51 protein-coding genes, 1 tRNA gene and 2 pseudogenes (1 of these 54 running past the window's edge) are annotated in these 57,671 nt (G+C 36.3%); 32 read left to right on the top strand and 22 right to left on the bottom strand.

The window, feature by feature from the left end:
* Positions 1-77: 77 nt before the first annotated feature.
* The 3 genes from ACWPWK_RS11980 to dpaL all read right to left on the bottom strand — a co-directional run bounded on the left by ACWPWK_RS11980 (position 78) and on the right by dpaL (position 4,170).
* The gene (locus ACWPWK_RS11980; RefSeq protein WP_109372632.1) at positions 78-1,664 is read right to left on the bottom strand and encodes an N-acyl-D-amino-acid deacylase family protein; all 1,587 of its coding nucleotides are present in this window, start codon (positions 1,662-1,664) and stop codon (positions 78-80) included.
* A gap of 72 nt (positions 1,665-1,736) precedes the next feature.
* Positions 1,737-2,921, bottom strand: a complete 1,185-nt coding sequence (locus ACWPWK_RS11975) for a YgeY family selenium metabolism-linked hydrolase (RefSeq protein ID WP_109372633.1) — start codon at positions 2,919-2,921, stop codon at positions 1,737-1,739.
* Positions 2,922-2,952: 31 nt separating this feature from the next.
* Entirely contained in the window at positions 2,953-4,170 is a 1,218-nt protein-coding gene (gene dpaL / locus ACWPWK_RS11970; RefSeq protein WP_098941318.1) for a diaminopropionate ammonia-lyase, read from the bottom strand.
* A gap of 364 nt (positions 4,171-4,534) precedes the next feature.
* Here dpaL and ACWPWK_RS11965 point away from each other — a divergent pair, with 364 nt between their 5' ends.
* The 5 genes from ACWPWK_RS11965 (at position 4,535) to ACWPWK_RS11945 (ending at position 11,897) form a co-directional block, all read left to right on the top strand.
* On the top strand, positions 4,535-6,337 hold the full coding sequence (locus tag ACWPWK_RS11965; protein WP_109372634.1) for a sigma-54 interaction domain-containing protein: 1,803 nt from the start codon (positions 4,535-4,537) through the stop codon (positions 6,335-6,337).
* 645 nt (positions 6,338-6,982) lie between these two features.
* The gene (locus tag ACWPWK_RS11960; RefSeq protein WP_109372635.1) at positions 6,983-7,555 is read left to right on the top strand and encodes a fimbrial protein; all 573 of its coding nucleotides are present in this window, start codon (positions 6,983-6,985) and stop codon (positions 7,553-7,555) included.
* A 58-nt stretch (positions 7,556-7,613) separates the two neighbouring features.
* Complete coding sequence (locus ACWPWK_RS11955; protein WP_109372636.1) at positions 7,614-8,294, top strand: fimbrial biogenesis chaperone; 681 nt, start codon at positions 7,614-7,616, stop codon at positions 8,292-8,294.
* An 18-nt stretch (positions 8,295-8,312) separates the two neighbouring features.
* Positions 8,313-10,826, top strand: a complete 2,514-nt coding sequence (locus tag ACWPWK_RS11950) for a fimbria/pilus outer membrane usher protein (RefSeq protein WP_109372637.1) — start codon at positions 8,313-8,315, stop codon at positions 10,824-10,826.
* A 9-nt stretch (positions 10,827-10,835) separates the two neighbouring features.
* A complete protein-coding gene (locus ACWPWK_RS11945) occupies positions 10,836-11,897 on the top strand; it encodes a fimbrial protein (protein WP_109372638.1) in 1,062 nt (353 codons plus the stop codon).
* Positions 11,898-12,342: 445 nt separating this feature from the next.
* On the opposite strand, the pseudogene ACWPWK_RS11940 reads toward ACWPWK_RS11945, so the two are convergent.
* Positions 12,343-12,584: pseudogene (locus tag ACWPWK_RS11940) on the bottom strand (tyrosine-type recombinase/integrase); the annotation flags it as partial.
* A gap of 377 nt (positions 12,585-12,961) precedes the next feature.
* Between ACWPWK_RS11940 and ACWPWK_RS11935 the strand changes: the two are divergent.
* Complete coding sequence (locus tag ACWPWK_RS11935) at positions 12,962-14,116, top strand: hypothetical protein (protein WP_454208963.1); 1,155 nt, start codon at positions 12,962-12,964, stop codon at positions 14,114-14,116.
* A gap of 125 nt (positions 14,117-14,241) precedes the next feature.
* On the opposite strand, the gene ACWPWK_RS11930 is transcribed toward ACWPWK_RS11935, so the two are convergent.
* The 5 genes from ACWPWK_RS11930 to ACWPWK_RS11910 all read right to left on the bottom strand — a co-directional run bounded on the left by ACWPWK_RS11930 (position 14,242) and on the right by ACWPWK_RS11910 (position 17,768).
* Positions 14,242-15,066 (bottom strand): DUF932 domain-containing protein, encoded by an 825-nt coding sequence (locus tag ACWPWK_RS11930; protein WP_454208961.1) that lies wholly within the window; start codon positions 15,064-15,066, stop codon positions 14,242-14,244.
* Positions 15,067-15,132: 66 nt separating this feature from the next.
* Positions 15,133-15,558, bottom strand: a complete 426-nt coding sequence (locus tag ACWPWK_RS11925) for an antirestriction protein (protein ID WP_454208959.1) — start codon at positions 15,556-15,558, stop codon at positions 15,133-15,135.
* A 70-nt stretch (positions 15,559-15,628) separates the two neighbouring features.
* Positions 15,629-16,519: a GTPase family protein gene (locus ACWPWK_RS11920; protein WP_311748140.1), complete on the bottom strand. Its 891-nt coding sequence runs from the start codon at positions 16,517-16,519 to the stop codon at positions 15,629-15,631.
* A 287-nt stretch (positions 16,520-16,806) separates the two neighbouring features.
* Positions 16,807-17,445 (bottom strand): hypothetical protein, encoded by a 639-nt coding sequence (locus ACWPWK_RS11915; protein WP_454208956.1) that lies wholly within the window; start codon positions 17,443-17,445, stop codon positions 16,807-16,809.
* A 35-nt stretch (positions 17,446-17,480) separates the two neighbouring features.
* Entirely contained in the window at positions 17,481-17,768 is a 288-nt protein-coding gene (locus tag ACWPWK_RS11910) for a hypothetical protein (protein ID WP_454208954.1), read from the bottom strand.
* Between the two features lie 564 nt (positions 17,769-18,332).
* Here ACWPWK_RS11910 and ACWPWK_RS11905 point away from each other — a divergent pair.
* Entirely contained in the window at positions 18,333-18,968 is a 636-nt protein-coding gene (locus tag ACWPWK_RS11905) for a YagK/YfjJ domain-containing protein (protein ID WP_423466024.1), read from the top strand.
* Positions 18,969-19,077: 109 nt separating this feature from the next.
* The gene (locus tag ACWPWK_RS11900; RefSeq protein WP_197269624.1) at positions 19,078-19,281 is read left to right on the top strand and encodes a helix-turn-helix transcriptional regulator; all 204 of its coding nucleotides are present in this window, start codon (positions 19,078-19,080) and stop codon (positions 19,279-19,281) included.
* 68 nt (positions 19,282-19,349) lie between these two features.
* Here ACWPWK_RS11900 and ACWPWK_RS11895 read toward each other — a convergent pair whose 3' ends face one another.
* A complete protein-coding gene (locus ACWPWK_RS11895; protein ID WP_369468498.1) occupies positions 19,350-19,700 on the bottom strand; it encodes a DNA-binding protein in 351 nt (116 codons plus the stop codon).
* A 186-nt stretch (positions 19,701-19,886) separates the two neighbouring features.
* On the opposite strand from ACWPWK_RS11895, the gene ACWPWK_RS11890 reads away from it, so the two are divergent.
* From ACWPWK_RS11890 to ACWPWK_RS11850, 9 genes and pseudogenes are all read left to right on the top strand, one after another.
* Positions 19,887-20,099 (top strand): helix-turn-helix domain-containing protein, encoded by a 213-nt coding sequence (locus ACWPWK_RS11890; RefSeq protein ID WP_197269626.1) that lies wholly within the window; start codon positions 19,887-19,889, stop codon positions 20,097-20,099.
* A gap of 48 nt (positions 20,100-20,147) precedes the next feature.
* Complete coding sequence (locus ACWPWK_RS11885; protein WP_454208951.1) at positions 20,148-20,516, top strand: hypothetical protein; 369 nt, start codon at positions 20,148-20,150, stop codon at positions 20,514-20,516.
* Positions 20,517-20,919: 403 nt separating this feature from the next.
* Positions 20,920-21,339 (top strand): hypothetical protein, encoded by a 420-nt coding sequence (locus tag ACWPWK_RS11880; RefSeq protein ID WP_454208949.1) that lies wholly within the window; start codon positions 20,920-20,922, stop codon positions 21,337-21,339.
* A 205-nt stretch (positions 21,340-21,544) separates the two neighbouring features.
* Positions 21,545-22,018: a hypothetical protein gene (locus tag ACWPWK_RS11875; protein WP_454208947.1), complete on the top strand. Its 474-nt coding sequence runs from the start codon at positions 21,545-21,547 to the stop codon at positions 22,016-22,018.
* Positions 22,018-22,326, top strand: a complete 309-nt coding sequence (locus ACWPWK_RS11870; protein WP_454208945.1) for a hypothetical protein — start codon at positions 22,018-22,020, stop codon at positions 22,324-22,326. The genes ACWPWK_RS11875 and ACWPWK_RS11870 overlap by 1 nt, the downstream gene beginning before the upstream one ends.
* A gap of 151 nt (positions 22,327-22,477) precedes the next feature.
* Positions 22,478-24,919, top strand: coding sequence for an EcoAI/FtnUII family type I restriction enzme subunit R (gene hsdR / locus ACWPWK_RS11865; RefSeq protein ID WP_454208943.1), 2,442 nt, complete (start codon positions 22,478-22,480; stop codon positions 24,917-24,919).
* Between the two features lie 71 nt (positions 24,920-24,990).
* The gene (locus tag ACWPWK_RS11860) at positions 24,991-26,463 is read left to right on the top strand and encodes an N-6 DNA methylase (RefSeq protein WP_454208941.1); all 1,473 of its coding nucleotides are present in this window, start codon (positions 24,991-24,993) and stop codon (positions 26,461-26,463) included.
* On the top strand, positions 26,463-28,235 hold the full coding sequence (locus tag ACWPWK_RS11855; protein ID WP_454208939.1) for a restriction endonuclease subunit S: 1,773 nt from the start codon (positions 26,463-26,465) through the stop codon (positions 28,233-28,235). Before ACWPWK_RS11860 ends, ACWPWK_RS11855 begins: the two co-directional genes overlap by 1 nt.
* A gap of 47 nt (positions 28,236-28,282) precedes the next feature.
* Positions 28,283-28,602, top strand: a pseudogene (locus tag ACWPWK_RS11850) (DUF4268 domain-containing protein); the annotation flags it as partial.
* A gap of 14 nt (positions 28,603-28,616) precedes the next feature.
* On the opposite strand, the gene ACWPWK_RS11845 reads toward ACWPWK_RS11850, so the two are convergent.
* The 8 genes from ACWPWK_RS11845 to ACWPWK_RS11810 form a co-directional block, all read right to left on the bottom strand.
* Positions 28,617-29,725, bottom strand: a protein-coding gene (locus ACWPWK_RS11845; RefSeq protein WP_454208937.1) for an IS3 family transposase whose coding sequence is annotated in 2 segments (ribosomal slippage) — positions 28,617-29,473 and positions 29,473-29,725 — 1,110 coding nt in all. Because the reading frame shifts where the segments join, the coding sequence is not laid out codon by codon here.
* A 321-nt stretch (positions 29,726-30,046) separates the two neighbouring features.
* Positions 30,047-31,102: a response regulator gene (locus tag ACWPWK_RS11840; RefSeq protein WP_454208935.1), complete on the bottom strand. Its 1,056-nt coding sequence runs from the start codon at positions 31,100-31,102 to the stop codon at positions 30,047-30,049.
* A complete protein-coding gene (locus tag ACWPWK_RS11835; protein WP_454208933.1) occupies positions 31,099-31,539 on the bottom strand; it encodes an ATP-binding protein in 441 nt (146 codons plus the stop codon). The genes ACWPWK_RS11840 and ACWPWK_RS11835 overlap by 4 nt, the downstream gene beginning before the upstream one ends.
* A gap of 44 nt (positions 31,540-31,583) precedes the next feature.
* Entirely contained in the window at positions 31,584-32,627 is a 1,044-nt protein-coding gene (locus tag ACWPWK_RS11830) for a hypothetical protein (protein ID WP_454208931.1), read from the bottom strand.
* 32 nt (positions 32,628-32,659) lie between these two features.
* Positions 32,660-33,307, bottom strand: a complete 648-nt coding sequence (locus ACWPWK_RS11825) for an ATP-binding protein (protein WP_454208929.1) — start codon at positions 33,305-33,307, stop codon at positions 32,660-32,662.
* On the bottom strand, positions 33,307-34,563 hold the full coding sequence (locus ACWPWK_RS11820) for a DNA cytosine methyltransferase (protein WP_454208927.1): 1,257 nt from the start codon (positions 34,561-34,563) through the stop codon (positions 33,307-33,309). Before ACWPWK_RS11820 ends, ACWPWK_RS11825 begins: the two co-directional genes overlap by 1 nt.
* 311 nt (positions 34,564-34,874) lie before the next feature.
* A complete protein-coding gene (locus tag ACWPWK_RS11815; protein WP_454208925.1) occupies positions 34,875-36,122 on the bottom strand; it encodes a tyrosine-type recombinase/integrase in 1,248 nt (415 codons plus the stop codon).
* Between the two features lie 321 nt (positions 36,123-36,443).
* Positions 36,444-36,528 (bottom strand) — tRNA-Leu (locus tag ACWPWK_RS11810).
* A 1,427-nt stretch (positions 36,529-37,955) separates the two neighbouring features.
* Here ACWPWK_RS11810 and ampH point away from each other — a divergent pair.
* The gene (ampH, locus tag ACWPWK_RS11805) at positions 37,956-39,185 is read left to right on the top strand and encodes a D-alanyl-D-alanine-carboxypeptidase/endopeptidase AmpH (RefSeq protein ID WP_109372653.1); all 1,230 of its coding nucleotides are present in this window, start codon (positions 37,956-37,958) and stop codon (positions 39,183-39,185) included.
* A gap of 78 nt (positions 39,186-39,263) precedes the next feature.
* On the opposite strand, the gene lptG is transcribed toward ampH, so the two are convergent.
* Together lptG and lptF are read right to left on the bottom strand one after the other, a co-directional pair.
* Entirely contained in the window at positions 39,264-40,343 is a 1,080-nt protein-coding gene (gene lptG / locus ACWPWK_RS11800) for an LPS export ABC transporter permease LptG (RefSeq protein WP_109372654.1), read from the bottom strand.
* The gene (lptF, locus tag ACWPWK_RS11795; protein WP_109372655.1) at positions 40,343-41,440 is read right to left on the bottom strand and encodes an LPS export ABC transporter permease LptF; all 1,098 of its coding nucleotides are present in this window, start codon (positions 41,438-41,440) and stop codon (positions 40,343-40,345) included. The genes lptG and lptF overlap by 1 nt, the downstream gene beginning before the upstream one ends.
* A gap of 286 nt (positions 41,441-41,726) precedes the next feature.
* Here lptF and pepA point away from each other — a divergent pair, with 286 nt between their 5' ends.
* The 6 genes from pepA (at position 41,727) to ACWPWK_RS11765 (ending at position 49,683) form a co-directional block, all read left to right on the top strand.
* Complete coding sequence (gene pepA / locus ACWPWK_RS11790) at positions 41,727-43,235, top strand: leucyl aminopeptidase (RefSeq protein WP_006535637.1); 1,509 nt, start codon at positions 41,727-41,729, stop codon at positions 43,233-43,235.
* A 105-nt stretch (positions 43,236-43,340) separates the two neighbouring features.
* Positions 43,341-43,790, top strand: coding sequence for a DNA polymerase III subunit chi (locus ACWPWK_RS11785; RefSeq protein ID WP_023583544.1), 450 nt, complete (start codon positions 43,341-43,343; stop codon positions 43,788-43,790).
* A gap of 13 nt (positions 43,791-43,803) precedes the next feature.
* Entirely contained in the window at positions 43,804-46,692 is a 2,889-nt protein-coding gene (locus ACWPWK_RS11780; protein ID WP_109372656.1) for a valine--tRNA ligase, read from the top strand.
* Positions 46,693-47,068: 376 nt separating this feature from the next.
* Positions 47,069-47,578 (top strand): GNAT family N-acetyltransferase, encoded by a 510-nt coding sequence (locus tag ACWPWK_RS11775; RefSeq protein WP_109372757.1) that lies wholly within the window; start codon positions 47,069-47,071, stop codon positions 47,576-47,578.
* A 420-nt stretch (positions 47,579-47,998) separates the two neighbouring features.
* Positions 47,999-48,166 (top strand): YhfL family protein, encoded by a 168-nt coding sequence (locus ACWPWK_RS11770; protein ID WP_109372657.1) that lies wholly within the window; start codon positions 47,999-48,001, stop codon positions 48,164-48,166.
* 503 nt (positions 48,167-48,669) lie between these two features.
* Positions 48,670-49,683, top strand: coding sequence for a hypothetical protein (locus tag ACWPWK_RS11765; RefSeq protein ID WP_109372658.1), 1,014 nt, complete (start codon positions 48,670-48,672; stop codon positions 49,681-49,683).
* Here the strand turns inward: ACWPWK_RS11765 and ACWPWK_RS11760 are convergent.
* A complete protein-coding gene (locus ACWPWK_RS11760) occupies positions 49,680-50,159 on the bottom strand; it encodes an Hcp family type VI secretion system effector (RefSeq protein ID WP_109372659.1) in 480 nt (159 codons plus the stop codon). The two genes, ACWPWK_RS11765 and ACWPWK_RS11760, sit on opposite strands and share 4 nt — an antisense overlap.
* A gap of 29 nt (positions 50,160-50,188) precedes the next feature.
* Between ACWPWK_RS11760 and ACWPWK_RS11755 the strand changes: the two genes are divergently transcribed.
* Both ACWPWK_RS11755 and ACWPWK_RS11750 read left to right on the top strand, forming a co-directional pair.
* Positions 50,189-51,112 carry a tetratricopeptide repeat protein gene (locus ACWPWK_RS11755; RefSeq protein WP_244185030.1) on the top strand — a complete coding sequence of 308 codons (924 nt, stop codon included), beginning with the start codon at positions 50,189-50,191 and terminating at the stop codon, positions 51,110-51,112.
* A 311-nt stretch (positions 51,113-51,423) separates the two neighbouring features.
* Entirely contained in the window at positions 51,424-52,293 is an 870-nt protein-coding gene (locus ACWPWK_RS11750) for a pirin family protein (RefSeq protein ID WP_109372660.1), read from the top strand.
* A 109-nt stretch (positions 52,294-52,402) separates the two neighbouring features.
* Here ACWPWK_RS11750 and rraB read toward each other — a convergent pair whose 3' ends face one another.
* Entirely contained in the window at positions 52,403-52,831 is a 429-nt protein-coding gene (gene rraB / locus ACWPWK_RS11745) for a ribonuclease E inhibitor RraB (RefSeq protein ID WP_109372661.1), read from the bottom strand.
* A gap of 184 nt (positions 52,832-53,015) precedes the next feature.
* On the opposite strand from rraB, the gene argF reads away from it, so the two are divergent.
* The 6 genes from argF to nrdD all read left to right on the top strand — a co-directional run.
* The gene (gene argF / locus ACWPWK_RS11740) at positions 53,016-54,020 is read left to right on the top strand and encodes an ornithine carbamoyltransferase (protein WP_109372662.1); all 1,005 of its coding nucleotides are present in this window, start codon (positions 53,016-53,018) and stop codon (positions 54,018-54,020) included.
* 178 nt (positions 54,021-54,198) lie between these two features.
* A complete protein-coding gene (locus ACWPWK_RS11735) occupies positions 54,199-54,372 on the top strand; it encodes a hypothetical protein (RefSeq protein ID WP_162558370.1) in 174 nt (57 codons plus the stop codon).
* Entirely contained in the window at positions 54,369-55,304 is a 936-nt protein-coding gene (gene pyrB / locus ACWPWK_RS11730) for an aspartate carbamoyltransferase (protein WP_109372663.1), read from the top strand. Before ACWPWK_RS11735 ends, pyrB begins: the two co-directional genes overlap by 4 nt.
* 13 nt (positions 55,305-55,317) lie before the next feature.
* Positions 55,318-55,776, top strand: coding sequence for an aspartate carbamoyltransferase regulatory subunit (pyrI, locus tag ACWPWK_RS11725; protein ID WP_109372664.1), 459 nt, complete (start codon positions 55,318-55,320; stop codon positions 55,774-55,776).
* A gap of 325 nt (positions 55,777-56,101) precedes the next feature.
* Positions 56,102-56,488: a RidA family protein gene (locus ACWPWK_RS11720; RefSeq protein WP_006535650.1), complete on the top strand. Its 387-nt coding sequence runs from the start codon at positions 56,102-56,104 to the stop codon at positions 56,486-56,488.
* Between the two features lie 344 nt (positions 56,489-56,832).
* A protein-coding gene (nrdD, locus tag ACWPWK_RS11715; RefSeq protein WP_109372665.1) for an anaerobic ribonucleoside-triphosphate reductase crosses the window boundary here: on the top strand, positions 56,833-57,671 show its 5' portion. Its footprint extends 1,300 nt past the window's final position; 839 of the gene's 2,139 nt are visible here — the first part of the coding sequence; it begins with the start codon at positions 56,833-56,835; the stop codon falls past the right edge of the window.

Raw genomic sequence — 57,671 nt, 5'->3', positions numbered from 1 at the left:
AGGGGAAACCATCACGGTTGAAGAACAACCGTGATAAACAGAGATAAGGTTTAACGTTTAAGAGCGCTATTGTGCGGTTATGCTCTTAAAACATGGCCACTACAGGCGTAACTTTCGACCCCATTAATTAATGCGATACGACCATTGACCATCACCAAATCGAGCCCTTCTGGGTATTGGTTTGGTTCAACAAACGTGCCTTTATCAATAATGGTTTCAGGGTCGAACATCACAATATCTGCGGCATACCCTTCTTTAATTAAGCCTCTGTCGGTTAATCGAAGGACTTCAGCTGGTTTACCTGTCATTTTGCGGATAGCTTGTTCCCAAGTGAGGCATTTTTCTTCTCTGACGTATTTCCCTAAAACACGAGGGAATGCCCCAAATACACGAGGATGAGGCTTACCTGCTCCCATTAACCCATCAGTACAGACGTTTTGTTCAGGACGACATAAGAATTTGATAACGTGTTCTTCTGTACCGTAAAAATCCACCATTCCTACCGCATTTTCTTCTTCATATAGCAGATCGAAGGTTGCATTATATGGATCTTTACCTCTCAACTTGCCTAGTTCCACAAGGCTAAGTCCAACGGCATCTTGGTTTTTTTCTGTTTTAGAGCTAGTCACATAAATATTTTCTAACCCTGCGAAATCAATAAAGTTATCCCAACCTGGGATGCCTTTTTCGATATCTTCAATCATCTTTTTACGCAGTTCTGGAGAAGCTAAGCGTTCTAATAATTTCTCTGTACCTCCTGCGTGAACCCAAGGCGGTAAAATTACCCCAAGCATGGTACTGCCTGCCACATACGGATATTGGTCAAAAGAGATACGAATACCCTCTTTTTGTGCTTGATCTAACATGCCAAGCATTTCGTCGATTAATCCCCAGTTTTTCTTACCGCAAACCTTCATATGGGAAATATGCAACCAAACACCCGATGCTTTGGCGATATCAATAAGCTCTTGAGTCGACTGAATAATATCGTCAGCTTCACTACGCTGGTGAACAACAAAAATACCATTATGCTTTGCTGTAACCTTACAAAGTTCGATCATTTCAGCAGTATCACCAAAGGCGCAAGGCATATAAATCAGTCCTGTTGATAAACCAAACGCCCCTGCTTTTAATTCTCGCTCTAAGATTTCACACATCTTGGCGACATCTTCACGAGTAGAAGGATTACCTTCTAATCCCATGGCTTCCATTCGAATGTTGCCATGAGGAACAAGGTAAGCAAGATTCGTTGCAGAGCCTCTCGCTTCTAACATACCTAAGTAACCTTCGGTATTTTTAAAATGCCAATCAATGCTGTCAGAATCACCATCTAAACCCGCAATATTCTTGCGCCATGCTGAAATATATTGTTCTGGTAATGGTGCTAACGCGACACCATCTTGCCCTAACAATTCAGTAGTGATCCCTTGGCGGATTTTGGCGGATAAAGCGGGGTTAAGCAGAGCAGAAAGATCAGAGTGAGTATGAGTATCAATAAAACCGGGACAGACTATCTTCCCTGTTGCATCAATGATCTGATCATTCGTTTTTGCATCAAACTGACCGATTTTTATTATTTTTCCTTCATTAACCACAACATCAGCTTGAAATGCACTTGCCCCTGTTCCATCAATAACAGTGGCGTTTTTAAATATTGTTTTCATTCTGTTATTTCTCCAAAGAGCATCTGACTGTTTCGCCAGATACTCTTCTAGTAAGGATTTATTTCGTAAGAATTAAAGGTGATAAAGGCTGTTCATAATGCTGTAATAACCGCTCGCAGCACCTTTTAACTGTTCAATTTCAATATATTCATCAATGGTGTGCGCTAAGTTTTCTCGAGATGGGCCAAAACCAATGGTTTTAATACCTGCTTCACCCGCATAATGGCTACCATTAGTACAGAAAGAGTATTGTGTGACGGTAGGTTTAAAGCCAGACTCATGCAGCCCTTTTAAAACGCTTTGTACATAAGGATCGCTCTCTTCTAATACCCAACCAGGGAAGAAACGCTCACCTTCAATTATGGCGCCGGTATAGCATTTTTCCGTACCATAGGCATAAGAGACTTTAGCTTTAAAATCAGCATCTTGAGAAGCAAGTTCATCAATGGCTTTTTGTAATGGTGCAAGCACTTCTTCTTTAGTTTCACCCACTAATAAACGGCGATCGTAAGTGGCACGACAATATTCAGGTACGACAGAAGCGCCCGGATAAGGTGATGATTTAATATCCGTGAGTTCTAAGATCCCTTTTCCTAATACAGGATGAACGGAAGGGGTTAACGTTCTGATCTTCTCGATCAGTTTTGCCATTTTATAAACAGAGTTGATCCCTGCATCTGGATTGGCGGAGTGAGCAGGTTTGCCAAAGGTTTCAACAACAATTTCAGCACGACCACGTTGCCCAATTTTGAGGTTTAATTCGGAGGCTTCACCAATTACCACATAGTCTGGTTTATAACGTTCAGAAACGAGTCTTGCAGCAACGCCTTCAAAACACTCTTCATGCACAATGCAAGAAACATAAATACGACCAGCAAAATTGCGCTGATTATCTTGACCATAAAACCCAATCGCTGAAATCATGGCAGCGACGGCACCTTTCATATCACTGGTGCCGCGACCATAAATCTTGCCGTCTTTAATTTCTGCACCATAAGGTTTTTCTTTCCAGTCACGCTCACTCACCGGTACAGTATCGATATGACCATCAAAAACAAGGGTTTTCCCTGGGTGTTGACCTATAATTCCGCCAATGATATTGCCGTATTTATCAATATGAATGTCGTCAAAATCATAGTTTTTCATCATCCCTTCTATGACTTTAACAACGTTACCTTCTTCACCTGAATAGCTTTTTTGTTGGATTAATAATTGGCAATTCTTAATAACTTCATCAAATCGGTTTGCTGATAACATACTGTTCACTCCAAAAGACTTATTTGTTTTTTTAAAATTGTTTGAAGCTAGGCAACTCGCCATCCCACACGATATCGCGATAACGCTCAGGATCGGTGTCACCTTCAGTGCTTATCACAAGCACTCTTGCATTTTCATCTAATCCCAGCGCTTCTTTCGCACTCTGATAGACAGGTGATTGCATCAAAATAGAGAGCAAGCCTGTTGTCACAGCACCAGATTCACCAGAAATGATGTGCGGATCACCAGGTAAAGGGTTTCCTAAAATCCGCATTCCCCTCGTCGCAACAGCATCAGGGCAAGAGAAAAATGCCGCTGAATAATCGCGTAATAAATTCCAACCAATACTATTCGCTTCACCACAAGCAAGCCCTGCCATGACTGTTTGCAAATCCCCGCCAACAGGAATAGCATCCGCTTTCCCTGATACCGCAGATTGATATAAACAATCGGCAATACGTGCTTCAGCCACAATCACTTTCGGTGCTTGTTTGCCATAAGCAGCTGTTACCATGCCTTGCACCATACCCGCAAAAGAGCCCACACCGGCTTGCACAAAAATATGCGTCGGGGGAACTTCATGTAATTGTGCAAGAGATTCCAGCATTAAAGTGCCATAGCCTTGCATGATCCAAAGGGGGATCTCTTCATAGCCATCCCATGCAGTGTCTTGAACCACTATCCAGCCATATTTTTCAGCCATTTCAGCCGTCATTCTCACTGCATCGTCATAGTTCATATCAACGATTTCAGCGACTGCACCTTCACGCAAAATGGCATCTAAACGTTCTTGTGATGATCCTTTTGGCATATAGACCACCGCTTTTTGCTTTAACTGTCTTGCCATCCAAGCAACACCACGTCCATGATTCCCGTCAGTGGTTGTCGCAAAAGTGACGCCATTTAACTTTTTCCTGATCTCATCACTGATCATTACCTCATAAGGTAATTCACTTATGTCCATTTCGAGGAAATCAGCAATATGGCGAGCCATCGCATAAGCACCACCCAACGCTTTAAATGCTTTTAAACCAAAACGGAAAGACTCATCTTTAAGATATAACTCACCAACCCCTAAGGTTTTGGCTAACTGGGGTAAATGAAATAACGGTGTAGGTGCGTATCCTGGAATAGTTCTATGAAAATCTAACGCTTTGACTAACTCTTCATAACGAAAAGGGGCAAGCTCAGCGGTTGGTTTTCGCGTAAATGAACTTTGGTTAATCAGGTACTGCAATTGCTCCTGCATGGAATTACCTCTTAATCACACTTTAAAATTCGCGATAACCCAATATCGCAATTAATCGGAATACATAGGGTTATCTCCTATATCGCAATATGTATGCCAACTCATTCAAAAAGCATTTAATAAAGACACAACCATTTGATTTAAAATATATTTATTGTTTTAACGATTAAGAGATGAAATTAATGATGCAGAAAAGCTGTGATCTAGGCGGTTTTATTTAGGTGATAAATTATCAATAATAAGAAACTGTGTGAACTTTATACAAAAAACACATAACTAGCTAATAAATAATAATTAAATTTAATACTCTAAATGCGAAGTGATAATTTATTATCAATATTGATAATTTTAAGGTGAGAATGTGATGCACTCATTACTAAGTACTCTACAAGATGAAATCAGCAAGTACACCGATGCCATTGCAGGTATCACTGGTACCGATGTTGAAATTATTGATAACAACTTGGTTCGTATTGCAGGTACAGGGCGTTATCGCTATATGCTCAATCAAGATGTCTCTAGTAATGGGCATATTTATCGCCATGTACTGCAAGTACAAAAAACCATTTTGATTGAAGATCCCAAAGAAAATAGCCTGTGCCAACTGTGTCAAAACCGATTAACTTGCACTGAAGAACTTGATCTCAATGCCCCTATTTTCCTGAATAATCAAGTTATTGGCGTAATAGGGATTATTTGTTCTAATCGAGAACAAAAAATGTTTTTGATGAAACAAAAACAAGCCTTTATCACCTTTATCGAACAGTTTTCGGAGATGATTTCAAGTCGTATTTTTGAATGTCTTGAAAGGCTTAGAGAGAAAGAGCGATTTGGGACTTTTAGAAACTTGATTGATGTGATGGATAGAGGTGTAATTGCAATCGATAGCCAAAATAAAATTTGGCATGCCAATCTTTCTGCTCTACGTTTTTTTGATTGTGAATTAATTGGGCAATCTCTTGATATCGATATGACTGGCGATATTCTTTATGGTGATGAAGAAGCATGGCTAATATTAAATCAACAACGCTATCATGTTCTGTGTAAAAAAATCACCTTTTCATCTGTTGATAATGACCAACTCACAATGGTTATCTTCCATGATGCCCGCGATTATATGACACAGGTGAATACCTTATCGGTTGATGAAAATCCTCACTCTCCTTTAATTGGCAACTCACAAAATATGCTCCAATTAAAAAGCATGTTAAGTAAAGTTGCTGTTAGTCACGCCAGCGTACTTATCACCGGAGAAAGCGGTTCAGGTAAAGAAGTGGTTGCTTACACTATTCACCAACAAAGCCTACGCACAAAACAGCCTTTTATTACCATTAACTGCGCAGCTATCCCAGAACAACTGCTAGAAAGTGAGCTTTTTGGTTATGTCCGCGGTGCATTTAGTGGTGCTGATCCTAAAGGACGTATTGGTAAATTTGAATTAGCACATGGTGGAAGCCTATTCCTAGATGAAATTGGAGATATGCCTTTACATCTACAAGCCAAGCTTTTACGTGTTCTTCAAGAAAAAAGCATCACTCGTGTTGGCTCTAATAATATGATCAATATTGATGTAAGGATCATTGCTGCCACCAACAAAGATCTACGTGAAATGGTAAATAAAGGACAATTTCGTGAAGATCTGTTTTATCGCCTCAATGTTGTTCCGATCCATACACCTGCATTACGTGATCACCGAGAAGATATTGCAGAACTTGCACAATTCTTTGCTGATGATCTGGCTTCAACCTATCAACGGCCTGTTGCAAAGATCCCCAACGTTGTTATTAACTACTTATATTCCTATGATTGGCCGGGCAATATCAGAGAGCTACGTAATGTGATTGAATATATGTATGTTATGCAAGGCGATACAGTGGATTTGAACCTCAGCCACCTTCCACCTTATTTGTTAGAAACACCTCATTCTGATCCTTTAGAAAAAGAAAAAACCAGTGGTATCTATACAGCAGCTAAAACAGATAATAAAGATAAAAATCAACCGTTAAACGCACAAGAATTTCTCAAAACTCAAAACCAGACATCAGAGTATCAAACCATTATGAACATATTAGAAAAAACAGGGACAACATTAGAAGGAAAGAAGAAAGCGGCAGAAATTTTAGGGATAAGCATTGCTACTCTATATAGGAAAATAAAAATACGATAAAAGGTATTTAAGATGAAGTTTTGAATATTAATAATTTAATCAATAGATTTAATTTAATATAGGGTACTTAATAAGAATTATTTTCATTAATTACTCTCTATATATTATTAGAAACCATTCTTTTAATGACTAGCTTTTATAAAGTATTGTCATCATCATATTTTAAACTTAATAGAATTTGTAACTAAATATATTTTCCATAAAGTAAATTTAAACTATCACGTTTTATCCACAACTCCCCGCAAAAGCATAACCAATTGAAAATAAATAATAAAAAAATTAAATCTATTATCTTATTAATGATTTTTTCATATTACATTAGCAAATTTTGTAACACTGTGCATGAGACACCAAAAAATAAACTACATATAATCCGTTTACACAAAAACTGAAGTGAATTTTCATATTAAATTTTAATATTAATGATAAAAAGCAAAATAATGAAAATGCTTTTCAAATTTCATGATTAATACTAAAAACCTATTTTATTAAGATTATATTTACTATTAAGTTAATCTGTTCAACGTGCTTATATTGCACTGTACCTTTAATTGATTAAGAAATAGTAATAACAGACTAATTGTAAAAAATAGCGATTAATATGATTTATTAAATACTTTTTATATCAATCACTAGGGGTTAAAAATGCCTATTTTAACAAAAAAACTGCTTCCAATGGCTTTTCTTATTTCAGCAATAACGGCAAGTGCAACAGTTTCCGCTGATGAGCAAACAGGACAAATTTCTTTTTCAGGTTTAATTTATTCATCTACTTGCACTATTGATATTAATGGCTCTGGCTCTGACGGTAACGTTAATATGGGACGTTATGCAACAAGTGAATTTGATCGTACCGGTAGTGAAGTTGGCGGAGCTAATGGTAATGGTAAATTAGATATCTCTTTAATTAATTGCCCACCACAAGGTACTGTAAAATTAAAGCTAGAAGGTAAAACAGATAGTAGCTCAGATCAAATCTTAGCCTTAGATGATCCTAATGGTTCGAATACAGCAAAAAATGTTGGTATCCATATTTATGATAGAGATGATTTAAGCACACCTTTCGATCTCAATATAACGAGAGAATATAAAATTAAAGATACGGGTGATCTTAAATCTAAAACACTTTATTTTGTTGCTAAATACGTTAGTACAAGCAATAACGTAGAAGCTGGCCGTGCTGATGCAACATTGAATTATACATTGACTTATCAATAATAAAAAATCGCAGGTTAATAATTCTGTTAACCTGCTTTTATTAAAAAGGTATTTACCGATGAAATTTAAAAAAACACTTTTAGGACTGGGGTTAATATTCAGCTCAATAACATCAAGCTTTGCTGGATTTGGTTTAGAAACAACTCGCGTTGTTTATAATGAAACAAATAAAAATGAAGGTTTTGTTGCATTTAACAGTGATAAAAATACTAATTATTTATTACAATCCTGGGTTGAAGATCTCAATGGCAAACTCACTCAAGATTTTGTGATCACTCCACCATTAATTAAATTAATGTCGCAACAAAAAAATACACTACAAGTTACTAAAAATACAACACTGCCTAATGATATTGAATCCATGTATTGGATCAATGTTAAGTTTGTCGCACCAAGCAATGAAAATTTAGAAAATGTTTTGCGTTATTCAATGACAAATAGAATTAAGTTGATTTACAGACCACAATCTCTAAAAAATGACAATATTGAAAAAGAAATCAAAGAGTTAAAATGGTCATCAAAGAATAACAATCTTGTAGTATCAAATAGCTCACCTTATTTTATTAATATTAGCAAACTCTTTATTGATGGAAGAGAGATTGAACAATTACCTAGTTTTCTTCCGCCAAAATCAGAAACCACTATTAGCGTTAACAAAACATTATCGGGTAAAGAAAAAATAAAATTATTTTATATCGACGATTTTGGAAAAAACCTTCCAATGGAATTCGAATTATAATAAGAAATATTATTCAATATGAAAAAGATAAAGGATAATTATTTTAATAAATCGCCACTCTATTTATTTATTGCTGGCGCTTTATTCGCTTCTTTTAATACATCAGCAAATGACTATTATCCTGCTAATCTATTAAATATTGAAGGAAGCACTCAACAAGTGACAAATGAAGATCTAAATGTCTTTAGAGAGAATAATATCGCCCCAGGTCACTATAAAGTGACTCTTTTTATCAATGATAATCGCGTATTAACACGCGACTTTGATTTTATTTTGATGAAAAATAAAGAGGGTAACTCAATATTAGCGCCACGTCTTTCAGCAGAAGAGTGGTATAAAGCTGGTGTTGATCTTCCTTATGATGTGATTAATAAAAACAAAAATAATGATTTTATTAATCTTAACGAGATCAATAATGCGAACGGCTATTTAGATTTAAATAGAAAACAATATGTTCTAACATTACCACAATTATATGTTAATGAAGATAGATTAAAAGAAAATGAAATAAAAAACTGGGATTCAGGTATTCCTGCATTATTAGTTAATTACGCATTATCTTCATTTAATAGTCGTAGTCAGGGTAATACGACAGATAGCTATTATGGCAACATTCAAACCCAAGTTAATTTAGGTCCTTGGCGTTTTAATAACTATTCAACCTGGACAAAGAATGAAAATGGCGAGAAAAAATGGAATACATTGAGTAATGTTCTTTCCAGAGCGATCACCAGTATTAATAGTGAATTAATGATGGGTGATCTCTATACCTCTTCACAGCTCTTTGATTCAGTAAAATTTAGAGGAATTAAATTAGTCACCGATAGACTAATGACACCGACACAAAATAGAACCTATGCACCTAGCGTTTCGGGTATTGCTAATACAGAATCTATCGTCACTATCACCCAAAATGGCCAAGTTATTTATAAACGCAGTGTGCCCGCTGGACCTTTTAATATTACTGATTATTATCCGATGAACAGCGGCGGAGATTTACATGTCAGCGTTACTGAAGCGGATGGCTCTGAAAAGAATTTTATTGTGCCTTTCTCCTCTATTGCCAATCTAGAAAGAAAAGGTGAATTAAAATATAGCTTCTCAACGGGTAAATACGACGGTAATAATAGCGGGGATGGCGCTTATGTTGTTCAGACCGAAGCTTTCTATGGTTTAACTGACTATGTCACCCTTTATGGCGGCGTACTTATTGGTGAAAAATATCAATCTGTTGGTGTGGGTACTGGGGTAAATTTAGGTAGCTACGGCGCGATCACCACTGATTTATTGTATGCGAAATCTTCCACTAACAATGGCAATGATTCATTACATGGCAATGCTTTTAGAGTTAATTATTCTAAAAATATATCAGTCACAGATACGACTCTTTCGTTAGTCGGTTATCGTCACTTCGATGCCAATTTTCTCAATTTTACTCAAGCGATGGAATACAAAGACAGCAAATACCATCCAAGCAATGGGTTAAAAAATGAATATACGCTCTCGATTAATCAACCTTTATTTTCTAATAACGCTTCGATTAATTTAAATTCAGTTATTTATAAGTACGTTAGTGGTAAAACCGTTCATTCTTATAATATGGGTTTTAATAGCGCTATTAATAAAGTTAACTATAGCGTTTATTACACTTATTACGATGGTAGTCGTTATAGCGAGAGTAATAAAAAAAATAGTCATGATTTGAGTATGAATGTCAGTATTCCTTTTTCATGGAATGAAAACTACATTTGGGCTAATTACGGTATATCAACGAACAATGATAACCAAGTATTACAGACCGCACGTTTAAGTGGAACCTATGGTGATAAAAACCAAGCAAACTGGGATGTTTATCAAGGCTATGGTAATAAAGGTGTTAATTATAGCGGTGGTTTAAATGGCTCTTATAAAACACAAAGCGCCGTTGTTAATGCAGGTTATTCGTATACTCAAGATAAGCAAAATATTAACTACGGTGTTAGTGGTGCATTAGTTGCAACACAATATGGCGCAGTATTCGCCCCTTCATTGCAACAAACAAATGCATTAATACTGACTAAAAATACCTCTGGTGTAGAAGTCATTAATGGTCAGTCTATTAAAACGAATAATAGTGGATTAGCAGTTGTTTCTGGAATGTCGCCTTACCAAAAAAATAGCATTAGTGTTAATACCAATTCTATTCCGAGTGATACTGAAATTTCGAATAATATTATTAGTAATATTGTTCCAACAAAAGGTGCTTTAGTACTGGCTGATTTCGATGCTAAAAAAGGCTTTAAATTCCTACTGACATTACAAACGCCAGATAAAAGTACCATCCCTATGGGTGCTAAAGCTGAGATTGATAACGATGATACGCAATTAGTCGCAAGCTTCCATCAACTCTATTTTGTTGCCAATAAACCACAAGGCAATATTCAAGTTTCGTGGACAATTAATGGTGAGCAAAAAACCTGCAATGCAACTTATGACATTAATAATAAAGCGCCAGTTAATGGTTTATATATTTTAGATACTGAGTGTAAATAAGGAAATAAAATGACTAACTTAAAAAATAAAATGAATAAATTATTATTTCTAATTTTTATTCTTAGTTTATCTACCCTCTCTTTTTACAGTCATGCCGCGCCTGATTGTGTCAATAATGGCGGTATTAAACATGGCACGATGGATGCCAGAGGCGGTACCATTGAACTAAAAGGAATGATTAAAAAGAATCAGGAAGTGGCTCGTTTTACATTTAAACGTGATGGTTCAGATGTCGCAGTCGCAGATTGCCCAGATGGCGCTGAGTTCTATGCTTATGCAACATATAGCGAAGCCAGTGGCGTAATGCCAACCTATTATATGGATATCGATGGCAGACCTGCTTATTATGTTGTACGTAACGGTCATATTACAGGCTTAGATGATTATGCTTATGTTTTAATTGAAAATGAGTCAGGTTTGTCATTTAGAAGTCAGCCAGGACAAGAAGTTCCTGTTAATAGCCCTAAACTTAATACAAGGGATGCTACCGTTATTGTTTACTCCACCAAAGATAACCCTAAATCCCAGCGTTTTACGACTCAATATATTGGCTCTATATTAATTAATCGCTTTAATTCAGGTGGCGGCACAACGGCTGTTGGTTTTAGTTATCGTCTATCTGTAAATATTATTAGCGCGCCAACATCTTGTAGTGCAGAAAATACGAACCTTGAAATGAATTTGCCTAAAATGCCTATTACTGCATTTTCTAGCATTGGGTTTCCTCGTGATAATCAATATGCTGAAGATAATCTGAGAATAAATTGCACAGGTAATGCTTCCGCTAAAATTAAGCTAATGGCGCATAACACCACAAGTTACGACGGGCAAAAAACCATTATCAAACCTGATAATGAAGGCGACAGTAATAATGCCAAAGGTGTAGGATTTGTTGTTTCATCCCCTTCAAGTGGTGATACGGTGTTAATTAATAACCAGTTTGTTCCACTGGCTGATTTAACCAGTGGCAGCAATAGCGTACCACTAAAAGCAGAATATTATCGTTATGGTGATGATATTAAACCCGGCAAACTTAATGCCACTGCAAATTTTGTATTGGAGTTTAATTAGTTATTACTGCGCATTGTATGCTATTAATCAAAAAAGGGAATTTTTCTGTTATTTCGAATCAAGTGGACAAACAAAACCAGTTAATGAAGATGATAACACCATAAAATTACAATTCACTGTACCTGAGAGGCAATTTATTGCAAAAGAGTATCTAGTGGGAAGCATTAAAGTTCCCTTTTAAAAAAGCCTATTTGAGATGGAATTAAAAATGCGTTTAGACCATTTCGATTATCCCAATCAAGGAGGAACGAGTTTATGTGGCTCTGCTGTATTTTTTTATTATCTACTCAGAAATAGACTTTATATATATGAATAAGCAGCAAAAGTACTGTGGCAATATGGAAAAAAATTGGCGAGCTAGAAATAGCACTTAACAAAGGCTGTCGTAATCCTAATGGCTATTTCTATAATACTTTTGGCTCAGTTATTTCAGGACTTGATTGGGTAATCCAGACTCAATCAACGAGCTACACGCCATTGTTCTAAAACCATGTCCGCAAACTTCGTTTTATTTTCATAGCCCATCACACGTAATGCGTTATTTACCGTGTTTTCACTCATAGGTTTTCTTGGATTATGATCGCCGATAAAGATCAGTTCGTGGTTGCCGCTGAATTGGTAGATCTACTTTAAGATCTCAATGGCTTGTCTGCTTAAAGACACTAAGTGAGGAGTATGCATTTTTGAATCGTGATGAAGTATTTATCTCCTCACATTCAGCAGAAGGATGCTTTGAAAAACCGAAAGGTAGGTAACGCCCTATAAATCATAAACTTTAAGTATAAAAAAAGACGCTTTTAGCGTCTGATTTTTGGTGCGAAGGCCGGACTCGCTCTTAATGGTCAATACATTGTTTTTGTTGTAAATAAATTTAAATTAATTTTTTTATATACTTAAATGTATACTCACCGACTAAAATCATTAAAGAACAGGTATAATGCTTAAGACTATGAAACCCGCTTTTTAATAACTTAAATACAATTTTGTTTTGGCATAATTACTAGCTCTTGTATGGTAAAATGATATCACAAGGAAATACCTATGATAATGACTAGAGGATTCTTATGGATATCAACGAGCTTCAGTATAGTACCTTAACTGATGAAAATGGTGTACCCATTATCTATGCAAAAGAGTGCTTATCTTTTCCTGATGAAATATCGTTTCCAATCGCAAAAAAAGAAGATCTAAGTAAGATTAGTAACTTAGTCTCGCAGTCCATGCAAGGGGTTATCAATACAAGTGGACGTACCATTGAGCTTGTATTTAAACCTGAAATTCAAAAAGGCCTAAAAGATGGCTCACTAAGAATGATGCAAACCAAAACGGGTGAAGTACTCGCTGATGCAGTTCACAGCAGTGGAGCTAAAGTTGGAAGAATAGCTGGGAAAGGTCGAATAGTAGAAGCAGGAAAACTAAAACAACTAGCCACTGGCTCTTTTCAGCTAATGAGTTTAATTGTGGCTCAAGCTCATCTAGCCGATATCAATAAAAACTTAACAGATATAAAAATAGCAGTTAATAGTTTAAGAGACAAAATTGATAGTCATAATGCAGCAGAAGTTGAAGGCCGCATCGATTACCTTCAAGGAATTATTGAAAAGATGCAACGTGGTGATTTTGACTATGAAATGTCTTTGCAGATAAAAGTTAAAATTGAAGATATTGTTGCTGATGCCTTTGTATTACAAGCAAAGCTATTAGCTGATCTACAAAATATTAAAAATGAAGTAGCTAGCTTAACGAATCTAGATACTTTTGGGACAGGTGATACCTACCAAAAATTGAAGGAAATATCAGAGCAGATTCCCCCTTTAATTACTCGCCGCAATGTTTTTCTTAAGATGGCATCACTATTAGCATATATACAAGCCTGTATTGATCCATTAAGTAAAGATTTTAGCCAATTTGATTTAAAGAAAGACGTTTGGAATGCTACTTTAAGTAACCTTATTGAAACCATAGCCACAAAAGCTAATAATTTGTTATCTAAAGCCAAGTTTAACAGTGACGAAATTCTTAGCCTTCGCCGCAGTTTCATTCTTAACACGCTAGAATTAATTAATAATAGTGCAACCAATAATTACGAGCAATTTGAAAACTCATTGGTTAAACTTAAAAATAATCATCAAAAAGTCTTATCACAAAATGGTAAATTACGACTTGTCGTTAGTCATGACGATAATGGACATATACAACGAGCAGCTATCGTTGATTAATAATTAACAATATACATTCAATGTTATTTTATCTAAGTCCTATGCGTAAAGTGACATTTGATTACAAAGGCATACCATCGATATTTTAGTCGACGTTATGCCTTTTATAACGTCATAAATCTAAATCAATCGCCAAAATGCTCATACATCTTTTCAGTCATCACCCACAGAGCTTTATTCAATTTGATATCACCATCAATACCATTCACTGAACGAGTACGAGCGCGCTTGCCTTTCACATTCCTACCCGACAATCCACCTTTGATTAAATTCTCCTGCAAACGTTGATATACCGTCCACAAATCATCTTTCTTATCCTCCCAACGACGAGGTTGTAATACTTGGTCCTCAGTAATTGGTTGATGCTCCTCGCCATAACGATACGTAAGTGCAGCTTGCGCTAAGGCTTGCTGTGCTGGTGGCGGTAACAATAACGATTGCATTTGTTCTCGCTTTTCAGCGACAGCATCAAAGGTTTCTAATACTTCATAAGCCCCTTCAATCACTTTACCGACGACATCGCCTTTATGAGGTACACGCACCTCACCAAAGGTATCTCCGCACACTAGCCCATTTTGACACACCGCTCTAAATAGCCCCGGTAACATTTGATAACTGCTTGAACCATCATGGCTATTGAGTAAGATAATTTCAGGTACTTGTATTCCTGTAATTTGGTCATGTCGCCGAAGTCTTAACATATGCTTGGTATGCTCTCGACGACTGATATCACGTACCCGAGTTTGACAAGCAAAGAACGGATAGAATCCTTCTTTTTGAAGGCTATCGAGTAATGTAATGGTAGGGATATAGGTATAACGGTCACTTCTCGACTCATGTCTTTCTTCAGAGAAAACACTCGGTACAGTACGGAATAATTCTTCCATCGTTAATGGGCGGTCACGACGAATACTGTTGGCACGCCCAAAGCGTGAGGCTAATCGACTCATGGTTAATTTCCTTTAAAATAAATAAGATAGATAAGACTAGAAGTGTGATTTAAGAAGGAAGGAAAGCTAATCAATTAAATGGAAAATAGTTGAGCTTTCAGGATGTTGAATGGCGTAGTCACGAAGTTGGTAGAAACGTTCAACTAGAATTTCGCTCTCTGTTTTAAATGACCAAAGACTAAAGACAATTAAGCAGATTGCTATTCCTACTGCTTCAGGGCTCAGGATAGCTTCATTGCCGTTATGAGGATTAAATAAGGTTACTTCTTTTTCCACCAGCGCTGGATAAATAAATGCACCTTGATTTGACAGAACACAGTACTCCCAAAATGCCCCGTAGTACTCATCACAAAAGCTATCCATCAAATGAAATATCTGGCTTTCAAGCTTAATCCACAAAGGAACTGTTCGGAAATACTGAAACCAAAAATTATCTCTTTGTTGTGAAGAAATCACATTTTTCGTAATAGGATATAATTCATCTAAAGTCATCTTCTTACTCCTAATAGTAGAAACAAAAAACGCGAGCTAAAGCTCGCGTCATTAAAGTGTTTATCAGTATTTAAAATAGCCATCGCCAAAATGAAACAGCCACCGAGACAAGCCTTTCTTTAACATGATTCATAACCTGCTTAACGGGCTTTGGGACAGGTAAAATCTCAATGAGCTCTTCCACTAAGTCGCCAACGGCATGACCAAAATCGTGTTTAGCGGATGAAATCACCGTATCTGAGCAATAGTCTGTTTTCAATTGTCTTGCAATGGCACTACTTGCTTTGGTTGGTAACGCTTGTATTAAGGTTTCAGCTAGTTTATCAAGTTGATAATTTTCGTTAGCCGAAATAGCAATAACTGGATTAATGGGGTTAAATGCCTGCTGTACCTGACACATTTTTTCCAATAAATGTTTTTGCTGTTGCTTAGATGGTTGTTGCTGGTGGATATCCCATTCACGGCAAGGCTCTATTTTATCGGCTTGATTGAGTATGAATAAAAATCGTTCAGGTGCGTAATGACAATGTTCCACTAAGTATTGATAGAAGGCTTCATCAGCTGACCATGCCCTTTCATCAGCTTTTAATATCCATAAAATGAAGTCTAACTCAGGTAATAGAGATTGATAAAGCTGTTGATATTCTTTGTCATAATCACGTGATTCTCCCACACCAGGAAAATCGATAAAGGTAATATCACGTCCAGATAAGGATAGTGTTAATCGCTGAGCTGAACGAGTACAACCACTAACGGCACTGACAGGCGATACTGTTGATTGAAATAAAGCATTGCACAAACTAGATTTACCAACACCCGTTTTACCCATTAAACCAATTGTAGGTGAATAATTAATAAGCTTGGTTAATTTATGCTTTATTTGATACTTAATTGAGTGAGGTAATGGAGAAAGAACAGATTCAAATGGCGAAATCTCTTTAAATATATCTTTATTTTTCATATATAATTCCTAATATCTGAATAAATTATTTACAATTTCCACATCAGTAATATATATTTCAGATTTATTAGAAATAGAATTTTTGTTACTTTTTATTTAAATCACCTTGGTATATTATTTTTCCTTTTGTGAAGTTATTTAATCCTGGTATCTTGATATATTGCTTTGATATACATAGTAGATAATCTTTGTGATAAGCTTTATTTATCTTTACCTTCTCTATTTTTTTATTAATTCATTAAGCCTAAAATCATTCATTCCTTTCTTACTCCTCACAATCTCTTTTCTTATTTTTTTATTAATTCATCATGACTTAGTTCATTATCTTCACAGAATGGTCTTATCGAATTACAGATTTTTAATGTAAATCGATATTCTTTCTTATTTCTATAAACAATGTTTTTATTCCAATCTTCATCTTCTTCGTCATTTTCATCAATACTTTCTTGGAGTGGATTATTAAAATAGACATAATCTATCCTAGCAACATCATCAATAATAGAACACCACTCACGAGTAATATTTTTTATATAGTAGTTATTAATATCAAGCTCATTTAAATAAAAATTAACATGTAAATATGGAACTAATTTTTTATCAATCAAAATAACACGATCATAAGCAATGAAACATCTATAAGCAACGCGTTTTTGTATTCTTTTTATTAAAGAATGGAAAGCATCATTTAAATATTTTATTAATTCCTTCATGTCAATATAATTAATTACTTTTTCATTATTAAGATTCTCTGAAAAATCGTTATAGATAAGACTTAACCTCATTGGTAATAAAAATATGTTTTTATTTTGTTTTTTAACTTCATCATAATGAAATAATAATTTATTATAAATATTTTCTTTTTCCTTTAATGCTTGTAAAAATTCTTTTTTAATACTTCCTTTAATTGGCTTTTGAAAAACATGCATATTTATATATAGTTTATTTCTTTCAAATTGATTAATTAATCTATTAATATAATCTTTTTTCTAGCCTCATTGGAATCATTATAGAAATGTTTTTGTCTATCACCGCCCGTTCTTTTTTTAATATACTCTTTTGATGAAACTCTAGCATCTTCTAATAAAGCATTTCTTAATAAATCTATCGGAATATAATTTTCCTCGTTTTTTTCGAATTTAATAAACTGATAACTATTATATATTTCACCATACGTTATTGGGTAGCTTGTTCTATAGTCGTCAACTTTTCTCACCTTCAGTGCTCGCAGTTCTTCAAATAAATCACTCAAAATTTTCACCCCTCATATACCATAAATCAAATTTATAACACAAAAATCAATAGAGAGAAACCTAATATAAAAAGGGATCAATACTATAATTTAATAGGTTTATTGTTCATTTTTCATGGGTATAAACCAATCAAAAAAAACAAAAAACTACTGTAATAAAGCCGGAAAACCTCATTTTTATGACATATATCTCATTTAGTTTTATACTGGGTAAGTGATAGTATAATTAAACACTCTTAAAATGATAATTTGAGTTCTTAAGAAATCATACTCATTACTTTATCTATCAATTTTAGTAAGAACATTTTTCACTCATCATTATTTGCTGAAATCTAGTACTAAAAGTTATATTACTCCACTCTAGAAAATAGAAATGAGCGATGAATAATTTATGTAAAACGTTATCCAAAGGTAATAGGAAGATAAGAAATAATTAGATGAAAAACATCATCTAGTTATGTTTTGTAAATATAATTTAGGTATATAGTATTATATGTTTTAATATTTAAATAAAAAATAAAATACAATACCTATCTCATGAGAAAATTAACTTTAGAGGTAATCATGAGATCTATACATAATTCTAACTACCACACTATTCCAGCATTACAAAAAAAACTCCAATATCACCAAGCTCAATTATTTAATTATTACTCAAAACTATTAATTCTGAGAATTGACTTTTCATATAGAAAAGGAACCATTAGTTCTATTATTCAGGATAAATATCAATTGACACAAGACATGGTAGACTTAATGATCCAATGTGAGCATTACCCTGGAATTGTAGGAGAAGCATGGGTAATGGAAAAAGGAATTACTCACGGAATACATACTCATGCCATTTTTTATATTAATGGACAGAAGCATAAATCTATTTGGAATTTCTGGAATGAAATTAATTATATTTGGAAAAAAATCACTTTAAATGAAGGTTATGCACATCATTGTAAGAATAAAGAATATTATAAAGTAAAGGGAGAAAAAGTAATTTCTTCTGATGATATTAATGGTAGGTATAATTGTGCTTATATTTTAGATTATTTAGCAAAGAAAGATCAGAAAGAAGATATAAATATTCATAAACTAAGCAAACTCCCTCTTAATAATTATAAGCGTAGAGGGCGTCCTAGAAAAAACACACCAGTAATATTGAAAGAATACAACCAAGGGTTATTTTTAACTTATGATGATAATTAATGTTCTTCGATAAGAATATTTTACAGTCTGTAGTTATTGTTTGAAGGAGTGACTTAAAATAACAGCTTATTTCCTCCTTCTCCTTTTATTGATTACAGGAGAATAAACAATGACACAATATTCACTACTTAACGATCAATTTGTTAGTATGAAGTTTATTACTCATTTAACTGGATTAACAGATAAATGGTTTTATAAATTAATACAAGAAGGAAAATTCCCTACACCAATTAAGTTTGGTCGCAGTTCTCGCTGGTTAAAGAGTGAGGTCGAAAAATGGCTTGATTCTCGTATTATAGAATCAAGAGACTAAAAATAGGAATTATACTTTTTATTCAATAATAGTAATTACCTTTACTTTGATTATACCCCAAAATTAAATCATGATTGTTCTATCAACCATTCGATTCCTTTACGTCTTAGCAAATGAAGTAATATAGCTTGTTCATCTGTTGATAAAGAACGAAATAATGTTAACCATTCTAACTCTTGTGATGTTAATTCTTTTTCATTTGAAAGAAACTCTTCTCTTGCAATAATTAATTTAATTTCATCAGGAAAATTATCAATATGATACTCAAAAGAACGGCCTCTGACACCAGGAATGGCAACAGGACGTTTCTTCCAATTCTTTAATCGAGCCCTCTTATTCACACCTTGTGAAGTTTTTGGAAAACCCGGTAGATGAATCAACTCTTTTGCTAAAAACCACTCTTTACCCGTTTTTATCATAAATTAATACCTTATATACAGGATTGGTTCCTTCGCCTTATGAATGATTTACTGAAGTTAAATATCATTTGATTGAAACAAAGTTTCGATCTAATCTATTCATTAACATCAATAGCTAATCTATATGGTTACACCATGGTGTAACCATATAGATTCTCATAGTTCAATAAAAAGGAAAAGCCATCGATGAAAGAAACTGATTGGCATCGTGCAGATATAGTAGCGGCATTGCATAAAAAAGGGCTTTCGTTATCTCAACTCTCTGTCGAAGCAGGACTCTCTCCTTCTACTTTACGCAATGCACTTAGAGCACCTTATCCTCGAGCAGAGCAAATTATTGCAAAAGCGATTGGTATTCCAGCTGAAGAAATTTGGCCTTCTCGATATCAAAAAGGTTAAAACACACACTAATTTTTGAGATAAATTGGATAATAAGGTGATGAATAAATGAAGAAGATAATTGTATTAACTAGTATTGTTTTACTATCTGGATGCGGTGATAGCAATGAAATTCAGCAAGTTAAAGATATGGTTACATATAGTGATAATACGATTACCATTGGTAATGCGTTTGAACATCGATCTATGTGTTTAGAAGTAAAATGGGAAAAAATAAAAGATACAAGAGAGCGTAATATTGTACGTTATACTTGCATGATTAACCCGATTGATGTTAACCAATATATCACGAAAAAATTGATCCTATTGAAAAAAATATTATTCAATTTATTGACAACCAAGCTCTTTCTTTTAATGAAAAAAATCGAGAAAATCAAATTACTCTTTTTTATCTTTCAAATGGAGAAAAGGCTTTAAAAGCGCTATCAGAAAGCGAGTTATTAGGGAAGTATAATACGCTAAAAAAGAGCTATCCGATTATCTTAATGCAAATTATCAAACTGAAAATATAAGACAATTTAAATTTTATGATGATTTTGGTTTAAAAAAATCAACGTTATTTGTCATTGAACCACAGAATGAAGGTGGCTATCGAGTAAGTGATTTATCCATTAATGATTTATTACAAGATCCTTACATCTCAGAAAAAATAAATCAAATTACTATTGTTCAGCAAGAGGTCATTCACTTATTTTCTGCCAATAATTCTGAAATTGATATCAATGATGATAAAGGCTTTGAGTGTGGATATCGTGATACATTCCCTTGCTTACCGAAAAAAATAATTCGCTCAGCATTTGACAATATATTGTTAAAGCAAATGCCTTATTCTTTAGCAACAGCTGAATTCAAAGAGAAAATGATTGAATATCAACAAACTCGTGTACCAATGGACAAAAGAGATAAAAATTTTGAAAATTTAAAAGGAAGCATCCATCAACGTATAGAACAAACAATACATCCATTCCAAGTACAACAAGTCAAGCAATTTGTCGATTTCTCTCTAATAAAAAATCAACCTCCTGCATTATCTGATTGTCATTTTATATTAATACACAATGATGGTAGTGAAACAGAAATAACTAATTCAAATTGTTTTGATATGGCTTACAGCTCAGAGTGGAATAACCAATATAGTAAAATGATAAATGATTTTTATAGCAAGTATATTCATCCTGAAATGAAGAAGCTAGCCAAAGATATTGATAGAGAAGAAATATCAATTAGATCATTAGATTAGTTACATTTAATATTAGGGTTTAATAAAAATATTTTTATTAAATCCTAATATTTGATAATAAAAAACAAAAGTCTTAAATTTAATAACATAGAATAGATAAAAACATACTGTATCTAAAGTCAAAAAAATCTTTTTGCTTCTTTCTTAATTATATTAATCTTGTATTATTATAATTATGAGTCAATTATTTTAAATATAATTTATTATGGAAAAAGTAGAAATTTTCACAGAAAATATTTGGGTTGAAACTAGTATTGGGGATTTTTCTAGAAGGATTAAAGGTCTTTCACGAGAAAACTATCCTCCATTACGATGTCTTTTCTGTAAGCAACCTACATATGATAGTGGAATAATAACACCTAACAAAAAATTCACACCCAGATTTTCTCATTTAGTTCAACCAGAAAATAAAGAATCATGTCCTTTAAGCTCTAAATCTAAGCGTTTTAAAGGTCTCATTGGAAATGAGAAAAACGTATCCACAGAAATTGCAACACATCGTAGAAACCAATTTATTCAATTCAGTACACTTCGTGAAGCTTGGCTAATCTGTAGAGCTCTACTCGGTGGTAAAGGAAGGCTTGATCAAACATCGTTTATTCGTTGGATAAAAATTGCAGATAGTTTTGGTATTTGGAGATATAGTTATCTCCCCACTTGGGGATCCCTCTTCTTTTAATGTTGATGGATAATCATCTTACACTTAAGGGTAACTCTTCTTTTTACTATGTTCTGAAAAGAAATAAAGCTAGCAATAATATTAAATGGCAAAATCTAGAGATAAAATTAGAAGCACATTGGGTTAACAGTAATAATCTCATAGTACAAAATAATGATAAGAAGACATCATTTCAACTCACTATTCCTTTTAATCAAGATCTTGTGAATAATATCTTAGATAATGAAGATTTCTCGTGGTGTACTGAAGATAACCTTAAATTCTTACATGCGTACAGCCTTAAAGAATTAGGTGATACCGGAAATTAATAATTAATTTTTTTATTTAAAGCTCCTCTAAAGAGTTATTTTTTACTTATATACCCAATACAAACTAATTATTATTAGCTATTAAAGTGCTCTTATTTTTCAACACATGTATAATCATAATAATTCTGTATCTTGGGGGTAGTAGAGCACAATGGCTGGTATGAATAAAACTCATCTGACTGAAACAGACATCATTACTAAATTTATTCTCCCTGCAATTAAAGATGCAGGCTGGGACCTGATGTCGCAAATCCGCCAAGAAGTCAAACTTCGAGATGGAAAAGTGGTGGTCCGTGGTAAGCTTGCTGCACGATTAACAGTGAAATCAGCCGATATAGTGCTCTATCATAAGCCAGGTCTACCCCTTGCCGTCATAGAAGCTAAAGCAAATAAACACGAAATAGGAAAAGGGATGCAGCAAGGGTTAGATTACGCACGCCTGCTCGATGTTCCTTTTATCTTCGCTTCTAATGGTGATGGTTTTATCTTCCACGATAAAACCAATTCTGTGCAGATTGAATCCGAAATCACGCTCGATGATTTTCCGACACCAGAACAGCTTTGGACTAAATACTACTCTTGGAAAGGTTTTACCGCCGAGCAGCTACCCATAATTAGTCAAGATTACTACGATGACAGTAGTGGGAAATCCCCTCGTTATTATCAGCTACAAGCTATTAATAAAACCGTAGAAGCTGTTTCTGCTGGGCAAAAACGTGTATTACTCGTGATGGCTACAGGTACTGGTAAAACCTATACCGCATTTCAGATTATCTGGCGATTATGGAAAGCTAAAAATAAAAAACGCATTCTGTTTCTTGCGGATCGCAATATCCTTGTCGATCAAACTAAAAATAACGATTTCCAGCCTTTTGGTAGTGCAATGGCAAAGGTAACAGGTAGAACAATTGATCCTGCCTATGAAATTCAATTGGCACTCTACCAGGCAATTACAGGTCCAGAAGAACACCAAAAAGCCTTTAAACAGGTGGCCCCCGATTTTTTTGATCTGATTGTTATCGACGAGTGTCACCGTGGTAGCGCATCTGAAAACAGCGCATGGCGAGAGATCCTTGAATATTTCAGCAGTGCAACCCAAATTGGCTTAACTGCTACACCAAAAGAAACTGATGATGTTTCCAGCACTGATTACTTTGGCGATCCTGTTTACACTTATTCACTTAAAGAGGGCATCGAAGACGGCTTCCTTGCCCCCTATAAAGTGGTACGAGTCGATATCAATGTCGATTTACAAGGTTGGCGTCCCACAAAAGGTCAAGTTGATAAACTAGGCCAGCTGATTGATGACCGAATTTATAATCAAAAAGACTTTGACCGCACTATGGTGATTGATGAGCGTACCCAGCTCGTGGCACAAACCATCACTGATTACCTAAAACGCACCAACCCAATGGATAAAACCATCGTTTTTTGTAACGATGTTGACCATGCTGAGCGTATGCGTCGTGCATTAATAAACCTAAATCCAGAACAAGTGCGAAAAAATGAAAAATACGTGATGAAAATTACTGGCGATGACGATATTGGTAAGGCGCAACTCGACAATTTCATTAACCCTAAAAAGCCTTACCCTGTGATTGCAACCACCTCAGAATTGATGAGCACGGGCGTGGATGCGCAGACCTGCAAACTAGTCGTGCTAGACCAAAACATTCAATCCATGACCAAATTTAAACAAATCATCGGGCGTGGAACACGTATTAACGAGAAGTTCAATAAACTTTGGTTCACCATTCTCGATTTCAAAAAAGCCACCGAACTCTTTGCTGATGAGCGTTTTGATGGCGTACCTGAAAAAGTGATCCGTACGACACCTGAAGATATTGCCGATCCAGAATCTGATATTGATGAAAAACCCGCAGACAATGCACCAAGAGACGAAACATTAGACATTAATGTATCTATGGGTGCAGAAGAACCTTCTACTCACTACGGTACCACATCAGAAAGTACCAGCTGTGCCTTTGAAGAAAATGCCGAAAATAGAATTCGCAAATATCAGGTCAATGGCGTCAGCGTAAAAGTACTAGCGAAACGCGTCCAATATTATGATGCTGATGGTAAACTAGTCACCGAATCCTTTCAGGACTATACCCGTAAAACACTTTTAAAAGATAAAGACTTTGCCTCTCTTGATAACTTCATTCGAAAATGGCACTCTGCCGAACGCAAACAGGTCATCATAGATGAACTTCAGCAACTTGGTGTGCTTTGGGAAGTGTTAAAAGAGGAAGTGGGCAAAGACCTTGACCCATTCGATCTCCTTTGCCACGTGGTTTATGGTCAACCTCCACTGACACGTAAAGAACGGGCTGACAACGTGCGTAAACACAACTATTTCACCAAATATTCAGAATCTGCTCAGCATGTACTCAACACTTTACTGGATAAATACGCGGATGAGGGCGTGCAGGAAATCGAAGATATCCAGGTACTAAAACTGAAGCCGTTCGACAGCCTAGGCCGCCCACTAGAAATCATCAAAAGTAGCTTTGGAAATAAACAAGCCTACGAGCAGGCCATCAATGAATTAGAATATCAGATTTATCAATTACCACCTCGCCAGGCCTAATAACCCTTATTATTTTACCACCGTGAGTCATAAGCTCTCGGTGGCTTCATTTTTACCAATGGAATACAAACATGTCGATCAGCTCAGTAATTAAATCCTTACAAGACATCATGCGCAAAGATGCGGGTGTAGACGGTGATGCTCAACGCCTTGGGCAACTGTCTTGGCTATTGTTTCTGAAAATATTTGATACTCAAGAAGAAGAGCTTGAACTCGAGCAAGATGACTATCAACTCCCCATTAATGAGCGTTATTTATGGCGTACTTGGGCGGCAGACAGTGAGGGAATTACAGGAGATGAACTGCTCGAATTCGTCAATGACGATTTATTCCCAGCATTAAAAAATCTGACTGCGCCTATCGATAAAAACCCGCGTGGCTTTGTGGTAAAACAAGCGTTTAGCGATGCCTATAACTACATGAAAAATGGTACGCTCTTACGTCAAGTCATCAATAAGCTGAATGAAATCGACTTCAGCAGTAGCTCCGAGCGCCACTTATTTGGTGATATCTATGAACAAATTCTACGTGATTTACAAAGTGCTGGTAATGCAGGTGAGTTCTATACTCCACGTGCCGTCACTCGCTTTATGGTCAATCGTATTGACCCCAAATTGGGTGAGTCTATTATGGACCCAGCATGCGGTACAGGTGGTTTTCTTGCCTGTGCATTCGACCATGTGAAAGAACATTATGTTAATACCACTGAAGATCATAAAACGCTACAACATCAAATCTTTGGTGTTGAAAAAAAACAGCTCCCACATTTGCTGTGCACCACTAATATGCTATTGCATGGTATTGAAGTTCCCGTACAAATTCGTCATGACAATACATTGAACAAGCCACTGTCCGCTTGGGATGAACAACTCGACGTCATTATCACCAACCCACCGTTTGGTGGCACTGAAGAAGACGGGATCGAGAAAAATTTTCCAGCGGAAATGCAGACTCGCGAAACTGCTGACTTGTTCCTGCAATTGATCATTGAAGTGCTCGCCGATAAAGGCCGTGCAGCCGTAGTCCTACCAGATGGCACATTGTTTGGTGAAGGTATCAAAACCAAAATCAAAAAATTACTGACCGAAGAGTGCAATCTACACACCATTGTACGTTTGCCAAATGGAGTGTTTAACCCATACACCGGGATCAAAACCAATATTCTCTTCTTCACCAAAGGTCAACCAACTAAAGAAATTTGGTTCTATGAACACCCCTACCCAGAGGGAGTTAAAAACTACAGCAAAACTAAACCGATGAAGTTTGAAGAATTTCAGAGTGAAATTAAATGGTGGGGTAACGAATCCGATGGTTTTGCAAGCCGAAAAGAGAACCATCAAGCATGGAAAGTCAGCATTGATGAAATCATTGCCCGTAACTTTAACCTCGATATCAAAAATCCGTATCAAGGTGAAACCATCAGCCACAATCCGGATGAACTACTGGCGCAGTACCAAGCACAACAAACCGAAATTAGTAAGCTACGTAATCAGTTACGCGATATCCTCGGTGCTGCATTGACTGGCAATAAGGAAACAAACTGATGACCGTTGAGAAGCTAATCACTGACCACATCGATATTTGGTCTTCCGCGCTGCAAACTCGCTCCACCGCAGGGCGTGGAAGCAATGGTAAAATTGATCTTTATGGTATTAAGAAGCTGCGCGAGCTGATCTTAGAACTGGCAGTTCGTGGCAAATTAGTACCACAAGACCCAAACGATGAACCTGCATCTGAGTTACTAAAACGTATTGCTGCGGAAAAAGCGGAGCTGATAAAACAAGGTAAAATTAAAAAACAGAAACCGCTGCCAGAAATTAGTGAGGATGAGAAACCGTTTGAGTTGCCGCAAAGATGGGAGTGGACTTCATTAAATGAAATTGCATTAATTAATCCCAAAATAGAAGTAACGAATGATGAGCAAGAAATCTCTTTCATCCCAATGCCTTGTATTTCAACACGATTTGATGGAACACATGACCAAGAAATAAAGAAATGGGGAGAAGTAAAGAAAGGCTATACGCATTTTGCGGACGGAGATATCGCTTTGGCTAAAATAACACCTTGCTTTCAAAATAGTAAGGCTGTCATTTTTAATAGCTTAAAAAATGGTGTGGGTGTAGGTACAACAGAATTGCATGTTGCTCGCCCATTAAGTTCAGAGCTAAATCGTCAATATATTCTTCTTAATATAAAATCACCTCATTATTTAACTATTGGTGAATTACAGATGACTGGTTCAGCTGGTCAAAAACGTGTACCACGAAGTTTCTTTGAGAACTACCCTATACCGTTTCCACCAATTACTGAACAAGCAAGAATAGTAGAGACATTCTCTGTATTGATGTCCCTCTGCGATCAACTGGAACAACAATCACTAACGAGTCTAGAAGCGCATCAGCAACTGGTAGAAACCCTACTGGGAACGCTGACCGACAGCCAGAATGCCGAAGAACTCGCCGAAAACTGGGCGCGAATTAGCCAGCATTTCGACACGCTGTTTACCACAGAAGCCAGCATCGATGCGTTAAAGCAAACCATTTTACAATTAGCCGTGATGGGTAAACTGGTTCCACAAGATCCTAACCACGAACCAGCTTCTGAACTGCTAAAACGTATTGAGCAAGAAAAAGCACTGATGATGAAAAACGGCAAAATTAAAAAACAAAAACCATTGCCACCGATTAGTGATGAAGAAAAACCTTTTAAGCTACCGCAGGGATGGGAGTGGATTACGATGCAAAACCTACAGCCTGAATTTCAAAATGGATTGTCTAGCAGAGGTAGTTTATCAGGTAAAAATTGCATAGTTATCCGCCTAGCGGATATAAAAAATTGGCAAGTATCCTTTGCTGATACTAGAACTTTGACAGTGACTGATTCTGAATCTAAAAAATATTATCTTGATAAAAATGATATTTTGATAATCCGTGTTAATGGTAGTGCTGATATTGTTGGTAGATTCATTTTGTATAGTGGAGATCAGCATGCATGCTACTGCGATCATTTTATTAGATTACGACTTCCACATAAGGGAGTTATAGATGAACGTTACTTAACTTTAATTGCATCTTCATCATTAGTACGAAGTAAAATTAGTAATTTATTTATTACAACGGCAGGTCAAAAAACAGTTAATCAAACACATATAAACTCTCTTTTTTTTCCTTTACCTCCATATAAGGAGCAGGGTTTTATTATTGATAGAGTTAAAAAATTATTTACTCTTTGCGATACCTTAAAACTCCGCCTGCAATCCGCCCAACAAACTCAGCTCAACCTAGCGGATGCGCTCACTGATGCAGCATTAAACTAATGAAAAAGTGATACCTGAGACTAAGCAAAAACTAAAAGAGGCAATTCATGTATAAAGTCAATAAGCAGGAAAATACCCTACACTCTTTACAAGAAGTCTCTTTCAGTAGCTTAGGTTTCCGTGAACGTGAACATCTACAAGAATGGTTAGCTAAAAATCCGCAAGCATTAACTAAAAAAGAAGACGTTAACGATGAACTGTTAATTATACAAAAAGAATTTGCTGGATTTGATGAAACTAAAGAGCGCCTAGATCTACTTGCATTAGATAAAGATGGTAATTTGTGATCATTGAAAATAAGCTTGATGACTCAGGTCGAGATGTGGTTTGGCAATCACTAAAATATGCTGGGTATTGTGCTAATTTACTGCCCACTCCCCTTTAATTGAGACACACCAACTTAGAGTTTTCTAACTGTTTACGATATGCCTCCGGCGGGAGGTGATTTAAACTTTCATGAGTTCGATTTTGGTTATAATCTTGCTGCCAAAACCACGCTAATTCTCGAACTTGGCTTAACGATTCAAATAAATACGCATTTAAAAACTCACGTCGAAATGAGCCATTAAAACGTTCAATAAACCCATTTTGTTGCGGTTTTCCCGGTTGAATATGACACAGCAAAATTTGATTATCTTCACAATAATTCAATAAGTTAACTGAAATGAGTTCAGGGCCATTATCGACACGGAGCTGTTTTGGCAACCCTCTTTCGGCTTTTAAACGTTCAAGCACCCTGATGACACGTTCAGCCGGTAATGATGTATCAACCTCGATCGCCAAGCATTCACGCGTTCCTTCATCAATAATATTGAGGGTTCTGAAGCGTTTGCCGCAATATAAACTGTCGTGCATAAAATCCAATGCCCATTGAATATTCGGGACTTTTTCTATTACTAATGGTCTTCTTTCACGCTTCGGAAGCACCTTTTTAATTCGGCGTTTCAGATTCAATCCTAATCGACAATAAACACGATAAACTCTTTTATGATTAAAAGGATAGCCTTGAAATCTCAGTCGGAAATAGCATTTCCAAAATCCCGATTGTGGCGATTTCGCTAAAACGGATTGTATGGCATCGATCACCACACGGTCTTTTTTACGCCAATCCACTCGCTGACGGTAAAACGTAGCTCGTGACAACGACGTTAGCTTACAGGCCTTAATGACTGATAAACCTGCATTTTTTAATGACTGAGCACAGGATCTTTTCTCAGCCACTACCAACCCTTTTTTGCGAAAAGCTCCTTCATTGCATGGTTTTCAAGGCTAACTTCCGCAAAGAGCTTTTTCAGTTTCGCGTTCTCATCTTCAAGTTCTTTTAATCGTTTAACATCATTAGCTTCCATGCCACCATACTTTGATTTCCAATTATAATAAGTGGCGTTGCTGATCCCATTTTGGCGGCAAATATCTTCCACTTTCATGCCAAAATCTGCGAGTTTTAAAATATTAACGATTTGAGTTTCAGTAAAACGGGCTTTTTTCATCATGACCTCTGCAAATTTTAGGGCAGAAAATCTAATTATAGCTGTCTTATTTTAGGGGAAGTGGACAGTTATATGATTCATAATGAGGTCAATAGAGCAAATTATGCATTTGAGATTATCGTGAAAACTGACCAAGGAGATTGGACATTTAGGCCTTAATTCTTTTATTAAATCATACTATAGACTAATAATCTGATACTTGCTCGTCGATAGTTGAGAAACTAATAATAAAAGTAAACCTAATATTTGAACCTTATAATGTATTTGACTAATTAGGTTTACTTGCAATGGAAGATTCATATTCTAATGATTTATCATGAATTAATTCAATAATTCATCAACCAGATTTTCATTATAATACAAATCTGGCTGTCCCTGCCTAGCATAGTAACTCGAAAAGCGGCCCAAAATATCACTAATAAAAGATGGTGAAATTTGAATCTTCACCTCACCATATTGCTTTTCTAATTCATCTTGAGAGTAACTTTTAATTGAAGTAAAATCAATGAAACCACCATTAAAGTCATTTAATTGTGGTAAATAATGATACTCCTGCTTTTTATTTCGCATAATACCATCCAATCGAGTTTTACGAGTACTTTGTTTTATTGTACTAGGTAAATATATTTCCACATAATCATTAGGATCAATTATCTCAGCCAATAATATACATCGAGCTTTTGATTGTGCGAAATCACATGCCGGTGTTAAAATTATATGGTAGTTATTACTTGTATCCTTGATAATGCTACCCGTCTTATATAAACCACTAACGGGTGGGAAAATATACATTTCCTCTAAAAAATACTTTTCATTTGCTTCATCAATATGTTGCGTTAGATGATTCAACGTATGTCTTAATATAGCATTTTTTACAAGTTCCTTGTCTTCATACTCAATCCATTGTTTTTTTTGATGATAAATATTGCGATAAAATACATCTTTTAAAAGGTCTTGAATTCTCCCTTTAGCATTAAACAGTTCATTTAATCCACACTCTTTAGTTTTTTTAAAATCAGTAAGTATCTCTGTAATTAATTCTGCTCTTTCACCTTTTTGATAGATTTCAATATAACCATATTCTGCAATTTCATCTGGAGTACCGGTGTATACAACAATTGGAATAGTCAACTTATACTTATTAATAATAGCATTTATAATCTCTTTTCCACCTTGGCTATTATTTTTCAATGATAAATCTATTACAAGTCCGTCAAATTCATTATTTTTGATGAGCTCAAGTGCTGACTCAAAGCTATCAGCAGTTTGAAGGTTAGTAGTAATACTATTATCTTCATCGAATAGTTCAAGAGATGACTTAAAAACACCAATATCACCCAAATTGTCTTCAACTAATAATATGTTTAAATCATTCATTTTGAATATACCTTATTAATAATTTTAAACAGAGCTCCATCACTATTTTCTTCAACTTGTAATTTTAAATCATTTCTAATAGCAGCTTCTCCTGCAATTGAAAGTCCTAATCCTGTTCCACCATCAGGCTTACCAGAAAATCCCGGTGAGAAAATAATTAAACTTTCAATATCTTCAATTTTAATTCCCGGCCCGGAATCTTTATAAATAATTGATTCAAAAATACCATCTCTTTCAATCACTTCAATATCTATATTTTTTCTATCACACTTTGTACTTGTTAGCCAATATATACTATTTTCTAAAAGGTTATAAATGATAGCAATAAAATCCTGCTTCCAACAAAGATAAGTTACTTCTTCTGGACAAGAAAATTTAATACTAATTCCATTATCATTGATATCTTTTTCAAAGATATTTAAGGATGATAGAATCATACTTTTAATTTTTTCATCTTTTCTATTTGGTCTTCTAGCTGTAGCTAGTGGATCAATTTTTTAAATAAAGTTACAAAGTGCTTAGAGTTATCTAAAACTCCATCTATTCTTTCTATTACCTTAGAAAAATGTTTTTCATCATGGCTTGAGTTATATTTTTCCTTCCAGCGCTTTAAATTCGGAATTTCATTTTGAAAATAATTAAGAGGTCTTCTTCCTTCATGGATTAATCGATTAATGATCTTACCTAATGTTGCTTGCCCCTGATAAATTGCAACAGCCCTTTTAATATACTCTAATTTTGTTGATTTAGATTTGGTATCTTCCTCTACTAAGTCTAAGATTTCTTTTGTTATTTCATCTTTTTTATTCTGAGGGAGATCTGCACCTTGTAAAGTATCTCGAATTTTAAATGATAGATCCTCACTAGAAAAAATATCATCTAGCTTGTTATCTATTGATTCATTCTTCTTACGTGATTTGCCTGTAGATTCTCGATACCTATACCGATTTTCTTCTAAAAGTCTTAAAACTCGTTTAGAGATGTCAATTAAATTTTTATAAGCCTCATTATCCCTCAGACCATCTCTTGCACTTTTTTCGTATAAATTTGATTGCTCTTCAGATTCAATTTTGACATAACCAATAATTTGATTAACACTAATTCTTAATGATGGATTATTTACGCGCTCCAAATTCAAATCCATCCAATCATATCCCACATCGCCTAGAGGGCGAATTCTAAAGCCGTTTCTAAACACACCTACTCCATGGTAAGTATCTAATAGTACTCGAACCTCTTTCTTTTCTAATGGACTATCTTCAACTCGTTTAGTTCTTTCTACTAAATCATCTAATGCATCAGACTCTCTATCATAAACTCGAAAATCAAACATTAGTTTCCCACAATTAGTTGGTTTATAATATTTAAAGTCGATGGAAATATCTGTAACTCCTTGTTCTTTTTGACAAGAATAAACTAGTTCACCAGTTCCGTCGGCTTCTATTATTCCTTTTATTCGATAATCAAAATAATGAACTATAGGAAAAGGTTGAATTTCTTGAAATTTATTATTAACTTTATCCAATGATAGATTTTCTTGACCATCATTTATTGTTCTCAAGAAAATTTTAAAACTATTTTTTTTGCATCCAGCGGAGATATTAACTTTTTTAACTCAAACTCTAAGTCTTTTATATTTCTATCTGTCCAGGTTTCAAAATACTCATCTCCGCCACGGATTTTCAGGGTAGTTCCTTTTTTTCCTGTATTTAGTTTTACATGATTAACATTTATATTAATCTCATCCAAGTATTTAACTTTATTAAAAACATCCCAATCAATTTCAGCAAAAATAGAGCTTAGATCTTCTGTAGTTGTCTCTATCTGAAGAATATTACCCAGTACAGCAACTGCATATCGCCCAATACCTTTTCGCCCTTGCATTACTCTATGCTTATCTTTACTTGTTTTTCTTAAGTATTTATCATCAGTTGAGGGAACCATCCACTTATTTAGGAATGTGTCCATGTCCATACCATGTCCATTATCAGACACTATAATTTCAACAGATTTAGATATAGTTTTTAAGTTAATATCAACATAAATTTCATCTGCATCGGCATCATATGCATTCTTAATAAGCTCAATTATTGCAGCTGCTTCATTTTGAATTAGTTCTTTTCCAATAGTTGATAAATGCCTTCCAGCAGGACGAATTTTGTATAAACCACTTTGGTCATCTACAACAGTTTTTTGGTCATTCATTACCAATTCCTTAATAATTTTTCAGCAATTATTTGAGCAAGTAAAACCGGTACAGCATTACCTATTTGTTTAAATGCAGTTGTTCTGGCTGGTCTACCAGAGACATTTTCAAAATAATAATCATCAGGAAAACTTTGTATTCTAGCTGCTTCTCTTGGAGTTAATGAGCGATTTTGTTCAATATCAGGGTGGATATAATGGTGACCATCTTTTGATATATGTGCAACTACAGTATGGCTAGCTGATAAATCACCAGCAACAACTTTAAAACGATCAACAAAAGAATTTCTACCTTTATGTGACTTTAATCTTTCTGGTAAATCATCATAATGAAGCCGCCTTTTTTCCATATTCCATAAATTTACAGCATACTTATAAATTTCTAGATCTTGATAAGAATGAGGTCGTGCTTCGTGCCATGTTAGAGGAAGATCTGATACAATATTCGACTTTTTTAGCCACTCTGACGGTTCAGAAATCAATTCTTGAGGGTATGAAGTTCCTTCTCCGGACTTTATTACAGGCAAGTCTTTTAAAAGATCCCATATACATGCTTCTGGTATCGACACATCTAGCTCAGGATAAAATGATTTTTTGGAGCGATGTCCCCTTTTACCCACGAGAATAATACGTTTCCGATTCTGAAGAACCCCATATTCATTTGCAGATAAAACTCTATACTCAATCGTATAGCCTACTTCAACAAACAGTTCTTTCATTTTGTTAAAATAAAGCTCTCCAAAAGAGTTTTTTGCAGTTAATAATCCTAATACATTTTCAAAAACAAAATATTTTGGTTTATAACGCTTCAAAAATTCTGCATAGTACTTGTATAAGTGATTTCGCGGATCATCATCCATGTTCCCACGCGCCCGACCAATAAGAGAATAAGCTTGGCAAGGAGGGCCTCCAATAATTAAATCAAGTCTCGATTTTTGAAGCTGCTCATCTACTTTTTTAAAAATACTTTTTAGAGTGTCAATTCCAATGAATTCATTGATGACAGATTGAATTTCACGAGATGGTACGGAATCATAAAGCTCTTTACGAGAGATTTCATTTCTTAGGTATTTTGAGTATACCTCAAGAGAATCATTATTTTTAAGCCAATGATAAGCTTGTCTTGTTTTTAATGTAAAACAAGCAGATGCATCTGCTTCAACATGCGCTATTGGTTTAAACCCAGCACGAATGAATCCTTCTGACAAACCTCCAGCACCGGCAAATAAATCTAAAAATTTTATGGAGTTAGGCATAATTTACCGAAAGAAAAAAATAAGAACTAGGATACTAGGAAACCTCGAGTTTAGCAAAATATAATGGGTTTCCATTATTCGCTATACTTTTATATTTACTCTATAAAAATCACTATAGATTACACATTCGACACTTACTCAACCATTAAAATCATCTTGTAACATTAATGTTAATACTACATGTTAGCTATTGCGCATGCGTAGTTATGTGAATCAGCTCTGGTAACGAGCTGACTCAAATAACAAAATGAATATCAGTCACTAAAAAATATGTATAATTTTTGCTATAATACTTGGGATACTATGACGATTCACTTCCCAAACTCAAACGCCCCCACATGCCCTACCCTATTCACATCCAAATAATCAGCCCACCATTGCACCATCAATCGCCTTTCCTCAATATGCTCAGCCTTATGAATATAAGCAGCTCTTACTGAATTGCGTTCTTGATGGCTCATTTGCCTTTCTACTGCATCCTTCGACCATAGCCCAGACTCAATCAACGAGCTACATGCCATCGTCCTGAAACCATGACCACAAACTTCCGTCTTAGTATCATAGCCCATCACACGTAATGCGTTGTTTACCGTGTTTTCACTCATGGGTTTTCTAGGATTGTGATCACCGATAAAGATCAGTTCGTGGTTGCCACTGAACTGATAGATCTGTTTTAAGATCTCAATGGCTTGCCTGCTTAAAGGGACTAAATGAGTAGTACGCATTTTTGATCCACGATGGGAATGTTTAACCCCTTCTATCGCTTCGCGTTCTGCGGGGATCGTCCACATGGCATTTTCAAAATCAATTTCATCCCAACGAGCGAAACGCAGTTCACTGGAACGAATAAAGACTAATAAGGTGAGTTTGACCGCAAGTTTAGTTAAAGGTCTTCCCTTATAATCATCGATACGTTGTAAGAACTCAGGGAGGCGTTTAAGCTCTAATGCAGCTCTATGAACTCGTTTGCCTGTCGCAACAGCACCCGCCATATCTTGTGCTGGGTTATAGTCGATTAAACCGCTTTGTACGGCATAACGCATAATGGCGGTCACACGCTGTTGTAAGCGTGCCGCCACTTCAAGACGTCCAGACATCTCTACGGCTTTAATGGGTTCGAGGAGATCACGAGTTTTTAGTTCAGCGATATTACGTTTACCAATAGCGGCAAAGATATTGTCCTCAAGGCTTTTGAGGACTCGATGGCTATGCCCTTCAGACCACTTCTTATTCGTTGCGTGCCAATCACGTGCAACCTTCTCGAAGGTATTAAATTCCTTTTGCTGTTCTTCCTTTAATTCTTTCTTGAGTTCGCGAGGGTCGATGCCTAGAGCAACTTGCTTTCTGGCAGCATCCCTTCTTTCTCTTGCATCCGCTAAGGAGATTTCAGGGTATACACCAAAGGCCATTAAATGTTGTTTACCGCCAAAGCGGAAACGGAAACGCCAATATTTAGAACCATTGGGGTGAATATAAAGAAACAAGCCATCACTGTCTGTCAGTGTATAAGCTTTCTCGTCTGGTTTAGCAGCTCGAACTTTCGTATCGGTTAATGCCATATTCTTTATCCTCTCACCTTTGAGCAAGCATATACTCTAAATAATTCGAATTACATGTAGGCGGCAAGTGAAGATAGCCGAGGAGCATAGATGGCTATGTGACTCGGATAGCTGAACGAAGCCAACAACCATGTAATTCGAAGTATGACGAGTATACATTCATTATCGAAGCGACGTATATACTCAGTTATATACTCACTCGGAGGTTGATGTGGGTTGAGTTAAGTTGACATGCATTGACTGAAAACGCGAGGAAAGCCTTGCAAACACTGGATTTTAGATACAAAAAAAGACGTCTGTTGACGTCCATTGATATTCTTATGGTGCCGAAGGCCGGACTCGAACCGGCACACCCGAAGGCGGTTGATTTTGAATCAACTGCGTCTACCAATTTCGCCACTCCGGCACTGAAGTGTGTCTGGAAAACTTGCCCATTATACTTGCGTGAAGAACCCTCGCAACAATTATTGTTAGTTTTCAGTTTGATTGGCGAAAAAAAGTGCATTTGGGGTTTGTTGCTATCATAAAACACGACTTATAAGTTACATCTAGGTATCTATCGTTAATGATTTAATCATGTTGTATCGATAAATCAATTATCTTGTTATTCTTGTATCTAAGTTTATTCATCACCTTATTTCTACTTTTTTCTTATCTTATCTTTTTCTCTTTTAAAGATTATATCGTCATTATATAAATTCATTAAAACTAACTTATTTAAACGATATATTTTGATTTATATATCGATAAATAAAAAAAGGATCAAAACTTGGGTTAGTGTTTTGATCCGACAGTACTGCTAAACGAGGGCTTAATTTTATTTTAATGACTATAAATTATTTTTGTAGCGTCACTGCCCTTTTCTTCCCTGGTGTGAGGAAGAAGGTAGTTATGTTTTATTAATATAATGTACTTATTTATCTATACTGCATATTATTGATATAAAGGATTTACTACTTTAATAAGATACTTCTTACTACTACATAGGAAATTACTATTTAACACAAAGGTACTTATTTACTGCTTTAACGAAGGTACTGCTATCTAATATAATGGTGTTGAAATATTACGACTAATATATAACTTATTTATTATTGAAGAGGCTATTTTATAATATGCCTTCTTATTACTTCACTCTATTATTGCTGTGTTATCTTTGCTCTGTAACTCTTATATTCTCAGTCTCTCGACTTGATGAAGCTATAATAAGTTTAATTTCACAATCTCACAATCAATAAATTATTACAAAATATGTCACACTCTTATATTATCTTTACATAATACCGAAATTATATCAAAATAAGATAAATAAAAGATGAATACGTTATTGAAAAGCAATTTATTGAATAAAAAAGCCATTCATTAACATTTTCTTGATATACATATCCTAACTTAATAATAAAGAAAAGCTAATAATAGGGTTAAAAACTAGGGTAACTGAGGAAGATTGTAACTTAACGGTAATACTTACCTTACTTTTAGAGGAGAAACATGAGGGAAATGTCTTTTTATGATGCGATTTTTCTTCACTATCCTTTTCTTAGAGACAATTTGACACATTTAATGCCAACTTTTTGATAACTGACTCTTGCACTGATAGACATTCTTATTTCTGATAATATAATCAAAATTTGGTTTAAATCTGATTAGAAGGCGGTGTTATGGGCATTGTTGGCTGGATTATAACGGGCATATTTGTTGGTATTATCTTAGGTGCCGTATTAAAAATGATAAAGAAAAAATAACGCGATAAGAAAGGCACCAAATTAAAACATAAACAATTTTATGTTGATCGCATTCCTTTCACCTCACTGACTTCTGTTGAAAGTAAAAATGAAAAAACATTTTCTAAAATATCTTATGATCCCAGTCGCTTTACTGACATTGAATGCGTGTAGCCAACGTTCATCATTACCACCAGCGACACAACCTTCTATGTTAAATCAACAGAACAGTGTGCCTGAGTTAACGCAATGGCCTACGGCATTAAGCCCTAATGTAAGCAATGCAAGCGCGCTGTTTGATAAATATGCCTCACAGATTTATCAAAAGAGTAATCCTCAAGGTATGGTTATTGCCATGATCAATAACTCTCAAACCTTGAATCGTTCTTTTGGGACGACAACACCTGAAAGCCGCAATGCACCATCAATGAACTCGCTTATTCGTATCGCTTCAATTACTAAGTTGATGACGAGTGAAGTGCTATTAAAGTTACAAGATGATGGAAAATTATTAGTCACCGATCCACTACAAAAATACAGTTACTATGGTGTAGACATTCCATTAGTCAGCGCTCAATCCCCTATCCGTCTTTATCATTTAGCGAGTCACACTAGTGGTTTTCCACGAGAACAACCCGGTGGAAAATGGGGAAGACCTGTTTTTATATGGCCAACGCATGGCGACCGCTGGAACTGGTTGAAAAAGGCGACACTGACATCTACCGCAGGGGAACAAGCAGCTTATTCAAACCTCGCTTACGATCTATTAGCGGATGCCTTGGTGAAAGCATCAGGTAAAAGTTATCCTCAACTTTTACAACAATATGTCACTCAGCCCGCAGGCATGACGAATACCACATTGACGCCGACTCCAGCACAATGCCAACGACTATTAGTAGGATATAAACCAAGCCCATGCTCTGACACCATTGCAGCAGCTGGAAGTGGCGGTGTGTACTCGACGCCTGCCGATATGCAACGTTGGATGCAAGGCTTTTTGACTTCTCATAATGCCATGCGAAAGGCAACAGCAAGTAAAGAGCAGTCTGTTTACTTTCCTCGTAATCGACTCTCGTCAATAGAAGGGATGGATGTGGCAGGTCGTGCTGATGGCGTGGGTCTAGGCTGGGTTTATATGGCTCCTGCTAATGGTATTCCGGCAATTTACCAAAAAACAGGCGGTGGCGGTGGATTTAATACTTATATGGCAACCATTCCCGAATTAAATATTGGTGTATTTGTGGTGATCACTCGTAAACCTAACGGCACTAAATTTAGCGAAGTGACTCAGGGTACTAATGCCTTGGTTCGTGCACTGGCAAAAGATTTTTATCAGTAAATAACACATCAAATTTCCATAAAAAAAGCGCCTTGATAGTAAATCAAAGGCGCTTTTTATTTTTCAGTCTGATGTTATTTAGCGATTACGCTTCATCAATAACCATAAACTCAACGTTAGGAAGAGTATTCCCGGTACTAATGCGGCAATCACTGCGGGTATGCCATAAACCAAACTTAATCGTCCTGAAACTTCATTGACGATATAGAATAAGAAACCAAAAGAGATACCCGTTAAGACTCTTAATCCCATTGGTACAGTACGTAATGGACCAAAAATAAATGACAATGCCATTAACATCATTACCGCAACAGAGATTGGAGCAAAGATTTTTTTCCAGAAATTCAGCTCATAGTTTGCTGACTCTTGCCCACTCTGCTTTAGATATTTAACGTACTGATAGAGCCCGCTGATCGATAATGCATCTGGATCTAACGCCACAACGCTTAATTTTTCTGGCGTTAATCGTGTTGGCCATTCAAGTGATACCTGTTTTTTACCTGTGATTTTTTGTGGATCAGTTAAATCTGACTGTTCAACTTGTTTCAACATCCACGTTTTTTTATTCACATCGTAGGTTGCACTTGATGCATAACGTACCGTTTCTAGTTTTCTCTCATTATTAAAATCATAGAGTGTGATGCCTTGCATCTCATTTTGGCTCTTTATTCGGTTGATATGAATAAATTGATTGCCATCTTTAGCCCACATACCGCGGTTAGTCGAAACTAAAGAGTTACCCATGATTTTTTCTGCACGGTAGTTACGTGCGTACTGTTCACCTTGTGGTGCGCCCCATTCGCCAATCAGTACAGTTAATAGGACCAAGGGAATAGCGGTTTTCATCACCGAGCCTGCAATTTGCAAACGGGTAAATCCCGATGCTTGCATCACCACCAACTCACTACGCGTTGCTAATGCGCCTAATCCTAATAACGCACCAAGTAATGCCGCCATAGGAAAGAAAATCTGCACATCTTTAAGGATATTTAAAATGGCGTAAATACCCGCATCCAGTGTAGTGAAATCCCCTTGCCCTACCTTACGGAGTTGATCGACAAATTTGATAATGCCAGATAGTGAAACTAGCAAAAACAGTGTCATCAAAATCGACTGTAAAATAGTACGCCCGATATATCTATCTAATACACCAAACATCAGGCAACTCCTTTCTTAAAGCGAGCTCGGAACTTACGCATAGGTAAGGTATCCCAAATATTCAATAAGATAGCTAGGCCAAGATAAATCCCATTCACACTCCACATCGCAATGAAAGGGTCAACTTTTCCTTTTTCACCATTAGAGTGCAGTGAACTTTGTAATAAGAAAAAGACCAGATAAAGCAACATTGCAGGTAACATACTTAATACGCGACCTTGACGTGGGTTTACCTCACTTAAAGGCACAACCATCACCGCCATAATGACAACAGAGAAAATCAAGGTTAAGCGCCAATGGAATTCAGCGATAGACTCTGTTTCATTTGAATGCCAAAGTTCAGTCATCGTTTTTTGTTCTACACGATTACTGCTAATGGTAGATTCACGGTGCCCGATAACAGCTTGGTAATCATTAAAATCGGTAATACGAAAATCACGTAGCACAGCCGTACCTTCATAGCGAGTACCCTCACTTAATACGACTATCTGATTCCCGTTAGGTAATTCTTTGGTATAGCCTTTATCTGCAACCACGACAGAAGGGCGTTGATCTTGTGTTGGACGCAACTGTGCAAGGAATACATCTTGGAATTGATTCCCTTTCACACTACCAAGATAGAGCACCATATTGCGGTCGCTGGACATTTTAAATTGCCCTTCCATCAATGCAGCTAAACTTGGGTTTGCTTTAGCATCCTCAAGAACTTGCTCTTGATGCACCGAAGACCAAGGAATAAGCCAAATAACATTTCCTGCGGCTAATGCGCTGGTCAGTAATGAGAGCAACAGTGCAGCTTGCACTAATGCTTTCTTACCTATTCCGCACGCACTCATGACGGTTATCTCACTTTCAACATAAAGTTTGCTGTAAGTCATCAGAAGCCCAAGAAAAAGGCTTAATGGAAGAATAAGCTGTGCCATCTCAGGAATTCCCAGCCACAGCAGAGAAATCACGAGGTTTGTAGGAATGTTACCTTCTACAGCAGCCCCTAAAATTTCAACCAGTTTCTGGCTAAAGAAGATAAGCATCAGAATAAATAAGATGGCTATCTGACTTTTAAGGGTTTCCCGAGCTAAATATCGAATTATAATCACGCTAGTTATGCCTGTGAAAACTTGTCTTTTTGCAGGAAAATCGCTAACTTCGTTGTATATCTATCATTTGTGCATCTCAGTTAGACATTCTTGCAGCCCAAATGATATCAAAACATGCTATAAACAGGTTCCCAATAAGAACAAGCTTATAAGTTAGCTAAATTAGTTGTGTTCAATTAATGCATTTAGCTTAACATAAAAAGTAAACTTTCTATGGGGTAGATTAATGCGGATCACTATTCTAAACGATACTTTCCGTTTTTGTCTTTAATATTCAGGAGAACGCATGGAGTTTAATGTAAAAAGCGGCAGCCCAGAGAAACAACGCAGCGCTTGTATTATCGTGGGGGTGTTTGAGCCTCGTCGTTTATCTCCGATCGCGGAGCAACTTGATAAAATCAGTGATGGCTATATCAGCGCCCTGTTACGCAGAGGTGAACTGGAAGGCAAAGTCGGACAATCATTGCTGTTACATCATGTACCAAATGTTCTCTCTGAGCGCGTTTTACTAATTGGTTGCGGTAAAGAGCGTGAATTGGATGAACGCCAGTATAAACAGATCATTCAAAAAACCATTAACACACTCAATGAAACTGGATCTATGGAAGCCGTATGCTTTCTGACTGAGTTACATGTTAAAGGTCGTAATAATTACTGGAAAGTGCGTCAAGCGGTTGAGACTGCAAAAGACTGCCTCTATACCTTTGATCAACTGAAAAGCAATAAGACAGAATTACGTCGCCCATTACGTAAGATGGTCTTTAATGTACCTACTCGTCGTGAACTACCAAGTGGTGAACGCGCAATTGCACACGGTTTAGCCATCGCATCAGGTATTAAAGCATGTAAAGATTTAGCTAACATGCCACCAAATATCTGTAATGCCGCTTATTTGGCGTCTCAAGCTCGTCAATTAGCAGACTCATCTTCAAATGTTTCTACGCGTGTTATTGGCGAAGAACAAATGAAAGAGCTAAATATGAATGCTTACCTCGCAGTAGGACAAGGCTCTCAAAATGAATCTTTAATGTCGATTATCGAATACAAAGGCAATAAAGATCCTGAAGCTCGCCCAATTGTGTTAGTAGGTAAAGGGCTGACATTTGACTCGGGTGGTATTTCTATCAAACCTGCCGATGGCATGGATGAGATGAAATACGACATGTGTGGTGCGGCAACGGTTTACGGTGTGATGCGTGTTGTTGCTGAACTCCAGTTACCAATCAATGTCATTGGTGTACTTGCGGGTTGCGAAAACATGCCGGGTGGAAAAGCGTATCGCCCAGGTGATATTTTAACAACCATGTCAGGACAAACCGTTGAAGTATTAAACACCGATGCTGAAGGTCGTTTAGTGCTGTGTGATACGTTAACTTATGTTGAGCGCTTTGAGCCTGAATTAGTTGTCGATATCGCTACATTAACAGGTGCTTGTATGGTGGCTTTAGGACATCACTACAGCGGATTAATGTCTAATCATAATCCATTAGCACATGAATTGATGAATGCATCAGAGCAAGCAGGTGACCGCGCTTGGCGTTTACCATTAGGCGATGAGTTCTATGAACAAATCGAATCTAATTTTGCTGATTTAGCCAATACTGGTGGCCGTTTAGGTGGCGCAATTACTGCGGGTTGTTTCTTAGCGCGCTTTGCGACTAAATATAACTGGGCTCACTTGGATATTGCAGGCACAGCATGGCGTTCTGGTAAAGCAAAAGGCGCGACAGGCCGTCCTGTTTCTTTATTGTCTCAGTTCTTACTTAATCGCGCGGGTTTGAATAGCGACGAGTAATACCGCATAATTATCAGGGTTAAGGTATTACCCTATTATTATGGTAAATAGAGCAGACTCCAAGAAGGGTATTGCAACGCAATACCCTTCTGTTATCGGGATATCATGAAAAACGCCACGTTTTATTTAATGGAACACCCATCAATACACGATGATTTACAGGCTCATGAGTGGCTTGCCTGTCAACTTACCGCTGAACATTGGCGATTAGGCAAACGTATTTTGTTGGTTTGTGAGTCTCAAGCTCAAGCTGAATTGCTTGATGAGGCATTATGGGCAAGAGAACCTCATCAGTTTGTTCCTCATAATCTTGCAGGTGAAGGCCCTCGTTATGGCTCTCCTGTTGAATTATGTTGGCCTGGAAAACGTGGTAATGCACCTCGTGATCTCTTGATTAATTTGCAATCGCAATTCGTAGACTTTGCCACAGCTTTCCATGAAGTGATAGACTTTGTACCTATTGATGAACAATTGAAACAGTTGGCGCGTGAACGATATAAAATTTATCGTAGCGTCGGCTTTACTTTGACAATGGCTACGCCGCCAACCTATTGAATACGTAAAGAATATGGAAAATAAATCCGCACCGAAAGAGCCATCGCTCGACACAACATATAATCCAGCAGAGATTGAACAACCTCTGTATCAGCATTGGGAAAAAAAAGGCTATTTCAAAGCCAATGGCGATACAACGAAAGAAAGCTTCTGTATCGTGATCCCACCGCCAAACGTCACAGGTAGCCTACATATGGGTCATGCTTTCCAGCAGACCATTATGGATACCATGATCCGTTATCAGCGTATGCAAGGTAAAAATACCTTATGGCAGTCAGGTACTGACCATGCGGGTATCGCAACGCAAATGGTTGTTGAGCGAAAAATTGCCGCTGAAGAAGGTAAAAATCGTCATGACTATGGTCGTGATGCATTTATCGACAAAATTTGGGAATGGAAAGCAGAATCAGGTGGTAACATTTCTAACCAAATGCGTCGTTTAGGTAACTCTGTTGATTGGGAACGTGAACGTTTCACAATGGATGAAGGGTTATCTAAAGCGGTTAAAGAAGCTTTTGTTCGCTTACATAAAGAAGATCTAATCTACCGTGGTAAACGCCTTGTAAACTGGGATCCTAAATTACACACAGCGATTTCTGATCTTGAAGTCGAAAACCGTGAAGTTAAAGGATCTATGTGGCATCTGCGTTATCCTTTAGCGGATGGGGCGAAAACCGCTGAAGGTAAAGATTACCTCATTGTTGCAACAACACGTCCTGAAACCATGTTAGGTGATACTGGTGTTGCTGTTAACCCAGAAGATCCTCGCTATAAAGATTTAATTGGTAAAGAAATTATTCTACCAATCGTTAACCGTCGTATCCCTATTTTAGCGGATGAACACGCTGATATGGAAAAAGGTACAGGTTGCGTAAAAATCACCCCTGCTCACGATTTTAATGACTATGAAGTTGGACGTCGTCATCAATTACCAATGATTAATATCATGGACTTTGACGGCAATATCCGTGTTAGTGCAGAAGTCTTAGACACCAATGGTGTTGAATCTGATGTTTATAGCACTGAAATTCCAGTAGCCTACCAAGGTATGGAACGCTTTGCTGCACGTAAAGCAATGGTCGCTGAATTTGAACGTCTAGGTTTATTAGAAGAGATCAAACCTCACGATTTAACCGTACCTTACGGTGACCGTGGTGGCGTTGTTATCGAACCTTTACTAACAGACCAATGGTATGTTCGCGCAGCGCCTTTAGCAAAACCAGCCGTTGAAGCTGTTAAAAACGGCGATATCCAATTTGTACCAAAACAGTATGAAAATATGTACTTCTCATGGATGAATGATATCCAAGATTGGTGTATTTCTCGTCAACTGTGGTGGGGTCACCGTATCCCAGCTTGGTATGATAATGAAGGCAACGTTTATGTTGGTCGTGACGAAGAAGAAGTTCGTCGTGAAAACAATATCGCAGCTGATGTTGCATTACGCCAAGATGATGACGTACTGGATACGTGGTTCTCGTCTGCACTATGGACATTCTCAACATTAGGCTGGCCTGAAAATACTGAAGCACTGAAGACATTCCATCCAACGAATGTTTTAGTCAGTGGATTCGATATTATATTCTTCTGGATCGCTCGCATGATCATGATGACCATGCACTTTATCAAAGACGAAGACGGTAAACCGCAAGTGCCATTTAATACGGTTTACATGACAGGTCTTATTCGTGATGAAGAAGGCCAGAAGATGTCAAAATCTAAAGGTAACGTACTTGATCCTCTGGATATGATCGACGGTATTTCATTAGAAAACCTGTTAGAAAAACGTACTGGTAATATGATGCAGCCACAAATGGCTGAAAAAATTGCTAAACGTACTAGCAAAGAGTTCCCAGAAGGTATTGAAGCACACGGTACAGATGCCCTGCGCTTTACCTTAGCCGCGTTAGCCTCAACGGGTCGCGATATTAACTGGGATATGAAACGTCTATCTGGTTACCGTAACTTCTGTAACAAGCTGTGGAATGCAAGCCGCTTTGTGCTGATGAATACAGAAGATCAAGATTGTGGCTACCAAGGTGGTGAGATGACATTCTCACTGGCTGACCGTTGGATCTTAGCTGAATTTAACAATACCGTTAAAGCCTATCGTGAAGCGTTAGACAACTATCGTTTCGATATCGCTGCTGGTATTTTATATGAGTTCACTTGGAACCAATTCTGTGACTGGTATCTTGAGCTATCAAAACCTGCGGTACACAAAGGTAATGATGCACAAAAACGCGCAGCGCGTCATACACTGATTGAAGTGTTAGAAGGCTTACTGCGCCTTGCTCATCCAATTATTCCATTTATCACAGAGACAATCTGGCAACGTGTGAAGGAAGTGAAAGGCATCGAAGGTGAAACCATCATGCTACAAGCTTTCCCTGAATTCGATGCATCACTTGTTGATGAAGCTGCACTTAACGATCTCGAGTGGATCAAAGAAGTTATCGTTGCTGTACGTAATATCCGTGCTGAAATGAATATTGCCCCAGGTAAACCACTTGAAGTTATCTTACGTGGTGCCGACGACAATGCTAAACGTCGCGTTAGTGACAATATTGGTTTCTTAAAAGCAATGGGTCGTTTAGCGGATATTCGTCCATTAGCAGAAGGCGAAGAAGCGCCATTATCAGTTAATAAACTGGTTAACGGTGCAGAATTGCTGATCCCAATGGCGGGCTTTATCGATAAAGATGCGGAGCTTGCACGTTTAGATAAAGAGCTTGAAAAAGTAGAAAAAGACATCACAACTTTAGACAGCAAATTATCTAACGATGGCTTTGTTAGCCGTGCGCCAGAAGCAGTTGTTGCTAAAGAGCGTGAACGCTTAGCAACATGCTTAAGTGCAAAAGAAAAACTAATCGCACAAAAAATCTCTATCGCCTCTTTATAAGCACAGTCGCTTTAAAGACACTGAGATTAATAATAAAAACCCGCGTTTATCGCGGGTTTTTACTTAGCTTCTTTCATTCAAAAAATAAAACCATTTTTCACTTCATTTCTTGTTATTCTCGGTTCTATTCTCGTCAATCCGCCTTTCTCCCCCCTTATTTTTGCTTAAATTTAATCACTCACTAAAATATAACGCTAGAAATAAATGGGATAAGTAAGCAAAGAAAAAGGGTTAACGGTTTACAAACACGCTTAATCAATTAAGATAGTTTTTGTAGCCATCCGCGCTACTTTCAATGAAGAAGTCCCTTTCCGGTGCTCTCTCAATAAATAATCAAAAAGTATTCTACTAATAAGTGAAAACGATGAGTGCAACTATGACTGCAACCCAAGCTATAACCTCAAATATTGTTATCCGAGCAATTGAAGAAAAAGACAACGCAGGTATTGCACGCGTTATCCGTGAAGTCTCAGCAGAGCACGGTTTAACTGCCGATAAAGGCTTTGCGGTTGCCGATCCAATTTTAGATACCCTTTATGAAGTTTATCATCAGCCACGCAGTGCTTACTGGATTGTTGAGATGGATGGAGAAGTTGTTGGCGGCGGCGGTGTCGCGCCACTTGCGGGAGGCGATGGCAATACTTGTGAATTACAAAAAATGTACCTTTCATCCAAACTACGAGGCAAAGGTATTGCGAAAAAAATCGTTCTACAATCTCTTGAATTTGGTAAAGAGCAAGGCTTTAGCCGTTGCTATTTAGAAACCACAGATATCTTAAAAGCGGCTGTCGGTTTATACGAAAAACTAGGATTCGAATTTATTGATGAAGCATTAGGCAACACTGGACATAGTGATTGTGAGATCCGCATGGTGAAGCCACTTTAAGCGTTCTTGCTGTTCCCTACGTAATACAATAAATAAAATAAGTTTTACTTTACCCGTATTTCTGATACGGGTTTTTATTGTCAAATAATAGCACCCATTAACACAAATTCTGTTTATCAAAATGATATAAATACAGTATATTTTATACTTATTCTCACAATTAATTTCTTAAATAATTATTATCAAAGTATTATTAATGAAATTCTTATCTTAAATTTTATTAAAATACACAAGTTTAATTTATTATTCATTTCACTCTAGATAACTCTATTTAACTTCTTAAATTAAATATCTCTTAGCTTCTATTTTATTTTAATTCTCCTTCTTTTTTATATTGCTATTTATCGCTAATTTAATATCTTTATGCAGATAAAGTCATGTGATGGCTTTTATAACTCTAAAATTTAAAAGGAATTTTTTATGAAAAGCTTTGTTAAAATTGCACTTATTGCTTCTGTAATTACCGTTATGACTGGTTGTACTGGTAGCGTATACAATAAAGAAAAAGACTGTAACTACGACTACTTACTGCACCCAGCTGTTTCTATTTCTAAAATCATTGGCGGTTGTGGCGACACAAACAAATAAGATTTAAGAAATAAATGTATTAATAAACTGCATTCTGACTTATTGTTGCTAAGAAAGAATGTAGTTTTTTTATTTTTTTCACCACTTTTCTCTATAACCTTGTATAAGTAACATCAATTTTTTCAGTATAGACTTTATCAATATTCTAACTAGAAATAGCCTTATTTATAGTATGGTTAAGCTATTTCCTTATTATACGTCTTGTTTTTGTATTTTTATTTCTTTTTTGCACTCTATTATCTTGTAAAATTTTAGTATTTCTCAATTTTAATTATATTTTTAAATTGAAAAAAGCAGATGAAAATATACTTATATACCACAAAAATATTATAAGATTTCAAAGCAGGTTATATATATTTTTCAAGGCTTTTTAGCAGAATCTAATAGGGATCTTTAGCTATCAACTTATTATTTAAACTAATGAGAAGTTATCGATAACTATTTGATTAAATTTATTATTCTATGAATAATTTATATTTAACTAAAATATAAAGGAAAGTTATATGCAATGTAGTGATTTACAATGGTTTTACTGCAAAGATGGTGAAATCATGGATGCTAATGAAGCCATGGAAAAGCGATTAGCTCTTTATCGAAAAATAGGTCGAGAGCTTAAAAACGCACATAATCGCTCAAAAGAATGTTTACCACCTACAGGATTAGACGAGTCGATTTATTATCGATGCGAAGGAGATACCCCCTCAGTTGAAACCGCGCTAAATAATCCTTGGGTAAAAAGAGTTGAAGATTTTGGAATAACATCAACTAAAGGTATTAAAAGAATAGAAGATACCGCTGTATACTTGGGCGTTTTTCCTCCCCAAATGATGGGCATGAACTTTATTCTTAAATCTCGACTCTCCAGAAATCCTCGTATCATACAAGAAAATATTGAGGCAGTTTATTTATTACGATTTATTATAGATCCTTACGAAAATATTGCTGAAACCCTCAATATTATTATTGGTTCAATAATCAGTCAAATTTCACCAACTAGAAAACAGAAGTTATCTGATCATATTCAAGTAATAACTAATATTTCTAGCTCAAATAATGCTATCAATTTTAAAAATAAGCTTGATATTGACGATCAAGTAAATGTATCTGTTAAAAATTTTGCAATCGGTGTTGGAGTTGATGTCATGACTGAATCTAATATCCGAAAATTTATTGTGACTGCGATAACTACTCAAATTGTTTCCTCTGTTGTTTTAAAATATCCAACTTTCTTTAAACCAGTCAGTACACAAACAGTGATTAATCGAGCAGTTATCGTAGCTACTGTGATATACAGCTATGGAACCATTGAAAAAATGTCAGAAGCAGCAAAAAGATTAAAAAACAAAAATAAAACAGTCTTTGAGGCGTTGGATAAAAGCAAGATCACTATGGCCTATTATTTTGTTGAAGAAGAAATAGGACCATTAATTACTTTAGCAGCAAGCCCAAGTAGCGTAGCTAGTGATGATGCTTTTATCTCTGAAGTGCGTCATTTAATTAATAAATATAAAAATTAGAATACACTCTCATCCGATATACTATATCCAGAAGTACCAGCCATAATTTGTGAGGTGGTAATATCACGATATCTAACAGTTAATTGCTCTTCAGGATCTATATCATTGCGTAAAATATTATTTGGGCATTGATGTGAATAATCAATAATAGATGCCTCATTTAATTTCACTGTGAAATATTTCTCAATTCCACCATTTTGTGCAGTACGATAATAATCAAAATTTAAACTAAGAATTTCATTATTTGAAACTGCAATAAGTAATAAAGGAGAAGATTTATCGATTAGCTTGGTAAACTCTATAGGCTGATGAGCTAAATTTTGGGATCTAGATACTGAGAAATTCAGTTCTGTAACAAATATTGCATCTTCTTTTCCTGTTTGATAACGATTTCCTATTGAATCCAATGTTCCACAGCCACGAGAAATCAAGCCTTGTTGTTTCCCTTCTAACGTAAGATAGATTAAATTAGCCATTAATAAAGTCCATTTATAGGTGATTTTACATGATGTTAAACAATAAGATTCTTATCGTCACGTTATTTCTATGTTTATCTAACCCCATATTGGCTTATTCAAAATCTCAAGCTAAATGTATTCCAGCAGAAAAGAACTTTGTTGCATGTGAAATATTAGCAAAACATGGAGATAATGAAGCATTATTAATCCTCGGGCATTTCTATGAAATAGGTGCTGGAATTGAAAAAAACACAGAGAAAGCAGAGGAAATATATCAACATTTAGCAGATAAAAATGATGCAGATGGGATTAATCAGTTAGCAATACTAAAAGAAGAACAAGGAAAACAAGAAGAAGCCATCTTACTTTACCAAAGAGCAATAGAATTAGGTTCATCTTCCGCTAATTATAATTTAGGTCTATTGTACAAACATAATAAGAACTATTCGAAAGCGAAAGAGATGTTTGAAATAGCAATTAAAAATGATAATTCTAGTAATGCCATGATGAGTTTAGGAGATCTATATCGTCATGGTAACGATGTTGAAAAAAATATGGAATTAGCTGAAAAATGGTATAAAGCATCAATACAATCAGGTAACCATTTCGCCATTACCCGATTAGGAATGCTGTATGGTGAATTAGAAAAATATGATGAAGCGATAAAATGTTATCAGGAAGCAATCAAAAAAGGTGATCCTAGTGCAATGAATTCACTAGGTTTATTGTATCAACATGGTTTTGGATTTAAACGCGATATCAATAAAGCGGTTAAACTCTATCAAGACGCGGCAAATAAAGATGGAATTGGTGGGCTTGTTAATCTTGGGCTGATGTATGAAGAAGGGCTTGGTGTACCTAAAAATTATAAGAAAGCGATAGAATTATATACAAGAGCATATCAATTAGGTTACACCGACATTCAATTACGAATCGATTTTTTAAATAAAAATTTTATAAAAAATAATTAAAATTAAGGTGGTACTATAAATTATATATTTGCGTGTTTAATAACAATCAAAATATAGGCAGATTATGAACAAGAGAAAACTTAAAGTGTTTGCAACCGAACTCATGATATTGTGAAGTCCTGTAAATAATTCAGTGTATTTTTCTGTCATAAAATCATTCATTTTTTTTGAACACCATCAACAAATTCCCCCTATTTTGTTCATCGTGCGAACACTTTATGATCATCGTCATTAAGAAATCGCGATAATCTGTATTACCTCCTTCTGTGTCTTGGTTATTGCGGTTTCTTTCCTTAACTCGGAGAACAATCATGACTATCAGACAGATTAATCATATTTATTCGGCGCCAAATTCACACTGGGTAGGTAATGGCTTTCCAGTCAGCACCTTATTTTCCTATCAGGAAAATGGTGAAAAACATAGCCCGTTTCTGCTGATGGATTATGCCGAGCCAACACTATTTAAGCCTGTTACTAATGCCCGTGGTGTAGGAGCGCATCCTCATCGTGGATTTGAAACCGTGACAATCGCTTATCAAGGCGAAGTTTCTCATCATGACTCTAAAGGCCATGCTGGAACTATCGTCGCAGGTGACGTGCAATGGATGACCGCTGCCTCTGGCATTTTGCATAAAGAGTATCACTCTGAAAAAATGACCAAAGAAGGCGGTGTATTAGAAATGGTGCAACTTTGGGTGAATCTGCCGACAGCGTACAAAATGACACAGCCTCGTTATCAGGCGCTAAAAGCAGAGGATATCCCTCATGTTGAATTACCTGATGGCCAGGGTTATGTCAGAGTCATTGCGGGTGATTATGCCAATACCCAAGGTGCCGCGATGACCTATTCACCACTGAATGTGTGGGATCTGCATTTAAATCGTGCAGGTGTTTCACATTACAGTATTCCCGAAGGCCATAATGCAATGCTGTTTGTAGTAAAAGGTGCGGTACATATCAATGACAGTGAAATTGCACGTCAACACGATATGGTGATATTAGATAATCATGGCGATACGCTGACATTAGAATCAATGGGTGACACCCTTGTTTTAATTCTAACAGGTGAGCCGATTAATGAGCCGATTGCTGGACAAGGACCTTTTGTGATGAATACGCAAGAAGAGTTACAACAAGCTTTTGATGATTATGACAATGGTAGATTTGGGGTGATGAACTAATCGCTCGATCTTAAAACCAATAACACCAGTCACAAAGTAATTATTTTGTGGCTGGTGCTATTATTTTGCACTGATAAATCAGGTATAAAAGGACAACATTTAGCAAAAATTAATGTAAGCGAGATGACTTATCAGACTCTTCGTCGTCTTCGTCTTCACCTTCTTCATCATCATACTCTGCGTCAGGATCTTCAAAATAAGTCCCCCAACCATCGTAATAGACACCCATTTTTTCAGCTAAATTCATTAATTGCTCAACTTGGGCATCAATAAGTTCAGCATTTAAACCACTTTCACTCACAGCATCAAAACAAACTAGGATCTCACCTGATTCGACTTCAATTTCCTCAGGCTCAGTCACTTCATAACCTAACTTAAAGACTTCAACTGCTGCTTTTTCTAGTGTTTCAAAGTTTTCACAAGAAATATGGTGCTCAATGGCATACAGTGCATCAGGATCGCTGCCATCTTCCAGTAACTCTTCAATAATAAGACGTGTTTCTTCACGTTGTTCTGCTAACTCTTTGCTGTCCGCCATAATCATGCTCCGCAATAGTCTGAAAAGGTATCCCGTTCATTCTCCCACAGGCAGGATCAACACTCCATACTTAATATGATGCCCTTATCGCAGACTGTTTAAATTAAAAGTTTTACCTTAGGGGTTGATGATGAATATTTATTGATATAGATTGAATATAAATTCAATAACAGGATATCACTCTATGAACCCTTTTTATCAAAAATCATTCTTACGTTTGCTTGATTTTTCACCTGCGGAAATTCAGCAACTGCTTACACTGTCAACGCAATTGAAAAAAGCCAAAAAATCAGGTCAAGAAACTCAATATCTTACTGGAAAAAATATCGCACTGATTTTTGAAAAAGACTCAACACGTACCCGTTGTGCGTTTGAAGTTGCTGCATTTGATCAAGGTGCAAGAGTGACTTATTTAGGAGGAGGAAGCCAAATTGGGCATAAAGAATCGATAAAAGATACCGCTCGAGTATTAGGTCGTATGTATGATGGTATTCAGTATCGGGGTTACGGACAAAAAACGGTAGATGCACTTGCACAATATTCAGGTGTACCTGTTTGGAATGGTTTAACCAATGAATTTCACCCAACACAGCTACTAGCAGATTTACTCACTATCACTGAACATCAAACTAAACCGTTATCAGAAACTGTGTTTGCTTACCTTGGTGACGCTCGTAATAACATGGGAAATACCATGCTGGAAGCGGCAGCATTAACAGGTATGGATTTACGTTTAGTTGCACCTAAAGCATGTTGGCCTGAAGCAGGTTTAGTTGCTCAATGCCAAGAAATTGCAACGAAAAATGGTGGAAAAATCACACTCACTGAAAATGTCGCTGAAGGCGTTAAAAACGCAGATTTTCTTTACACTGACGTGTGGGTTTCTATGGGTGAACCGAAAGAGGTTTGGAAAGAGCGTATTGCTTTACTCAAGCCTTATCAGGTCAATATGGATGTTATAAAATTAACTGGAAATACAGATGTTAAATTCCTTCACTGTTTACCCGCTTTTCATGATGAAGAAACAACGATGGGTAAAGCATTAGCTGAAGAATTTAACCTATATGGTGGTTTTGAAGTCACTGATGAGGTTTTTGAATCAAAACACAGCATTGTGTTTGATGAAGCAGAAAATCGTCTTCACACAATAAAAGCAGTGATGGTCGCTACCCTTGCAAATCCTTTCTAAAATACATAATCATGCAAAACACCTATTTTTTATTTATCAAAAAATAGGTGTTTTCTTTGTTTTATCCCAAGCTTATTGATTTTTAAATCAAAAAAAAATTTTTAGAAAAAAACAAAAGCAAACGCTTGCGTGCAAATCTAAGATGCGTATAATGCGCCACAATTTGTCAGGAGGAAAGATGAAACAGCGCCTATTCCAATTTGTTACTAAAACAAGCACCTTAACTGGTCGCAAGCGCATTCTCTTTTTTCCAATAGCCCAATTTTTTAAAACCCCTCTTATTGAGGGGTTTTTTTTGGCCTGTAAAAAACCACTTATCGCACAATTCATCGCTAAAGGAGAACTCAAATGACTAATCCGCTCTACCAAAAGCATATTATCTCCATCAATGATCTGGACAGGGAAGATTTGGAAGCTGTTCTTCACGTTGCTAATAAACTAAAACAGCAACCTAATAACGAATTGTTAAAAGATAAAGTGATTGCGAGTTGCTTTTTTGAAGCATCAACACGTACTCGCCTATCATTTGAAACTGCGATTCATCGCCTAGGCGCATCTGTTGTTGGTTTTTCTGATGGAAGCAACACTTCGCTGGGTAAAAAAGGTGAAACTTTAGCGGATACCATTTCGGTTCTTCGCACTTATGCTGATGCCATTGTTATTCGCCATCCTCAAGAAGGTGCAGCGCGTTTAGCTTCTGAGTTTGCTGGCGATATTCCAGTACTTAATGCGGGTGATGGCGCAAACCAACATCCAACACAAACTTTACTGGATTTGTTTACCATTCAAGAGACACAGGGTCGTTTAGATAATCTTAATATCGCGATGGTCGGTGACTTAAAATATGGCAGAACAGTTCACTCACTAGCACAAGCATTAGCGAAATTTAAAGGTAATCATCTCTATTTTATCGCCCCTAAAGTACTCGCTATGCCAGAGCATATTCTTCACTTACTGGAAGAGAATGGTGTTGAATATAGCCAGCATGAAACAGTAGATGAAGTCATGCCTGAGCTGGATATTCTCTATATGACTCGTGTACAGAAAGAGCGTTTAGATCCATCTGAATATGCGAATGTGAAAGCACAATTTATCTTAACCAGTGCAGATCTTGTGAATGTGAAAGATAACCTCAAGATCCTACACCCACTGCCACGTATTGATGAAATCACTACTGATGTAGATAAAACACCTTACGCTTACTATTTCCAACAAGCGGGCAATGGTATCTACGCACGTCAGGCATTACTTGCCTTAGTTCTGAATAAAAACTTAGTTCTTTAATAAGGAGCACACCATGACACATGATCACAAACTAAAAGTTGAAGCTATCAAACGTGGGACTGTTATTGATCATATTCCAGCGCAGGTGGGCTTTAAAATTCTTTCACTGTTTCGTTTAACTGAAACTGATGAAAGAATAACAGTAGGTTTTAATTTACCTTCAGAAAATTTAGGTAAAAAAGACTTAATTAAAATTGAGAATGTCTTTTTAACCCCAGAACAAGCAAACCGTTTAGCAATGTATGCACCGCAAGCAACAGTAAATATTATCGATGATTATCAAGTGATTAATAAGATGGCATTAAGCTTACCTGAATTACTTGAAGATGTAGTGCCTTGTCCTAATAGCAACTGTATTAGCCATAACGAGCCAGTACAAAGTAGTTTCCGTGTAAAAAAACTGGCCTCAGATGTTGTATTAACCTGCAAATACTGTGAAAAAGAGTTCGAACGCCACGCGGTTATTCGTTAATTCTTTTAACTATCTGCTCGAAAGGGCAGATAGTTTTTTTATAAAAAAAGAATAATTATCTCTTAAAAGCCCCAAGACTATTTTTACTAAAAATAGAAATAGTTTATTTCCTCTTTTTTATAAAAAATATTACTACAATCTCACTATTTTTATGGACTAAAAGTAGCGTCAAGATGCAGTATAACTCTACATTCATTTTCTTTTTACACTGACAAACTTTATGATAAAGCCTGACATCTGTCATATTGCTAACCTAAAGCACTGGCTATAATAGCGCCACACTAATCGAATGTTAGCGTTAATCTTATAAAAACAGGAGTTCTACATGTCTTACGAAATTAATACCGATAAAGCCCCTGCAGCAATCGGCCCTTATGTACAAGGTGTTGATTTAGGTAACTTAGTGATCACTTCAGGTCAATTACCTGTTGATCCTGCAACCGGTGAATTTGTTTCTGATAATGCCGCAGAGCAAGCTCGTCAATCTTTAGAAAACGTAAAAGCAATCATTGAAAAAGCGGGTTTAACCGTTGCTAACATCATCAAAACTACTGTTTTCGTAAAAGATTTAAATGATTTTGGTACAATCAATGCGGCCTATGAAGCGTTCTTTAAAGAGCATAATGCCGCATTCCCAGCTCGCTCATGTGTTGAAGTTGCACGTTTACCAAAAGATGCAAAAGTAGAAATCGAAGTTATCGCTATCCGTTAATTTCGTCTCAATAATGAGTCATAAAAAAGCAAAGGTCTCTTAATGAGCACTTTGCTTTTTTTATGTTCTCACTTTTTGATGAATAATTTATCACTTCTGTTTTTGGCACATATTTACAATTCGGCTAATCCCTCTTGATACCTGACGTAGCAAAAATACCTTGATATAGATCAGTTTTAATGAAGATTATTTCCCTTCCAATAACTATATATTGTGCTTTAATACATACCGACCTACAACATATAGTAATTATACACATCTTATCCACAATAAGCCTGAATGCTGTGCCATCACCTGTTTTTATGGGATTTGAGCCTGTGGATAAATAGTTAAGGAGCAAGATTGTGAAAACCATAGTGATAAAACGAGACGGATGTAAAGTCTCTTTTGACCAAACCCGCATCAGCGATGCTATCAAAAGAGCCGCCGTAGCTTGTGAGATCACTGATGATGATTATTGCGATTCTGTCGCGCAATCCGTTTCACAATCTCTCGCAGGACGTTCGAATGTCGATATCCGTGAGATCCAAGACGCCGTAGAAAATCAGCTGATGGCTGGCGAACATAAAGATGTCGCCAGAGCCTACATTGAATACCGTCATGACCGAGATGTTGCTCGTGAGCAACGTGGAAGACTAACTCAGGAAATCCGAGGTCTTATCGAACAAAGTGATGTCTCTATTCTTCATGAAAATGCGAATAAAGACAGTAAGGTTATCCCTACCCAGCGTGATTTACTTGCGGGTATTGTGGCTAAACATTACGCAAAATTGCATATCCTGCCAAGAGATGTGGTACTCGCTCATGAGCGTGGTGAAATTCATTATCATGATCTCGATTATTCACCGTTTTTCCCTATGTTTAACTGTATGCTAATTGACCTTAAAGGCATGTTAAACAATGGTTTTAAAATGGGAAATGCTGAAATAGAACCCCCTAAATCTATTTCAACAGCAACAGCAGTCACTGCACAAATTATCGCACAAGTGGCAAGCCATATTTATGGCGGTACAACAATAAACCGTATCGATGAAGTATTAGCGCCGTTTGTAAAATCAAGTTATGACAAACACTATAAAGTGGCAGAAGAATGGCAGATTGCTGACAAAGAAGCCTATGCCACTGCACGCACTGAAAAAGAGTGTTATGACGCATTCCAATCTTTAGAGTATGAAGTCAATAC

The sequence above is a fragment of the Proteus sp. Marseille-Q3619 genome, assembly GCF_965283115.1.
The sequence above is the reverse complement of the archived record's forward strand: the minus strand, read 5'-3'. Positions and strand labels throughout refer to the sequence as shown.

Bases quoted from the DNA above. Each gene is read 5' to 3' on its own strand.
- ACWPWK_RS11980 (WP_109372632.1), bottom strand. From the start codon at position 1,664: ATGAAAACAATATTTAAAAACGCCACTGTTATTGATGGAACAGGGGCA.
- ACWPWK_RS11975 (WP_109372633.1), bottom strand. From the start codon at position 2,921: ATGTTATCAGCAAACCGATTTGATGAAGTTATTAAGAATTGCCAATTA.
- dpaL (WP_098941318.1), bottom strand. From the start codon at position 4,170: ATGCAGGAGCAATTGCAGTACCTGATTAACCAAAGTTCATTTACGCGA.
- ACWPWK_RS11965 (WP_109372634.1), top strand. From the start codon at position 4,535: ATGCACTCATTACTAAGTACTCTACAAGATGAAATCAGCAAGTACACC.
- ACWPWK_RS11960 (WP_109372635.1), top strand. From the start codon at position 6,983: ATGCCTATTTTAACAAAAAAACTGCTTCCAATGGCTTTTCTTATTTCA.
- ACWPWK_RS11955 (WP_109372636.1), top strand. From the start codon at position 7,614: ATGAAATTTAAAAAAACACTTTTAGGACTGGGGTTAATATTCAGCTCA.
- ACWPWK_RS11950 (WP_109372637.1), top strand. From the start codon at position 8,313: ATGAAAAAGATAAAGGATAATTATTTTAATAAATCGCCACTCTATTTA.
- ACWPWK_RS11945 (WP_109372638.1), top strand. From the start codon at position 10,836: ATGACTAACTTAAAAAATAAAATGAATAAATTATTATTTCTAATTTTT.
- ACWPWK_RS11935 (WP_454208963.1), top strand. From the start codon at position 12,962: ATGGATATCAACGAGCTTCAGTATAGTACCTTAACTGATGAAAATGGT.
- ACWPWK_RS11930 (WP_454208961.1), bottom strand. From the start codon at position 15,066: ATGAGTCGATTAGCCTCACGCTTTGGGCGTGCCAACAGTATTCGTCGT.
- ACWPWK_RS11925 (WP_454208959.1), bottom strand. From the start codon at position 15,558: ATGACTTTAGATGAATTATATCCTATTACGAAAAATGTGATTTCTTCA.
- ACWPWK_RS11920 (WP_311748140.1), bottom strand. From the start codon at position 16,519: ATGAAAAATAAAGATATATTTAAAGAGATTTCGCCATTTGAATCTGTT.
- ACWPWK_RS11915 (WP_454208956.1), bottom strand. From the start codon at position 17,445: ATGCATGTTTTTCAAAAGCCAATTAAAGGAAGTATTAAAAAAGAATTT.
- ACWPWK_RS11905 (WP_423466024.1), top strand. From the start codon at position 18,333: ATGAGATCTATACATAATTCTAACTACCACACTATTCCAGCATTACAA.
- ACWPWK_RS11900 (WP_197269624.1), top strand. From the start codon at position 19,078: ATGACACAATATTCACTACTTAACGATCAATTTGTTAGTATGAAGTTT.
- ACWPWK_RS11895 (WP_369468498.1), bottom strand. From the start codon at position 19,700: ATGATAAAAACGGGTAAAGAGTGGTTTTTAGCAAAAGAGTTGATTCAT.
- ACWPWK_RS11890 (WP_197269626.1), top strand. From the start codon at position 19,887: ATGAAAGAAACTGATTGGCATCGTGCAGATATAGTAGCGGCATTGCAT.
- ACWPWK_RS11885 (WP_454208951.1), top strand. From the start codon at position 20,148: ATGAAGAAGATAATTGTATTAACTAGTATTGTTTTACTATCTGGATGC.
- ACWPWK_RS11880 (WP_454208949.1), top strand. From the start codon at position 20,920: ATGCCTTATTCTTTAGCAACAGCTGAATTCAAAGAGAAAATGATTGAA.
- ACWPWK_RS11875 (WP_454208947.1), top strand. From the start codon at position 21,545: ATGGAAAAAGTAGAAATTTTCACAGAAAATATTTGGGTTGAAACTAGT.
- ACWPWK_RS11870 (WP_454208945.1), top strand. From the start codon at position 22,018: ATGTTGATGGATAATCATCTTACACTTAAGGGTAACTCTTCTTTTTAC.
- hsdR (WP_454208943.1), top strand. From the start codon at position 22,478: ATGGCTGGTATGAATAAAACTCATCTGACTGAAACAGACATCATTACT.
- ACWPWK_RS11860 (WP_454208941.1), top strand. From the start codon at position 24,991: ATGTCGATCAGCTCAGTAATTAAATCCTTACAAGACATCATGCGCAAA.
- ACWPWK_RS11855 (WP_454208939.1), top strand. From the start codon at position 26,463: ATGACCGTTGAGAAGCTAATCACTGACCACATCGATATTTGGTCTTCC.
- ACWPWK_RS11840 (WP_454208935.1), bottom strand. From the start codon at position 31,102: ATGAATGATTTAAACATATTATTAGTTGAAGACAATTTGGGTGATATT.
- ACWPWK_RS11835 (WP_454208933.1), bottom strand. From the start codon at position 31,539: ATGATTCTATCATCCTTAAATATCTTTGAAAAAGATATCAATGATAAT.
- ACWPWK_RS11825 (WP_454208929.1), bottom strand. From the start codon at position 33,307: ATGAATGACCAAAAAACTGTTGTAGATGACCAAAGTGGTTTATACAAA.
- ACWPWK_RS11820 (WP_454208927.1), bottom strand. From the start codon at position 34,563: ATGCCTAACTCCATAAAATTTTTAGATTTATTTGCCGGTGCTGGAGGT.
- ACWPWK_RS11815 (WP_454208925.1), bottom strand. From the start codon at position 36,122: ATGGCATTAACCGATACGAAAGTTCGAGCTGCTAAACCAGACGAGAAA.
- ampH (WP_109372653.1), top strand. From the start codon at position 37,956: ATGAAAAAACATTTTCTAAAATATCTTATGATCCCAGTCGCTTTACTG.
- lptG (WP_109372654.1), bottom strand. From the start codon at position 40,343: ATGTTTGGTGTATTAGATAGATATATCGGGCGTACTATTTTACAGTCG.
- pepA (WP_006535637.1), top strand. From the start codon at position 41,727: ATGGAGTTTAATGTAAAAAGCGGCAGCCCAGAGAAACAACGCAGCGCT.
- ACWPWK_RS11785 (WP_023583544.1), top strand. From the start codon at position 43,341: ATGAAAAACGCCACGTTTTATTTAATGGAACACCCATCAATACACGAT.
- ACWPWK_RS11780 (WP_109372656.1), top strand. From the start codon at position 43,804: ATGGAAAATAAATCCGCACCGAAAGAGCCATCGCTCGACACAACATAT.
- ACWPWK_RS11775 (WP_109372757.1), top strand. From the start codon at position 47,069: ATGACTGCAACCCAAGCTATAACCTCAAATATTGTTATCCGAGCAATT.
- ACWPWK_RS11770 (WP_109372657.1), top strand. From the start codon at position 47,999: ATGAAAAGCTTTGTTAAAATTGCACTTATTGCTTCTGTAATTACCGTT.
- ACWPWK_RS11765 (WP_109372658.1), top strand. From the start codon at position 48,670: ATGCAATGTAGTGATTTACAATGGTTTTACTGCAAAGATGGTGAAATC.
- ACWPWK_RS11760 (WP_109372659.1), bottom strand. From the start codon at position 50,159: ATGGCTAATTTAATCTATCTTACGTTAGAAGGGAAACAACAAGGCTTG.
- ACWPWK_RS11755 (WP_244185030.1), top strand. From the start codon at position 50,189: ATGATGTTAAACAATAAGATTCTTATCGTCACGTTATTTCTATGTTTA.
- ACWPWK_RS11750 (WP_109372660.1), top strand. From the start codon at position 51,424: ATGACTATCAGACAGATTAATCATATTTATTCGGCGCCAAATTCACAC.
- rraB (WP_109372661.1), bottom strand. From the start codon at position 52,831: ATGGCGGACAGCAAAGAGTTAGCAGAACAACGTGAAGAAACACGTCTT.
- argF (WP_109372662.1), top strand. From the start codon at position 53,016: ATGAACCCTTTTTATCAAAAATCATTCTTACGTTTGCTTGATTTTTCA.
- ACWPWK_RS11735 (WP_162558370.1), top strand. From the start codon at position 54,199: ATGAAACAGCGCCTATTCCAATTTGTTACTAAAACAAGCACCTTAACT.
- pyrB (WP_109372663.1), top strand. From the start codon at position 54,369: ATGACTAATCCGCTCTACCAAAAGCATATTATCTCCATCAATGATCTG.
- pyrI (WP_109372664.1), top strand. From the start codon at position 55,318: ATGACACATGATCACAAACTAAAAGTTGAAGCTATCAAACGTGGGACT.
- ACWPWK_RS11720 (WP_006535650.1), top strand. From the start codon at position 56,102: ATGTCTTACGAAATTAATACCGATAAAGCCCCTGCAGCAATCGGCCCT.